Raw genomic sequence first — 57,671 nt, forward strand, 5'->3', positions numbered from 1 at the left:
TATATTATTGTTCGATGAACCGTTAGCGAACTTAGATCCGCTAAGCGCCTTACATACGATAGAACTTATGAAAGATATACATGAGCAATATAATAAAACGATTGTTATTATCGAGCATAGGATAGAAGAAATTTTAAAGCTGGATTTAGACAAAGTTATATTAATTGATGAAGGTAAAGTCATTGCAATAGGAACACCAAAAGAAATCTTAGCGTCAAATATATTACCATGTATTGGCTTAAGAGAGCCTATTTACATTGAAGCATTAAAGAGATTACATTTTGATCGTAATAATGACGTAATATATCCAATGGAAAACCTTCAAAAGGAAAAGGTAAGCAACGTTATAAAAGAGTGGATGGAGAAACAAGTCATATTAAAAGGGAATGCTAAAAACAAGGAATTACTTAAAGTGGAGAATTTATCATTTTCATACCCTAATAAACAAAAAGTATTAGAAAATGTAAACCTTTCAATATATGAAGGAGAAATTGTGGCACTGTTAGGACATAATGGAGCAGGGAAATCAACATTAGCTCATAGTCTTATAGGCATAAACAAAATGAAAAATGGGAAAATCTTGTTAAAAGGTGAAGATATTAGTTCTTGGTCTATTCGTAAACGTGGGGAAATCATATCTTACGTGATGCAAAATCCAAATCATATGATTACACAGCCTACTGTTTTTGAAGAAGTTTCATTTACATTAACATTACATAATTTTTCTAAGGAAGAAATTAAGAATAAAGTAGAAGGAACTTTAAAAATTTGTGGTTTATATCCATTTCGTAATTGGCCAATTCAAGCACTGAGCTATGGACAAAAAAAGAGATTAACAATCGCGTCTGTATTAACAACAAATCCTAAGCTTATCATATTAGATGAACCGACAGCGGGACAAGATTATTATCATTATAAACAATTTATGTTGTTTATTAAAAAACTAGCTAAAAAGGGAATCTCATTTGTTTTTATCACTCACGATATGAATCTCGCACTAGAATATGCAGACCGTGCAGTAGTTCTACATGAAGGGAAAATTATTGCGGATAATACAGTGTCTAATGTATTTGGCGATCAAGAAACGTTACAAAGAGCCAACTTAAGAGAGAGTTCTTTAATCAAGCTTGTTAAATTTAGTGGGATTGTATGTCCAGAAAAATTTATGGAGCTTTATTTAGACAGTAATAGGAGGGAGGAAGGTGCATAGTACATATTTTTATCGTATGGATGGGGTAGTGAAATTGTTTTTATTTATTTTTTGTATGACGATTACTTTTTTGTTTTTTGATTTTAGGTTGTTGCTAATTTTATTTATTATTGGGTGTATCGGACTTGGAATTGCTAAAATTCCATTTCGTAAAATTTTAATTATTTTTAGTTTCATATTTACATTTAGTTTATTAAACTCTGTCATGATTTTATTTATTACACCAACTCATGGATCTGAATTAACTGAATCATATACTTCATTTTTGCATATTGGATATGCAAAAATTACATATGAAACATTATTTTATGCAGCTACACTTTCATTAAAGTATTTTACGTTATTACCATTTACACTTCTTTTTATTTACACGACAGATCCAAGTGAATTTGTAAGTAGTTTAAGTAAACTTGGTATTCATTATAAGATTACATATGCAATAAATATTGCACTGCGTTATATTCCTGACATCCAGTCTGAGTATAAAATTATTAAACACGCGCAAGAAGCGAGAGGAGTGGCTTTTGAAAAAGGAGAAGCAAGTTTATGGGTTCGTATGAAGAACCGTGTTTTAATTTTCTGGCCACTAATCATTCATTCTCTAGAAAGAATAGATACGGTTTCAAATGCAATGGATTTAAGAGGATTTGGAAAGAAGGATAAACGTACATGGTTTTATACAAGTAAGGCGAAACGTAAAGATTTCATCGCTTTATTTGCCGGTGTTTTCATATTCATTGTTGCCGTATATTTAAAATTAAACGTATTTCAAAACTTTTGGTATCCATTTTAAAGCACTCTTTAAACGAGTGCTTTTACTTATTTTTATGTAGACATGCTCAAAAAAGGGATATACACATAATGTATAATACGAACCAGTTAAAATGATCAACTACCTATTAGTTTTCAAACCAAAAGGAGGAGAAAATATGAGTTACGGTGGTTCTTGTGGTTTTGGTGGAGGTTTCGCTTTATTAGTTGTGTTATTCATTCTATTAATAATTGTAGGATGCAGCTGCTGGGGCGGAGGATACTAATTTTTAATTAGTCTTCACAAATGTAAACTAAAAAAACATTGAAGATACTTATGTATCGAAACAAATAAAAAAGGAGCGACTATGCTCCTTTTTTATTTGTTTTAATGCGTATTCTTACTATATTTCGGGAACGTAATCGTTAAAGTCGTTCCTTTACTAACGATACTTCGGATTTTTAAACTTCCATGCATCGTTTCAATAATCTTAACAGCAACCATCGTACCTAAACCGGTTCCTTTTGTTTTTGTACTAAAATACGGTTCACCGAATCGATGTATTTGCTCCTGTGACATTCCAACTCCGCTATCTTCAATTCGTATTTCAACTTTACTATTATTGATAGATGAGGAAATATTTAAGGTACCACCATTAGGCATTGCTTCAATGCTGTTTTTTATTAAGTTTAAAAAACATTGTTGAAAGTGCTGTTTATTACCAACAATGACTGCCTCAGAAAAATCCTGTGTAATATGTATCGTATTCATATTACACAATGGAAATATCATATTAATAACTCGATTTAACTCTTGTTTTACTGAAATTTGATCTGATTTTTCTGGAGCAGGTTTGGCAAACGTTAAGTAATCATCGATAATTTCTTGGGCACGATTTAACTCTTCAAGTATATGTTTAATATATTCGTCTCTTGATTCAGGAGTTAAATTTGGTGTTTTTAAAAGCTGTGTAAATCCTTTTACAACCGTTAAAGGATTCCTTACTTCGTGCGATATACTTGCAGCGAGTTGGCTAACAATCTCCATTTTTTCCATTTTAATTAATTTTGAGCGCATTAATACAGCATCTTTTATAACTTCATTTATATAAACAATAAATAACATCAAAGTAGTCGGTAATACCATGAAATAAATAATATACAAATTATTCACTTCAAAATCTGATAAAGTTAATACAGTTAAAGTTGTAAATATTGCTAGGAAAAAGGTTAAAAACATGGAAAAAGCTACTTTAAGTTTTCTATTATATGTATTAAATTTTGAAGATGCGAGTGCTGTAACGATGAACATTGTTCCGTAAACAACAACTGTCAGCATGTTAAAGCCATAAAATAAAAATCTTGTAATTAATAAAATTGTAAACAATATGATACCGACAGGGAATCCACCATAAAGCGTACCTATTATGACCGGAATTTGTCTTAAATCATGAATACAACTTTCATCCATATAGATAGGGTATCGCATACATAAAATAAGCGGGATACTAGAACAAAGGGTAATCAGTAGTATTTTATATTTCTTTAAATAGTGCCGGCTATCATATATGAAATAAAAAACAAATATACTACATAAAATGTATAGAAGATTATTTAATACGTTTTGATTAATATAAACAAAGTCCATAATATTTGCCTCGTTATTCTGAATTTACTTAACATATGTATTATACATGATAACATGTGTTAAGGTGAATAAACCTTGTTAATACAAGATTTGTTTGGCTTTTTGTTATAAAATGCAAACATTCTGCAAACGTTAGCTATCCAAAGGTACTTTTACCAAAATTTTTTACTCCTTCTTCCTGCATGTTCGGTAAAACATGAGAATAAATCCTAAGAGTTAATGAAATGTCTGTATGACCTAATCTCTCACTGATAATTTTAGGGTTAACTCCTTGTTTCAATATTATAGTTGCGTGTGTATGTCTTAAATCATGAATTTTAATTTTTTCACTACTGCATTTTTTATTTCTTTATAAAACTTTCCCTGAAAGCATTTCTGTATAAACCCCCACCCGATTTATTACAATTAATTAAATCTAAATCTTGATAAGCAGAACCCATTCGTAATAAGAAACGTTTGGATGAAATTCTAAATAAATATAAAAACACTAAAGGAGAGTAAGGTATGAAAAAACAGGTATTGCAAGAAAAGTGGACGAGCTAGGTCGTGTAGTAATTCCGGTAAGGGTTTATTTGGGAAGTGGCTGTAAAACTGATGTTGGCAGTACATGCGGTAGTAAAAGGGAGATGGACATATTTGATTTTTGATTATATCTCATAAATACCTCCTTTTAAAAATTGAATATTAAGTAATTTCCGATAAATTATTAGTAACTGAGTTTGTAGGTATATGTTTAATGTGAAATGTTTTTTCCTTCAAAGTATATGCCAATAAAATAGAGGTGTTCATATGGGATATATAATCAATACTTGGTTGTTAGGAGGATGTTGTAATCATAGGAAAGGAAATGAAGGTACAAAGTTTATAGACAAGCGATTGTATTTTAAAAAAGCGTTCTTGTAATAAAATTTAAAGTTTATTAAAAAGAAGGAATGAAGGAAGATGTAAAAGATTTTGAAAGGTCCATAAAAAAAGAATTCAGTAAAACTCTGAATTCTTCTACACGTATTTTTATTTGTTAATCCATTTAGAAATAATAGGATAATGAAAGTCTTTTTCTTGTAGCACATATAAAATTCCTTTTATAGGTCCAAAAATTAACAAGAGAAACAGTATTAGATATAAAGGAGCTACCCCGAAAATAAAAAAAGCGTTATTTGAAGCCAAGTCGAAATTAGATAAAGATAGCATTAAGATTCTTATTATAAAAAGATTCCAAATCACTGTGATTATCCAAATGAATAGTTGGTAAAAAACAGCTTCAAAGATATTTTTTCGAATGTTTTGTGATTTGCATACAAAATAGAAAACCAAAGGTATATAAAAAATTGTGACACTAAAGAAAATAAGAATAAAAAAAGATAATAATGTAAGAAAATGCATAATTAATTTTATGTTCTTTTCTTGAGTTAGGATCATTAAGGTCCTCCTATATTTATGAGATTTGTTGTGGCTATTAAAATATGTACTGTTGGTAATTATAACATGAAAATGGATTGTAATAGAATAATGCATTAAAAAGAACAAGTAATAAATTAAACAAAAGCTTTATTTTATTATAGATAAATAGGTGACTCAGCAATTGTGCTAGCCGAGTCACCTAGTACTATGGAACCAAATAATGTTCTTTTTCTATATGTAGTTATGTGGAGTTCTTAGAGGCTAGCCCAATAGACAGTTAAGGGATAAATAAAATCATTTTAGAGAGTTTTACATTTTATTATGTTAATGCTACAACAGCAAGAGTTAAGCCCAACGTATTTAATGTATTAGAATATGGTCCTACATTAACAGTAAGAGTACTTGTTATACCTGGAGGTGTAGTGAAAATGGCGGGTGCTGATACAGAAGTGAATCCTGCAGTATATCCTAGAGAAGTACCTGAGCCAATGATTGGATTATTATTCAGATACATAGTTATACCTGCCGAATTACCTCCTGGTTGAATAATAACTTGCACTTCATAGATTGCCAAATAGGTTCTTCCACCTTCAAGTAAAACAGTTGTTGGTGGTGTGAATGAGATTGCCCTACCATTAGAATTTACCACGGTATCTAGTGGAATCGCAGAGTTTACAGAAACTATTGATGGGGTAGTTTGAACAACATTTAAACTGTTAGCCGTGGGAGATGGACAAGAACAAGGGTTGTGAATATTAGAGTTGTTATCATTTTGGTAATTCACAAATAATCAAGCTCCTTTGCGTAAGATAATTTTTTATCTTATATAAAACGTAGCCTTTTTGTATCTAAGTTATTTTTAATAAGTTTTTAAAGATAAGTCGAATATTGTTGGTCAGTCGACTTTTGAAATTATTTGAAACTCTAGGATTTCAAAGTGCGTTTGATAAATATATATGAATGTTTTTTAAGGACATTACTGTAAGTTAGGAAACATAATAAAATAGTTATTTTAATAAAAAACGGGAAAATGAGGGGAGAAAAAGAAAAAGAACCCTTTATATAAAGGATTCTTCTGGTGATTTAATATATCAATTACATTCGTGGTAATATTCATCACATGAATCGTTATTATCGTTACAGCATATACAAAATGTTTTTTGAACAAATAAACTAACTACACTAGTAGAACCTTCCTGCTTTGTAAGAGTAAGACTTTGAAAATCTTCAACTTGAAATATTTTTGTTTGAACAGGTTGTAATGTAGTAGTAATTGGTACGCTAGATCTTCTTGTTAGAATAGTTACTTGAACGGGTGCACTCATACCGACAACGAATAACTGAATTAATGTTTTATTATGATTGTTTGTAAAATCCTCAAATACAGTTTGTGGAGCGGTGGTTTCAAGGAAAACTGACACAGGTATATTTCCATTTGCATTTTCTGCAGAACCAGCTATCGTATGAGTTTCAATAAAACATTTATTTTTTTGATTGTTGGAATGTGATTGGTTTTTATAATATTTTTTACCATCTTTATAAAAGTAATCAGCCATATGAATTTAAAGCTCCCTTCTTTTAGATATCTATATAGTCTATTTAATAAAGTGAAGTAGTGCTTGTACAACATAATAAAATCCGCCCTCGTAATTACCTAAAAATGTTATTTGGAAATTAAAGAGCGCCATTCAAGGCGCTCTCGGATAAATATTAATATTGAAAAAGAATACCACATTATATTTTATGCATGTTCTTAATAAATGTGCAGTTTTTTAGCAAAATCCTTATTTGAAAACAAGAAGCCCTAGAGTTAGGGCTCTAGGGCTTTTTGTTTTGGTATTCCCACATGGTTTTTCAAAAAGAATAGAACATATTGAAGATAACATGTGAATGTTTCATAAATGTATCAAAAAAGTGAATAAAATTGCTATTGCAGAAGAAGCAGAAATGAAGTTTCTAATACGTAAGTACGTGAAAGGTATTATTTCCAGTGGATAAAATGCGCATGGGACACCTAATCATTATTTTATTGGGGGAAAAGAATATGTTATGAACTTGGTTGAATGAAAAAATGAAAATTTTACTTTTAGAGTGAAACTAAACAAAAACGCTATTTTATTAGAAAAGGAGAATGAAAATGGTGGTCCAGTTAGTTCACGAACAAACATATAAAAGTCAGTATGATTTAGAAAATGCAGTAGAAAAATTCTACGATAGTCTCCCAGAAGAATTCGGAATGTTAGAGGACGAGGATATCAAGAAATTCGATCATATAAGCGGAGTATTTGAGGCGACGGCCGTAATGGAGAATGGTTTGAAATTGAAGATAGAAATATTCTTTGCGGATGATGCAGACGAAGATGAATCATGGGTTTGTAAAGCTTATCAAGTAGCTAAATAAAAACTTCATTTGAAAGGAAAGTGATCAGGGTGGAAGTTCAATATGATGCGCAGGGCCGAATGAAGTACCATCCGAATCCTAAGAAGCCGTATACAACGAAAGAATTAGCCTACATATGTAAGTATTATGGATTCGGAAAGGTGAAGGGAAGCGCTTTAGCATTAGGAAGAACGGAATCAATGATAAGGCAGCTAGTAAATACTCTCCGGAAGAATGGAATGTTTGAAAAATATAAAACTATGGGTGAGTAATTAAAATAAAATTTTCATTTTATAGAAATAAAAACCCTAGTTTCCTAGGGTAATGGTATAACAGCCAAATATATTTTATTCGTTTATATCGTAACTTAATATTACGTTAAAAACATCAGGTAAATGAAACCAATTGTAGAAAATAAGAGCGGTTAGCAAAAGCTAACTGCTCATCTCCAAGGGGGAACAAGGAGAAAATCTAATGTCATATATAGTATTGAAGTAATATTTAGTTTTATTCGTGAAGAATTACGTTTAACTTAATGCATAACCAACGATTAAAGTTAGTGTTAAAAACACTGATAATAACAATGTTAGCAGAACTGTTACTATGCTTCTAAGCATTGCTATCCAATTACCTGTTTTAGAGAATCCTTTAATACCAGCAAAAAAAGTTCCTATTGAAAAAATGAGTATAAAAAATAAAGGGTGAAAATAAACTATATTTATAAACGACGCATTCATTTCAGGTGTGCATACTTCAAGATATACAAGAAAAAAAGCAATGCAAACGAATGAAAAAATAAAAGACCATAAATTTATATTATGCTTCATAGGTTGCTCCTTTGTTATCAAAATATTTCTATTAAATTTTAATGGGAAATATAAGAAAAAGATAGTGGTTATAAATTGGAATAAATTTTTTAACAAAATAATCCTTTTGTTTAAAGAAAAATAAGCTACCAAGTTACATTTATTAGAAATATTTTCTGAGGTATTCTTAAGAAGATGGGAATAGAAAGAATATCTTCGAGAGGAAAGGGATTAATTTATGTTAGGAAATTGGTTGGATAAATTAAAAGAACCTAAATGTATACATAGATATAAACTTATTAATAGTCATGACAATGAAGATTTTAAAACTGGTAAGATGGGAATAGTTAGTTATTTTAAATGTGAAAAGTGTGGGAAAGAGAAGGAAATCAGCAAATATACTAATGATGTTAATAGTGACTATTGGGATATTTAAAACAACATTCGAATATCGTCCAGCTAGAAAACTAGAGGACACCAATTCATTAAAGCAGCAATTAAGGCTGTTTTACGAATGGGTGTCCTTTTTATTTTGAAAAGGGAGATGGGGTAATGGAGGGGTTAAAAAATCAGTTACATGAATGGAAAAGAAATCCAAGCAAGAAAAGAAGAAAAAACCCAAAGAGAAATTAAGTACTCGTGAAATTGAGGATTTAATGGGGATGCATAGACCTTGTTATGAACGAAGACGTGGAGCAATAAGACAAAAGTAATCTAAAAATAAAAAGGAGCGGTCTTATATGACTAAACAATTATCTTTCTTACCAAAAATTGATAGAACAGCGACACAAGAGGAATTAGAAGGCGCGTTGGAAAGTGTACGTATACATAGGAAATGTGAAAATTAGAAACAGATTCTTTCTTGTAGTAGAAATTGAAGTGGAAGTTGGAAATGTAGCCATAGAGGAATTTGTTTTTATTCGAATATCTGAGCAAGAAGCTAGAACATTGTTAGCAGGGGGTATTCAACGTTGTACTATTTCTAATTGTATTCCTAGGTCTCATGATGATTTAGAAGTAGAATTCATTTGTGTTTTAATCGTGGGTGGGGAAGCATTTGCGGTTTTTGATGTAGAAGACGATGTTGATGAAGCTGTACTTGTTCCAATTTCATTAAGAGAAGCCGAGCGTTTAATCTGTAGAGGAGCAAGACGATGTACAGTTATTAATAGATAAGAGTAAGCCTTTCGGGAGCTAAAGAGGTTTCATTTTGTGTGGTTTCTTTTAAGAATGATTATGTAAATATGAATGTCCTCCAGAGTACTTAACTGGAGGATATTTTTGTAGACTTCTAGATGTATTAACTACCAATAATTGATAATTATGTAAATAAGCTGTCCATATGGGCAGCTTATTTTATTTTTCAGCATAGCGTAGGTTATTTTGCAAAATGCTGGTGGTATCCCATCGCTATCAAGCTAAGAAAAAGAAATGCCCCCTCAAATGAAAAAACGCGCTATTCTTTCTGTAGAATCATAGGAAAGGATAACGTTTTTTTTCGTTTTATAGATAGTGCAAAACCTTAGTGTAACTTTAAAATAAAGTTTGATTATTTCTGGTTATATAACCATAGTATAGCAATGGACAAATCTTATAAGTTTTGTCCATTATTACTATATTTCCAATAAATTAATTCTGTATCTCTGTGATCCATTTGGAACCCTAATTTCACCAAAACATTTTCTGAATTGATATTATCAAGTTCACATCTGGCTGTGATATATTTGACCTCATCATGATTTGAGGCCCAGTTTAATAATTTTTGGGCAGCTTCAAAACAATAACCTTTGCGTCGTTGACTTTCATTAATAGCAAAGCCAATCTCAATCATACCGTCTAAATCGGGATTACCAAAAAATCCAATGCTGCCAACTATTTCTTTGGTATCTTTCGCCACAATGATCCAAGAGTCAAATCCTTTAGTTCCATTATTTTTAATCAGAAGTTCCCGAAAGTAGGGTAAAGCTTCAAAAAAATCTGCACCTGGCCACTCACCGTTGGTTTTGTATCCCATTGCTTTGATTGCCTGTATATCACGCTGGGCCGCAGCCTCAATTAGATTAAGATCAAGGGTTTTTAAAATCAGTCTATTAGTTTCAAGCTTCATATTAAGTTCACCTTTCTTTTAGATACTAGTTTCATGGAAAATCCTATAGAGGGGAGATAACGTGCCAACTGTTTCTCATATAGCTGTCAATGTTGCAATGAATTATAAATCGAATAATCTACTTCACCTGAAATATTCTCCAGCCCATTTTCATACAACTCAATAGCCATTAAGTTTTCCACAGAAGGCGGAAGATTTTTCTTGGACGCATAGATACCGAATTCAGTTGATGTACTAAATCCAAAGCGTTGATAATATTGATAATCTCCCTCAACAATAATTCCCTTATATCCCATTTTAGTTGCAAATTTAATACCTTCCTGCAACATATACTTACCAATACCCTGGCGTTGTTTATTAATTGCCACTGAAACAGGTGATAACATTAGTATTTCATTTTCAAATCTATTACTAATGGGAAGTTTTGAAAGCATAAAGTGTCCTATAATAATCCCTTCTTCCTCAACAACTAAATCAAGTTCAGGAATATAAAATGGTTTTTCTCTGATTTCCCTCACCAAAGCTTTTTCAGCTATTCCATTTGAATATTTAGTATTTTTGAATATCTCGTATACAAAGTCATCAATAAAACTATATTCTTCTTTTTTAACGACTCTTAACTTCATTAATTCACCTCTCTTGATGCCTTTTTAAGGTTATTATTAATAATTCTTTAAAAGTTGGAGAACCCCTGTTTCAACCGCCCTATATTTAAATAAAAAGGGCGTATACCGTATATTTTTTTGTTTTAGGGGCGTTATAAAATTCTTAAGTTGATGAATATAGTGTAGCGTCAGAAAAGTGCGGCTCTACATCGTTAAGGAAATTTCAATATTAAAAAGCCTAATTTCTCAATTTAATGCGAAGAAATTAGGCTTTTTACATTGCTCCATTAAAGCGCCAGCTAGGAAAAAAATAACGAACAAAAAACTATCATCTAATAGGAAAGACTAACCTCTGTCCATTAATGATAAATATTTATGTACAATAGCTTGAGAGAGGCATGTTGATGAGTCAATAATGGAAATATCATTGGATTTTTTATCTGTAATAACATTTAAATCTGTACATGCAATGATAGCGGTATCAATCGTTTCAGCTAATTCTGAATAGAGTTCATCCCATAATTGAAGGGACTCATCAATTTGGCCTTGTTTAATCTGTGCTATTATTTGATTCACACAGGTTTGCCAACGATCTTGATGTAAGAAATCATAACCTTCTCTCACTAAAGCATCTTGAAATATTCCAGACTGAACCGTTGGATTGGTGGCTAAAAGAGCTACCTTTTTTGAGTTTTTTGGTATTTCCTTTATTGTTTCATCAATCATGTTTAATACGGGAACTGAAACGGAGTTTTTAATTTAGTTAAAATAGATATGTGCCGTATTACATGGGATAGCAATAAAATCAACATCTGTTTTTTTAAGTCTACGAGCCGCTTTAATAATTGCCATTTATATGGACAACTCATCGGCATTCTCCTCTGTTCTTCTACGATGTTTCTTTCTGCTTGAAAAGAAAAAGCAGGAGCTGAGTGAATACAAAGCGATTTATATGATTAAAGATTACTTTCCGTTACTGTTTCAAGGGATAGCCGTTGGCACAGAAGAACTTTTAAAAATTCTGCATCGGAATTGTTCTAAAGGAAGAAATATCTGAAATATAATTGAGGGGAGTGAAATAATAATGGAAACTAGTACTTTTTTAGGGTTGTTCTGGGGGGGGGATGACGGTTATCGTATCGGGAATACTTTTCGTCCGTCCATCGGTGCTACGTGACTTAAAAAGATTAGTGGTTGAAGACAGAGGGTTTGGTATTATGTATGGTTTTCTATCGATTTTCCTAGGATTAGGTACTGTAATTCTACATAATGTATGGGGATTCAACTGGCAGGGATTCCTAACGGTTATTGCATGGCTTACATTATTAAAGGGAATTTACATAATTGCATATCCTGAACCCTCCAAGAAAACAGACTTTGAAGTAAGGATACTATCTACACGTATAGTACTCGCTATCATTGGTGCTTTGCCTTTATGGATGCTTATAGTAATCTATATAAAATAATCTTTTTTTAATAAATAAAAGAGCCTAATGTGAGAGAAAAGGCCTTTTCAAAAATTGCATATGAGGAAAATCAATGTCAATAGTTTAATGCCAATAAATTAGAATTAATTCTAGTTATTAAGTATTGAGAAATAAAAAATATTTAACGCAACAAATTGGTTAACTTTATGAGCTAACCAATTGTTACACAAAAGAAAATTAGGCCCTATAAGTAATAGATGTGTAACTTAAATTTACAGTTATAGTGTAAGCGAGATTGAAAATGTTATACGAAAGTAATTCTGTTTAAAAGTTTTATTTTGTCATAAATAAAAGAGCATTTAGCCCAGCCTAACTGCTCGATACAGAGGTAATAGTCTAGCTACATAGATATTATATGCTGAGCTATTGATTTTATTTGTGTAAAACACAAAAGAGCAGCTAACAAAACCTAGCCGCTCTAAACAGTGATGTGTCTCTAGATGTAGTTGTAGTATAAACAGAACGTTGAGTTTTATTCATGGGGAGATAGAAATGGGCTTGAAAATAGAATATAGTCCGGCTAGAAAACTAGAGGACACCAATTTTTAGAACTGCGATAAAATTGTTTTAAGAAATGGTGTTCTCTTTATTTTGAAAGGGGATTTAGGAAATGAAGGTATTAGAATAGAAATGTTTAAAAAACGCATAGATTGATAAAAAGTAAAGGGCGAATTCCTTATGAGAATAAGGAATATTATCATTTTTGTTACCATTTTCTTCTATCCTTATATATAATTAATTTGTATTTTATATATAAATTAGGAGGGAATTTATGACTACAAATAAGGACTACATTCGTTATATCCGGGGAAAAGTAGGGCATGATTTAATATTTCTTAATTTTGCTGGAGGTATTGTTTATAACGAACGAAATGAAATTCTTTTACAAAAACGGGGAGATAGAAATGAGTGGGGTCTACCAGGTGGTGCTATGGAACTTGGAGAATCTCTTGAAGAAACCGCTAAACGAGAAATATTTGAGGAGACAGGATTAAATGTTGAGGTTGAACATCTTATAGGTGTCTACTCTAAATATTCTGGTGAGTTTCCGAACGGAGATAAAGCTCAGACTATCACTCATTGTTTTCAATGTAAGCCAATTGGCGGAGAACTTACTGTAGATGGTATTGAGACTTTGGATTTAAAATACTTCCCAATAGACCAAATACCAAAATTATTCACAAAACTACACGAAGATGCCTTAGAAGATTGGCTTTCCAAAAGAAAAGGTGTATTTAGATAAAACACTTTCAAATTAATTATCCATAATCTTTAACTAACGCTTTAATTGAGTAAGAAAATAAAAACTTTTAACTTCCGCTAAAGATAATTATGTTAATGATTTAGTGCTGGCAGTCCTGTTAAGGACAAGAAGAGGAACGTATAAAAATAGAGTTGTAGAAATAGAAAGAGTGGATTCCATGTGAGAGAATAGGGATCCACTTTTTTTCTTGCAACTGATAAAGAGACACTATATCTGACTTACATAAATATCCTAGTTGTTCAAATTTGTCCTTGCTAATGGTACCATTAGCGTCATGGAGGGATATTATGTTTACTTTTAGATAATGCTTTAAGTTAAGTCTTTACAATTAAGCCCATTAAACGAAAGCCTTTAAATATAGAGCGTACAACTTTCATGAAGATGCGTCCTAAAAGAAATATTAAGTATGTATTATTTCTTTTCTTTAACTTCGTATTTAGCTTCAATAAAATTTAATAATTTACCTTTTGGATCATCATTTTCTTATATTCCCTTATCGTGTTGTATAATTGATTACGAGTTACTCTTTCTATTTTGATGTTCCTCTACTTTCTTATCATATACCTTAGAGAAGTCATCCTTGTTTTCTTTAGCTAATTGATAAACTGCTTCTTTCCACTGTTCTCTATCCATGCCTAACAGGTGGGGAGAACTATTCGCAATAACTACACTAACTTCTTTTACATCTTTACCTTTAGCTTCTAATATTGGTTTTGTACCTTTTCTTGCATCCTCTACCCCTTCTAAGATGAGTTTATGCGTGTCTTTATACTTATCAGGTACTTTTACGTTCTCCATTCGGTCTAAAGCTTCATCCAAAATACTTGCCGTTTTGAATACCTCTTTATACTTTTCATCACCTTTTAGTGCATAACCTAAACCTATTATTATGTCATCCTTATTAAAGTTAAAATCTAGTAATTGTTCATACATGTAACTTGGATACTGTTCCTCAGATATTGTAGTTTTCAACATTGCTTTACTAGTTTCTTCAGTCTTAGGAGTAGAATCTTTATCTCCTAGCCCACAACCGAACAATAATAGAACTGGCACTGTCAACGCTATGAGTTTCGTTGCTTTCATTATGTATTCCCCTTTTAGAAAGTATTGTAATTAATTAACATATTGTACCATAACATAAATTATGAATATTAGATATATAAATTCCCTATCTTTACCGTGGAATGCATTTATTGTAATAATGAAGAATATGATACACATGCTTGGAATTGAAAAAAATTTATAGCTCGTGAAATAAACATATACAAGGAAAAAGACATATTTATATTGTCCTCACCCTTACCGTCCATTTTGTCTAAAATATGGGTAGTCAAACCCACACATTAGTACACAATTGGAAACATAATCAGTATATTAAGAAAAAATGTGTGAATTATTTAAACAAAAAAGTGTTAGCAAGTTTGCAAACGAACTTGCTAACACTTATACAAAATAGACATAAATTATCGCTGATATGTCTTCCTCAATAATAGCCATAATCAATTAGAACACACTAGTACGAAACGCTCATAAAACTATTTTTAATATACATGACAATAGTATAAACTCTTTATTTTTTTTAATAATTTAGGGTTATATCCTTTCTGCATTAGCCGCTTTTAACCACGCTTCGTAGAATTCTATAACTGATGCATACCGTTCTGTCCGATTGTCACTTACAGCACGATGGGCTACCTCATATAATTCCTTACTTGCTTCCCATTTTATAAAAGAACGATCTTTTTCACCGCCTAAAAGTGAGAAAGCCATTGCTCCCATATTAAATACATTTGTTCTTTCATCAATTATAGCATTTAGTTCAAATTCTTCTGGTGACATAAAACGGGAGGAACCCCATAGCCGGCCCATTTTATTTATGTAAGGTTTCTTACTGTATAAATCTATATCACAAATTTTTGTTTCGTTTGTATTAAAATTATATAAAATACTACCGTCATAAAAATCTATCGCTACATAATTTTTCTTTTCTACATAAGTATGGAAAGAAAAAATGGAATGTAAGGAATGAATTCGTTCTATAGCAGATAAATGTCTAAATTTATAAAATGGTGAGTTTGGATTTTTATATTTTTCAGGAGATGGGAAACGCCAATGCGAATGAAGACATTCCCCATCAAACCAATCGAAAATTAATACATATCCAGATTGAACTGGAAAATGATCAATTAATCTTATGAGCGATTCATGCTTTAAATCTTCATAGATAGTAACTGAATTTTTTAGCCTTTTAATAGCATCACCCGCTGTTCCTTCATATGCAATTGTTTGTGCTCCTGCGTATTTGATAAATTTCTTATGCCCATCTTTTTCTACACCAAAACTTATATTACCTGAATCTTGCTGGTCAAAAACTGCAAATACGGTCCCTAATTTAATAAGCCAATCAAAATTATGATATTCTTTCAATTGGAATGTTACGTTATTTAACTGAATTTCCACGGAATTATCTTTCATAGATTACCTCACATTTAATATAATTAAGTTGTACATTCCACTATTTCGACATATTTTATGGAAATCCTATGCTAATAATATAAAATTTTATAAATATAATGATAAACACTTATAAAGAGGTGAATATAATGGACCAACAAATTGTTATTAAAGCATATCAAAAAGACTGGGTTGAAGAGTATATAAAAGAAAAAGAGAAATTCTGTTCCTTGTTAGGACAAGAGATAATCGCTGTTGAACATATAGGAAGTACTGCAGTAGAAGGATTAGGAGCTAAACCTCTTATTGATATGATGATTGGCGTAACAGACTTGCAAATTACTGAAAACTGGATTGAAGTTCTATCGGAAATTGGATATGAGTATGTTCCAAAAGATGCAACCAATTGGCGTTTTTTTAGAAAGGGAAAATGGAGAGCGGGTACTCATCATTTGCATGTTTATCATTATAATAGCGAAGAATGGAGAAACAATATTTTATTTCGGGACTTTCTAATAAGCCATGAATGGGCACGTAAAGAATATAGAGAATTAAAAGAGATGCTTGCTATTACATATGCTTTTGATCGTGTTTCATATACAAAGGCAAAAGCGCCATTTATTCAAAACATAATAAAGTTAGCTGAAAAAAATCAATAATAATTGTCAGTGATATTGAAATTCTCATTTTATTTTAATCTTTCTCTCATTTTACTTTCTTTTTTATTTGATAGACTGCTTGTTACAAAGTCTTTATTAGTAAGGAGATTAAATAAAATGGAGAAGATATTAAGAAATAAATATTTCCATGTGTTTGTTAAAATTATGGGCATTACTATTATTATTTGTAGTGTAGAGATGCTATTTATTAATGTTATATACGGCAATGTTCTGAATGTAAAATGGTTAAATAAAAAATTAGGCTCGTTTGGTGAATATGGGGCTATTATCGCTGCTTCACTATGGTTTTTACGCCGTATATGGTTGCTTTTAAAGAAGAAAAATATACAAGGATTTAAAAAAGTTAAAGAAGTGTATCTATTTGCAAAAAAATTTCATGTATTAATTGGATATGCTGTAATAGCTGTTACGATTACTCACGGTGTTTACTTTTTAATAAAAGGGAGTCGTCATATTTTACTCATATACAGTGGTATATTTTCTCTATTAGCCTTACTTGTACTAGGGATTGTTGGGTTTTATTTACAGCGAATAAACAAGAAAGAAACATTTATGATGTATAGAAGAGTGCATCAAATCATTGCAATTATATTTGGAATAGGATTATTTATTCATTTAATCGTCTAGGAGGAACTACCGTTGCAACACATTTTAATTATTGAGGATGAGGAAAGTTTAGCGGATTTTTTAGAATTAGAACTAAAATATGAAGGGTATAAAGTAGATATACAACTTGATGGAAGAAAAGGATTAAGCGCAGCACTTGAAAAGAATTACGATCTTATTTTGCTGGATTTAATGTTGCCTGGATTAAATGGGCTAGAGGTATGTCGTCGACTAAGAGCGACTAAAAATACACCTATTATTATGCTGACTGCTCGGGATAGTATTATGGACCGTGTGACAGGTTTAGATAGTGGAGCGGATGATTATATTCCGAAACCATTTGCAATTGAAGAACTGTTAGCGCGTATGAGAGTGATATTTAGAAGAGAAGAACATATTGAAAACAAGCAGGTTTCATTTCTTACATTCAAAGATTTGCAACTTCAGATTGAATCTCGAACTATAACTAAAGGAAATGAAGAAATTGAACTTACAAATAAAGAATTCGAGTTATTACTTATGTTTATGAAAAATATTAATCGCGTACTTACCCGTGATGTTTTACTGGACCAAGTATGGGGATATGATGCAATTGTTGAGACAAATATCGTTGATGTATATGTTCGTTATTTGCGAAACAAGTTACATAGTGTAGATAAGGAGGAATATATCCAAACAGTGCGTGGTGCGGGATATATAATGAAATGATAAAAAATATTATGTTTCGAATTCGAAATCTACCTATAAAGTGGAAACTAACACTTTGGTCCACTACATTAGTATTTATTTTATTCATCTTATATAGTGCTTTGCAGTTTATTGTAATAAATAAGTGGACTCTAGATTATGAACAGAAACAAATAAATAGGCAAGTGACGGAAATAGCGGCATATTTCCAAGATAAAAATGATACCCTTTCGAGTAAAACATTTGAAAATAGTAAAGATTTTCTAAACAATATGATTGATAAGCATCAAATGATTCGTATTATTGACATGAATGGGGAGCCGATTGTTACTGTTTCACGAGATTTTAATGAAACGTGGATAAAGCCGAAACAGGTTATAAAAGATGAGTCATTTATAAAAAGGCATTTAGAAGATCGAATATTAGTTAAGCGTATACCAATTAAAACGAAAGAGTTTATTGGCACTATTGAACTTACGAAAAACCTAGAGACATTTGATCATTTATTAAAAATTATTTTAGTGGTAATGGCTATTGCTGGGATATTCGGGTTGATATTTAGTTTTTTAGGCGGGATACTTATAACGAAGAAACTATTATCAAGTGTTCAAAATATAACAGATACGATGAAACGTATTAAAAAGAATGGACTAAATGAACGGGTTCCAGTACGAGAAAATAATGATGAACTTGCAAAATTATCATTTCTCTTTAACGAGATGATGGATGAGGTAGAAACTGCTTTTACACAACAGAAACAGTTTGTCGAAGATGCTTCTCATGAATTAAGAACACCGTTAACAATTATTCATGGGCACTTAGCGATGTTAAATCGATGGGGGAAAAGTGATCCAGCAGTATTAGATAAATCTCTTCAATCTAGTTTAAAGGAAGTAGATCGTTTAAATAAATTAGTTTCGGAATTGCTAGAACTATCAAGAGCTGAATCTGAACAATTGCATCCAATAGCAGCTGAGCCAGTCCATGTAAATAGCGTATTAAAACATGTTACACAAAACTTTGTAGTACTTCAAAGTGATTTCCAATTTGATATGAAATTTTGGGATGATGCAGCTTATGTGTCAATGCCATCATCTTACTTAGAACAAATTATTATTATCATAATGGATAATGCAGTTAAGTATACCAAAGAGGTTAATAAACATATTTGCATAGAATCCAGTTTACAATCAGGGAAAGTTAAAATTTGTGTAATAGATCATGGAGCGGGAATACCTGGATTAGATTTACCATTTGTTCTTAATCGCTTTTACCGTGTTGACAAAGCGAGAAGTCGAAAACAAGGTGGAAACGGACTAGGTTTGTCTATTGCCAAACGACTTGTAGAAAAATATAACGGAGCTATTCAAATAGAGAGTAAAGAAAATGAAGGAACAATTGTTACGATTACATTACCTTGTATAATAAAATAAGCAATCAAAGAAGGGATGCTTTTTGCATTCCTTCTTTTTTTACGATCAAATCATTTTGTTTATTTCGAAATTTCTAGTACATTAAAATTATTAAGGGGGAATAATAATGAAAGCTATCGTACATCAATATAAAACTGGATTTGACGGTGTAGAATATAAAATATCACCTGGGAGAGCACTTAATGATGGGGAAGTTAAAGTGAAATTAAAATCAGCAGGTTTAAATCATCGTGATTTATTTATTATGAATAATAGAAAAGAAATGCAATTACCTTTAATCTTAGGATCAGATGGTGCAGGTATTGTTAAGGAAATTGGAAATGGTGTTTCTGATAACATACTACATACAGAAGTTATTATTAATCCTAGTATTGGATGGGAACATGCTACTGAAGTACCGGAGTTACCGGAAGTGCTAGGTGGACCAAAAGATGGAACGTTTGCTGAATATGTAATTGTACCAGCTGAAAATGTAGTAGAAAAGCCGTCATATCTTACTTGGGAAGAATCAGGTGTTTTATCTTTATCCGCACTAACTGCATATAGAGCGCTTTTTACAAAAGGTAGATTGAAGTGCGGCGAACACGTTTTAATTCCGGGAATAGGCGGTGGTGTTGCTACATTTGCCATGTTATTCGCGAAAGCAATTGGCGCAAAAGTGAGTGTTACTTCAAGGGTAGAGAATAAAAGGGAACTTGCTGAGAAATATGGTGCAGATACTTCTTTTCATAGTGCTGGAAATTGGGAAGAGAGCTTACAAGGTGAAAAAGTAGATTTAATAATAGATAGTATAGGTCCGGCAACTTTTTTGAAATATTTTGATGTATTAAAACCAAATGGAAGAATCGTGAATTTTGGTGCAAGCTCAGGAGATAAAATTGAATTACCATTACGCGCGCTATTTTACAATCAAATTGATATTATGGGAACATCCATGGGTAGCGGTGAGGAATTTAATGAGATGATAAAGTTTATAGAAAAACATCAAATTAAACCAATTATTGATAAAGTTTACTCGTTAGAAGAAGCAATTCGAGCACTAAGCCGTATGGAACATGGAGAACAATTCGGAAATATTGTACTTCAAATGAATTAAAAAATATGATTTTGCAATTAGTATATTTAAATGAATATGTTATGTATCCCAAACATGAAAAAATACGAACAGCCTTATTATAAAGGCTTACCAGCTTTATACATAAATAGCGTATAAAATTTGTTTTATAATTGTCATATGATTAATAGTAAAATGAGAATTAGATGAAAAAAGTTTAAGCCTATTTTCATAATGGTATTGTATACTGTGTAAATCAAGAACACTTGTATGTAAGGAGAGAGTTTAATGAATTACACAGTATTTCAGTGGTTTAATAATTTTGCTGATTCATCCAAACTATTAGATACGTTAATGGTTGCTATTACAAATAGCGCTGCATACGTAGCCGTTCTATTTATGCTTATCTTATGGTTTAATAATGGAAAGAAAGAGAATGCAATTAGAAAACAATATACAGTTTTATATACGACGCTTTCGGTTATTTTTGCATTATTAGTAAATGTTCTTATACACGCAGTATATTACCATCCGCGTCCGTTCGTATCACATGATGTACATCAATTAGTACCACACGCAGCAGATTCATCATTCGTTAGTGATCATTCTGTACTTGTATTTTCAATCGCCTTCGTATTTATTCTTAGAAGAGAAAAACTGAAATATATCGCGCTATTATGGGCAGTGTTAGTCGGTATATCACGTATGTACGTAGGTGTTCATTACCCTTTAGATATACTTGGTGCAGCATTCTTAACACTTGTTACGAGCGTTTTAGTAATGCAAAGTACACGTATGTTTGAACCAATAGCGAAACTTGTATTCAAAATGTATGCATTAGTAGCGAGACGAATTCCTTTCTTAGCAAAATATAACCATATTGCATAATTTTCTTATAAAAAGTTCCCCTTTGGAAATCCAGAGGGGAACTTTTTATAGTAAATAAGAAAGGAGTTTAGAGTGCTATGCAATCAAGTTTTGGTGAAGTTAATATTCAGAAATTTCACGCACTGTATTTTAATTAAATAAAACAAAAACAAAAACAAAAAATAACAATAGTTAGTTTCGTATTGTTTTAAAGGAATTAAAAAGAAAACTTCGAAACATATAGTATCACAAACAAAAACTATAAATTTTCAATCGCATCTTCGTACGAATCCATTCCAAAAGAGAGGAGATAAGTATGCAGAAACTTCAAACGAATAAAGGCGCTCGATATATGATGATTGCTTTTATTATTTTGTTTCTTATTATGATTTTGCGTATATTCTATATTCAGGCAGTAGGAGTCGTGCATAATGTGAATGTAAAGGATCTCGCGAATGAACAACATAATAAAAAAGGTGTTTTAGAAGCGAATCGTGGTACTATCTATGACCAAACCGGAAAGGTGTTAGTACAAGATTCTACAACGTATCGAGTTGTTGTGAATTTAAAAGGAAAAGATAAAGTGAAAAATAAAGATGAAACCGCACAACAATTAGCCGATGCGCTTGAAATTGATAAAGAAGAAGTATTAAAAAACTTTCATGAAGGGCGTACGCAAGTTGAAATTGGGAAAATTGGTCGGAACTTATCTAGGGAAAAGAAGGAAAAAATTAATGATTTAAAAATACCAGGTGTATCTTTTATGTCGGAAAAAGCAAGAGTGTATCCGAATGAAGACTTTGCATCCTATATACTTGGTTTTGCTAGACCAGATGATAAAGGGAATACGGAAGGGAAGTTTGGGCTTGAAAAGAGTTTGGATAAATATTTGCGCTCTACAAACGGGAATATAGAATATGTGGGTACACGAAGGGGAATTCCGCTTACAAATGATATAGGTAAAGTAGAACCAGCTAAAAATGGGAATAATGTATATTTAACGCTTGATAAACAAATTAATAGTTTTTTAGAAGAAGCGATGAACAAAGCACAAGAGCATTATGATCCTTCTATGTTAATTGGCATTATTGCTGATCCAAAAACAGGAAAGGTTTTAGCGATGTCTAGTAAACCTAGTTACAATCCTAATGTAGGTGATATCGAATACTTTTTAAATGATCCGATTGCAAATGCATATGAACCAGGTTCAACAATGAAAGTTTTTACGTTAGCAGCTGCCATTAATGAAGGTGTATATAACGGAAAAGAATATTTTCAATCTGGAAAATATTCCGTTGGTTCATCTGATATAAAAGACCATAATGGTGGATTTGGATGGGGATCAATTACATTTGATGAAGGTTTTGAAAGGTCATCAAACGTAGCTTTTTCTATTTTAGAAGATCAGTTACTGAAACCAAATAAATTTAAGCAATATATGAATAAATTTGGATTCAATCAAAAAACAGGAATAGATTTACCTGGAGAAAGTAAAAATACTTTATTATTAAATACGCAAATTCAACAAGTTACAACTTCTTTCGGTCAAGGTTCTACAGTAACTCCGATTCAATTAATCCAAGCGGCTACTGCAATAGCAAATGACGGGAAAATGATGCAACCATATATCGTTGATAAAATTGTAAATCCAACAAACAAAGAAGTTATTATGGAAAATCAACCGAAAGAAATTGGAAATCCGATAAAAAAAGAAACAGCGGACAAGGTTAGAAGCTTAATGGAGCGTGTTATAACATCTTCAAAAGGAACTGGTACAATGTATAAAGTGGATGGTTATCCAATTGGAGGTAAGACCGGAACAGCACAAATCCCGAATCCTGAAAACGGCCGATATATGGAAGGGAAAGAGAATTACATTTTCTCCTTTTTAGGAATGGCTCCAATTGATGATCCGGAGTTAATCGTATACTTAGCTATTAAGCAGCCAAAGTTAAAAGGAGATGAGTATGGAGCTCAGCCTCTTGCTGAAATATTTAAACCTGTTATAAAAAACAGCCTTGAATATTTAAAAGTGAAACCTTATACAGAAAAACAAATAGCTGATGCAGCGAAACAATCTCAATTAAAAGTACAAAATTATGTAAATCAATCGATGGATACAATAGAGAAAAGTGTAGAAAAAGAGAAGCTACAGCCGGTAATTTTAGGAGAAGGAAAAATACTAAAACAATATCCACAGTCTGGCGAGGTAATGAGTGAAGGAGATCGTATATTTTTATTAGGAAATAACGCACATATGCCAAATGTAAAAGGTTGGTCCATGCGTGATGTTATGTATTTCTCTAAGCTTTTGAAATTAGATTTGAAAACTTCTGGTACGGGTTATGTAACGAGCCAAAGTATTGAAAAAGGACAAGGTTTACAAGAAGGAGATATACTAGAAATAGAATTAGAACCGCCGTTACAACCGTTAACAGAGGCGAATACGAATTAATTCAGGCATTTGGAAGGAGCTATATGAAAATGGCTCTTTCTTTAGAGTTGTAAGTAATTTCACGCACCGTAATTTTTAGAAAAAATAATAAATAAACAAATTAACAGTAGTACATTGTTAAATATCTGATTATTTTTTATTTACAGTTAAAATCAATTGTGATAATATGGAAAAAACCAAATGCAGTGAAGAGAATAGTAAATAAAATGAATTTTTCACAGAGAGCTCCATTTAGCTGAAAAGGAGTAAAAATTCTTTATTGAATCAAGCCTCTGAGCAGTACACCGGAACCTGTTATGAAGGGGGTGGTGTGACGGGAGCTCCCGTTATAGAGCTATGGTATAAGCATGAATTAGAATGCAGTACCTGATAAGGTTAGTATGGTGACATATTAACAAACTAGGGTGGCACCGCGATGATAAATCTCGTCCCTAAGATTAAAAGTCTTGGGGGTGGGATTTTTTTATTGTTGTAAAACAATTTGGAAAGCGGGGGCCAAAAATGAAAAACTTACTTAAAGATTGGAAATATCCTTTACTACTATTGTCCGGAGTTGGTATTGCGAATTTAGGGGCATGGGTTTACTTAATAGCACTGAATGTACTTGTCTATAATATGGGCGGCTCAGCTTTAGCTGTTGCTACTTTATATGTAATAAAACCATTAGCCACTTTATTTACAAACGCTTGGTCTGGGAGTATGATTGATCGTTTAAATAAACGGAAGTTAATGATTCACCTCGATATATATCGTGCGTTATTGATCGCTATTTTACCTTTTCTTCCGTCACTTTGGATTGTTTATGTATTCGTATTCTTTATAAGTATGGCCAGTGCAATTTATGAGCCAACTGCTATGACGTATATGACGAAATTAATTCCAGTAGAGCGAAGACAACGTTTCAACTCACTACGTAGTTTAATAGGATCTGGTGCATCACTAATTGGACCAGCAGTAGCGGGAGGATTATTAATTGCGGGTACACCAGAATTTGCTATATATATGAATGCTATAGCATTTCTCTTATCAGGATTAATTACATTACTTTTACCCAACCTTGATAAGAAAAAAGATTCGGATACAACTAGTAATACATTATCCCTTACAGTATTAAAAGAAGATTGGAGCACTGTTATAAATTTTAGTAGAAAACATGTGTATGTCGTATGTGTGTATTTCTTATTTCAAAGTATGTTCATAGTAGCAACTGCTACTGATTCACTTGAACTATCGTTTGCGAAAGAGGTATTACTACTAACAGATAGTGAATACGGTTTTCTAGTTAGTATAGCTGGTGCAGGCTATATATTAGGTGCCATAACAAATACAATCTTGTCAAAGAAATTAGCACCTTCATTTCTAATTGGAATAGGATCATTATTCATCTCAATTGGTTATTTAATTTATGCTTTTTCAAATGTATTTTTAATAGCTGCTATTGGATTCTTTATTTTATCTTTTTCGATGGCATATGCAAATACAGGATTTTATACATTTTACCAAAATAACATCCCTGTTCATATGATGGGACGGATCGGGAGTATATATGGGCTTATTATTGCGTTAGTAACAATTTTTATTACAATATTATCTGGTGTTGCGACTCAGTTCATTTCTATACAACTTGTAGTTATTGTAGGGTCATTAATAATGTTATTTATCACTATCGTATTGTGTGTGTTTACTTTATTCCCATCGCAATCTAAGTTGTATTCTACTGAATCAATAAAGTGAAACTTTAATCAGTGGGGGGTTTTGTTCATCCCCCGCTGATTATTAGCCCTCACCAATCGGGCTTTTACGGGCAGTTGATCCCCCACTTAACTTCTTTGCTTCCACTGAATTTTGAGGTGGGGGTCTTACTGCCTGTTAATGCGGGATAAATTCGAAATGAACTTTGTGTTCTCATTAACAATTTATCGTATTCAATAAGAGGGTTCTTTCCCCTTTATATGGAAAAATCAATAAGGGGAAAGAACAATATCGAAAGACAAGGGTGGTTGTCGTGATAAAAACAAAAGATGAAATTAATAAAATTGTAAAAGAAATACAAAAGAAAATAGATTTCTCTGGGGTAGTTTTAGTAAAAAAAGAAAAAGACTTAATCTATGAAAAAGCATTGGGTTACGCAAACCAAAGTGAATGTATCAACAATACGATACAAACAAGATTCGGCATTGCCTCAGGATGTAAAATTTTCACTGCAATTGGCATCTGTCAACTTGTTGAAAAAGGTTTTATTTCTTTTCATACAAAATTAAAAGATTGTCTAGAGATAAAATTTCCAAACTTCGATGAAGATATTACAATACATCAACTACTAACGCATAGCGCTGGTATACCAGATTATTTTGATGAAAGTATTATGGATAACTTCGAAAATCTTTGGAAACAAACACCTATGTATCTATTAAAGGGCTTAAAAGACTTTTTACCATTATTCCAAAACAGTAATATGATGTTTACACCTGGAAGTAAGTTTCACTACAACAATGCAGGTTTTATCATACTTGGATTAATAATAGAAGAACAGACGGGACTTAAATTTACGGAGTATATAGAAAAGAACATATTTAATCCAATTGGTATGAATGATTCTGGCTATTTTTCTTTAGATAGATTACCAAGACATACAGCACTAGGATATATAAAGGATGAAACTAACCAAAATTGGAGAACAAACACCTACTCTATACCAATAAAAGGAGGTGCTGATGGAGGTGCATATGTTACTGCAACAGATATGTTGAAATTTTGGGCGGCACTATTTAATAATGAAATTTTAGGAAAGGAATATACAAAGTTACTTTTAACTCCTCACATTCAAATAAATAATAAACAGTCTTACGGTTATGGAATATGGATTGAAACAAGAGAAAACAAAATATTCAAATATCATGTAATGGGATATGATCCAGGCGTCAGTTTTCGTTCGGCCGTATATCCAGAATTAGGAATTACTTTAGTTATTCCATCGAATAAAGGGGCAGGACCCGAAAAATTAATGACAGAAATAGAAAGAGCTCAGTAATTATGTGGATATTAAAGAAGAGATACGAAAACAATTTAAACGGGTTCATGACTGTTTCTGTTTTGAAAATATTTTAGTTGATGAAGAACCCTTTATTTGGTAAATAAAGGGTTCTTGTAATTCTGCATAATTACATATTAATATATGGATTTTTAAATTAAAAAACATTACTATATAGTTGTAAATTTTAATTGTTAATTCATATGAAAGGATGTGTTAGTAATTTGTATATGATCAACGGTAGTTTGTTTATTATTTTAGCGGTTATTTGTTATTTAATTGTACGTGGAATATTAATTGGTACCAAAAATAAAAAACATGTGATTTGGTGGAATGAAATAATTAGTTTTTTATTCGTGGTCTACATTTGTATGGTTGCTGCAGTAACTTTATTCCCTTTACCAATCGGTTTTCCTTCTAATATTGAAAATCTGAAACGCTCGGTCAATATAATACCATTTACATCAATTATTAAAGATATCAATCAAATTGGTAGTGCTTATGATGGGGATGCCCTGTTTATGATTGGTCTAATTGTAAGAAATGTAGGCGGGAATATTTTATTATTAATGCCTTTAGGATTTTTAGCACCAATCTTATGGGGTAAATATACGAAATTCAAAAATACTATTTTATTAGGATTTGCTATATCAGTTAGTATTGAATTGCTACAATTAATTGAGTCTTTATTTAGTGGATGGGCACGTGTTATTGATATTGATGATGTAATCTGTAACGTTCTAGGTTCTATTTTGGGATATTGTATTTATAAAATCTTTTTAAAAATAGCTACTAAATGTAACATTCGAGTGTTAGATAAAACTAATTCTAAAGGTGTTACATTAGTTGATAAATAAAAATTCAAACGAGGTTATGATTATATTAATAAAATTATTGAAGATGTATTTTTTACTCATATGTCTTTTTATTTTTAAAAATAATGCTTAAGGCTGATGAGGAATCACATTCCCCATCTTACAATTGGAAAGTAGCTATCGTATTTCAAGTATGGAATGAAAAGCGGAGAATATAATTTTTAAAGATAAACAAGTTTATAGGAGGATTCTAAATGGATATTCTACTTGTTGTTCTTATTATTGTTTTGATGCAAAGTAAAGAACGAAAAGTGAAAATAAACCGTATTTGGCTCATTCCGGCTTTGTTGTGCTTTGTAACAATCCAGTCCATTATTCATATGGGACAAATAACTTTGTTGCAAGGACTACTGTTTGTTGTAATGTTTGGAATCGGCTTAGGTCTTGGAATTATACGAGGAAGAGCTTTAACATTTCGAGTAGATAGTGAAACAGGTCATGTACTACGAAAAGGAAATTGGGTAAGTACAATAATCCTTCTTGTTATTTTAGGAGCAAAAATTATAATTAAACAAAGTATGTTTTCGGGTAGTACGCACCAGACATTAATGGTTGTAACAAATGCCTTTTTATGTATTACAGTAGGTACTGTGATTAGTAGACGATATTATATTTTGAAAAAATATAATGAATTAATACAAAAAGCGTAAATACATGCATCCTTTGTTTAACATTGTTGCGAACGGTAATACTAAATAACATTGAACTTTTACAACAAGGGATGATAATATGATATACATTTACACAGATTTTGGTGGCACACATACAACTTCACTAGCTGCAGCGTATCATTTAAATAAATTACCAACGGATCGGAAGTTAACGAAAGAAGAGATTTTGAATGTAGATTACTTTAATAAATTAAAAACAGAAGATATGGGGAAAATTATTTTTCATGGCATAGACGAACATGGTAATCCAGTATATACGATTGGATGTGGTGCATCAAAAGTTGTTGTACCTGCGATGAAGCATTTAGGAGAAATCTTGCAAAAACATTATCAAAGTCATGATAAAATTATTTTTTCTAATACATCACCAACAGTGCCTTTACCAATGACTTTTGGTGGTCTATTTTCTAGAAGGTTCCACATCGACTTTATCGGCGTACCGTTACTCGTATGGGGAGCGAAAATTTGCTGTGATAATATACAAAGGCTTGTTAGTTATACAAAAGAGGCAGGAAGATTAACGAATGATTATGTTGTAATTTTAGATAATGAAACTTTTAAATAGTATATGAATAAGAAGAAAATCGAGCAAATTCCTTGATTTTCTTTTTTATTTGTGGAATAGACAAGGAATAGTCACATTTAATATACATCTACTATAGCCAAAACAATAAAGTCCTGTTACTATTACAGGGATATTCTCTTTTTATAACATAAATATATAGAAAAATTAGAAAAGAGGAATTGAATTAAGGGAGGAACAACATGAAGCGTGTTGCTTGGATTACTGATAGTACAACTGCGAATTTTAAAACAGAAGGAGATAACTTTGTTATCCCAATCGAAGTTATTATTGATGGAATTTCGTACAAAGATTGTGAAGAAGGTGTACGTGAACGTGTTTATAATGCGTTAAACGAAGGTAAAACAGTCACTACTTCACAACCTAATATTGGGGAAATGGTAGAGTTATTTACAAAATGCAAAGAAGAATATGAAGAAGGATTTGCAGTTGCTATTAGCGGAAAAGTAAGTGGAACCTATCAAAATATGAAGTTAGCTGCAGAAATGGCAGGTTTTCCATTAACGGTATTGGACAGTGAAACAACAAGTTATCCAATGGATGAACTAATTAGAAAAGCGAAATCGTTATACAATGATGGTATGACTTTACAAGATATACACAAAACATTAGTAGATGAAAAAAGAAGACCTTTCCACGTATTCCCGAAAAGTTTAAAAGGCCTTTATGCAAGTGGACGTGTAAAGGGAGTTCAATTTTTACTTGGAAGTTTATTAAGTGTCAACTTAATATTAGAAGTAAAAGGTGGAGAGCTTTTACTTGAAAAGAAAGTTCGTAAAATCCAAAAATGTCGAGAATATATTAAAAATGAACTTGAAAAAGAATTACCAAAAGTACTTCACATGTTCCATGCTAACGATAAAGCTGGAGCTGAAGAATGGATTGCAGATATTAGACAAGCATTTCCTGAAATGGATTTCAAATTATATCCTTTACCAATTTCATTTGCGGTTCATGCAGGTCAAGGTACAATAGCAATTAGTTATTAAAGTAAAACCCGTGAATAATTCACGGGTTTTACTTTAATTAAAATTAAATTGGATCCCGGCATATCTCCAGCGAGCTTAGAAATCGATGGTTCCCCTTAACCTAGCAGTAATTGAAAGACTTGTACTATGGAATCTACAAAATATCCGTATTCTTTTCTTTGTACAAACTATAGGTATACTTTGCATTCTCGGATAAGATCTGATCCATGAAGGCTTTGAACATATACAAGACAATCCCCTTTGGATGCTATTTATTATTACTTCGGTCGTATCGGCTTATCTATCCATGAGCATTAGTACAAGGGAGGGTTTATTATTAGGTTTTATCTAAATTTGAAATAAAGTCGCGACGTTTTGCCCCTTTGAATCAGTTTATCTAAAAGGATGTTTTTATAGTGAAAAGAAGATCTGCACTGTAAGGCGAATTAAGGAACTGCTGGGTAGCAATAAAGTTTCTCCACTAAAGGCCCCATTTAATGGAATAAGGCTTATGAACAAAATGAATTTCTACCATTCGATTAAATCCCGAAAACTGAGGCTGTACTTAGGCACCATTTTATGGTTAATAAAATAATATCAGGTTGATAATGTTTCCACTTGAATAGATTTTGCTTTTCCACACTTAACATGTCTTTTTTTAGAGTACTAGTATCAGTATGTCCAAGTATGGGGAGGTACTGCAGATATTTTGAAGGTTTGCACCAGAACCTAAAATCTTTTCTTTTATCTTCATAAAATCAATTCTTGATAGGCATGTGATGGGACCCCAATAAGGTTGTTTAAAAGTCGGCTTGGAGATATTTTTAAATATGTTTAACATCCAAACTAAGCCAAGGTAATTAAAAATGAAAGTGTCCTATTAATATTAAAAAAACACCTAATCCCATTCTCTTGCTATATTTTTAGTTAACTCACTTGACTATAACGCAACGTCATAGTGCATAATTTTAACTATATTAAATAAGGAGTGAAAGAAATGAATATAAAATCATTACGGTCAGATAGAATATACCGAAAAATTTTACAAGCTCCAAAAGAGGAAAAGGTTGAGTTATACAGGAAAGAAATGTTGGCTCCGTTTATGGGGAAATGGGAAATTCAATATGTTCCTTTTAAAGCTGAGGAGCCAAATGGTTTTGATGTTATTACATTGAATAATATAATGAGCATTTCTCCTAATCAGATTACAAATGAGATTACACCAGAACTAGAATTGATTTCGTCAGATTCTTTTTGGTCTGAGTGTAAAGAAGCTGTTAGGAAAAGCCTTCATTTATTTAGAGAGTATGATGTGAACCTTCGTGTATCTGATTACGTATTCACGATTCTATTAGGGAATCCCAATAGTCCTTCATTAATGTTAAATGAAGGGTATAGTGGTGATGGAGGTATTCCTGGTTATATTTTGTGTACATTTTTGCCAAATGAATACACAATCCCTCGAATGAAAGCTGCTTTAGCACATGAATGTAATCATAATGTTCGATATCAATTTATTCAGTGGGACCATACTGTTACTTTAGGTGAATTAATTGTTAGTGAAGGTTTAGCAGAAAATTTTGCTACTTCTATTTTTGGGGAAGATCTACTCGGACCTTGGGTATCGAAAACAACTATGGAAATGCTTAATAGACGTATCAAACCCGTGCTCAAGGATCAATTACAATTAACAGGATTTGATAAAATTGCACCGTATCTTTATGGTGATGAATTAGCAAAACTTCAAAACTATATACCAGTCGATATGCCTTATGCTGCTGGTTATGCCTGTGGATACTATTTAATTAAATATTATTTAGAAAAAACAGGTAAAAATATCTTTGAAGCCACAATAACTCCTGCCAATCAAATACTAGATGAAATAAAGGAATTTTGGGATGAAGAAACAATTTTTAACGGTTAAAGATATTGTGCAAATTACAGGCATAACAAAAAGAACCTTACAATACTATGATAAAATAAATTTATTAAAGCCAATTTACTTAACGGAAAATGGTTATCGACTCTATGATAAGAACAGTTTAGCAAGACTTCAAATGATACTATTTTTTAAAGAAATGGACTTTTCTCTAAAGGAAATTGCGGAAGTTTTGAAACTTACAAGAGAAGAACAGCTACAATTATTAAAAAAGCATAACCAAACTTTATTGTTAAAAAAACAACATTTAGAAACAGTTATTACTGCGGTGGATGAGTATGTATCAGGAAAGGATATCTACAATTTAAATATTTTTAATAATTCATCTATTTTGCCATTACAAGAACAATATGCTCATGAAGCGAAATTCATCTATGGAGAAACAGAAAAATACAAAGAATTTGAGGAGAAACTGAAAGAACTCTCTCCTAGTGAAAAAGCGGACTTATTTCACGAATTCGAACAAAAAATGGAAAGGGTGTTTAAAAAAATTGCTTCCTATATTAATCAATCACCTACTTCCGATGAAGTACAGCAATTAATTGTAGAGTGGAAAAGTTATCTCGAACAATCTATTGTATGTGATTCTGAAATGTTGACATGTATTGCAAATACGTATAAATTTGATAATCGATTTAAAAATTATATAAATCAATTTAGTAATGAAGACTTAGCTGAATTTTTATATGACGCTATTATACATTATATCAATCAAAAGAAGTATTAATGTCGTACTTTTATAATAGGGGTCACCTTACATAGCCATTAACTTAAGAACAGAATTAAAAAAGGCTTTCGTTTACTAAAATAAAAGCATTTAAAAAAGGAGTATTTTCTTATAAATGTGCATGATAAATAAGCACTGGCTAGTTCTAAAAATTATACAGTTTTTTGCCCTCTTAATACAGTATACTCGTAAACAACACCTAAAATATTCTCATATGGGTGAGTTTTTCGTCCGTTTTAGCTAGAAATATGTCCATAAACTGTGTATATAAATCATGGAGGGTAGTTCAAAATCTAGAACCAGGATTTGTATCACAAATAAAGGATATTTTCGGGAAAAATTCACAAACTCCATTGTGAACTGTTTGTTATGTTAGAGTTTCTTTAAGTTCCTTTTATGAAAAACTGTATTTTACAAATACTACAAGTTCATTTAGAGCAAATAATAATGGAAAATCGCCGTTGTATAATCAATTTATTATGAGCATGCAAGGAGGCTTGTTAGGAGTGAAAATAAGCGAACTAGCACGATTGACCAATGTCAGCATACGATCCATCCGGCATTATGACAATAAAGGACTTCTAAACGCCGATAGGTTGGAGAACGATTACCGGGATTTCGACGAATCGGCCATAGAACGAGTCAAAGCGATTCAGTTATACTTGAAGCTTGGATTAACAGCAGATGAGATTAAAGTATTGTTCAAGAGCGAAGCGGCAAATCCTGACGAATATCAATATTGCGAAGAGATGCTGGAAACGTATGAAAAAAAGCTAAGTAATGTGAATTATCAAATCGAAGCACTTCATGGATTAAAGAGATTACTGGAGAGGCAAATCGCTTTAACGATTAGGAAAAAGAGAACTGTTTAATGTAGAAATGGTCCCGAGCATGATAAATTGCTCCGGGGCCATTTTTGTTTGTGTTGACATTGACACTAGTGTAATCCTTTATGATTTACTTAATTTCATCTGAAAGGGGTTTTTTCATTGAAAAGTAATAGCCAAAATGAGAAAAATGGTTCTGAAACTACAAACGCGGTTGGGAACCAAAAATCAGTAACAGTCATAGGGTTAGGGCCGATGGGTCAGGCGATGGCAGACGTTTTTCTGGAATACGGGTACTCGTTGACCGTGTGGAACCGGACTTCAAGTAAAGCAGACCAGCTTGTAGCAAAAGGAGCCATCAGGGTGTCCACGGTCAACGAGGCGTTAGCTGCTAACGAGTTGGTAATCCTTAGCCTTACAGATTACAATGTGATGTACTCTATTCTTGAACCCGTCTCTGAGAACTTATTCGGTAAGGTGCTCGTTAACTTGAGTTCGGATACTCCGGAGAAAGCTCGTAAGGCGGCTAAATGGTTGGAAGACCGTGGAGCCTGGCATATTACTGGAGGGGTGCAAGTTCCACCGTCAGGCATAGGTAAGTCGGAATCTTACACATACTATAGTGGTGATCGAGTGGTCTTCGAGGCTCACAGGGAGACCTTGAAAGTGTTAACAAGTACCGATTACCGGGGCGAGGACCCCGGATTAGCCATGCTATACTATCAGATACAGATGGATATATTCTGGACAGCAATGCTGAGTTACCTACATGCTCTTGCAATCGCTAACGCAAACGGCATTACGGCGGAGCAATTCCTACCATACGCTTCGGCGATGATGTCGTCACTGCCGAAATTCGTAGAGTTCTATACCCCGCGTCTCGACGAGGGGGAGCACCCTGGTGACGTGGACAGACTCGCAATGGGCTTGGCGAGCGTTGAACACGTTGTTCATACTACCCAAGAAGCCGGCATCGACATCGCTTTGCCAGCAACTGTTTTGGAAGTCTTCAGGCGCGGCATGAAGACTGGTCATGCCAGTGATAGCTTCACCAGCCTCATTGAAACCTTCAAAAATTCCGATATTCGTTCATAACAAGAATTACGTGGAAACTGTTTCATTGTATATGTCTTATGAAAATAAATGTATCTTTGAAGCCGAGATGAAATCGGCAAAACGAATCTATACTCGTAGTAACTCCTTATATGTTCAAGGCGGTGTAGAAAACAAAACAATCGAGGTAAAATTTAAGCCACATTTTACTATTCAAATAGAGGTATTCCAGATATAGTAAATAAGAAAACACCTTACATACTATAAGGTGTTTTTACAACAAAGATGCCCATATGGGCGTCTTTGGTACCTCTTAACATGACTTGAATAGCGTTTATTTGAGGTCATTAGGTAGTAAGAGATGGATAGACTATCTTAAACGAAAAATGTTGATTAGTTCTTATTTATTATACATCATTATATATTGATTTAAACATGAAACATTGCATGTTTAAATCAATGCTCAGCAAATCCTAAGCAAATTTACAATTTTTAATGTCAACACTACAAACTTGACATGTTTATTAAGAAAGAGTGAGGATGAGAATTATAACACTTATCCGATATATTCAGGTGATATTAGAATTGGATTTATTTTTAAGGGGGATGTTTAATGAAACCGGAAATAATTATTAGAAATTTCTTTAAAGAAGTGCGTTCAGGGAGTAATCCGGATTTTTCAAATCGATATATGGCAGATAAAGTATTGGCACATCAAGTTATATCTGAAGAGGAACAAACAGTATACAGATCGCCAAAAGATTATGCTGAGCATGTAAGAGAGATGATAGGAATATATGGAAACTTTTCATTAGAAATTCAAGAATTATTAGTACAAGATAGTAAAGTATATGTACGCTGGAAGCAAGTAGGTACACACATAGGAGAAATAGATGGGTATGAACCTACAGGCCTCCCTATAATTCAAATAGCAAGTGCAGTGTATAGAATAGAAAACGGGAAAATTTCAGAGTATTGGATTCAAATTGATAGATCAGGAATTCAAAATCAATTAGAGTACAATAAGAATATTCAATAAATTATCTTTAAGAATAATAGAAAAAAGCATAAAAACAAGATTTTTAAAACGATTATTTTTGTTACATAAAGGATACAAATCAATGTACTTTTTTACTGAAAGATTCATTCAAATTAATAAAAGAGAGCATGTTTTAATAAATCTTTTAAAATATGCTCTCTTTTATTGTTTCTATGTGTACTGATATCAGTTTGGTGTAACATTATTATATAGTAACAAGAAATATAGGCATCTGTTTATGAACTAAAAAAATAGCAACAATGGTTCATAGGGTTTAAATTCGCTATACGCTAGCTAATAATGAAAATAATAGAATCAATTTGTAATGTGTATTTCGTTTTACACTGTAAATCATTCATATTGAGTAATAGAATTGTAGAAATATATAATAGAATATTCGCACTAATATTTATACAGCTACAATCCATTTACATATAAGGTTATTAGGATTATATTGAAAATGAAAGAGAAAACAATAGATGGAAGGGGATGTTTTTTATGTTTAAAAAAGCAGCACTAGCGATTTCATCGTTAGCAATCACAGCGTTCGTCGGATTAGGAATGGCAACAGAAGCTTCAGCCGGACCAGCAGCACCACTTACTTCACTAAACGTCGTACAAGTAGAGTCTGAGCTAGGCGGGGTAGAAACAATTAATCAGAACAGCTTCAGCACATCGCGTAACCACGGGGGGAAATACTTATATATTACAACGAAAGAAATGGGCTATGGCCAAAATCCATTTGCTAAAATGAATGGTTCTAATGTAAAAAGTATTGATTCCACTATAATTGGCGGAAGACCAATCGTTGGCTGGTATTATAAATGGGATGCTTCTGGACACCAACAAGGAACTTTTGAGTACCAAAAGACATCTATAAATGCACCATTTAATACAATGCGTACATCAATTTATATCCAATAATTTTGAAAGCGTTCGCACATATAGAATAGTAAAAAAGGTACTTCTAGGAGTACCTTTTTTGATTTGAATCACGTTCATCTATATTTACAATCCCGATTCCATATCAAGAATACTTCCGATAAAACAAAATCCTTAAACGTCTATAAAATTGATATGAACGCGTAGTACAAGTCCGCTACAGTTAAAGTACGTAACTTTACATATTTCAACTCAATGAAGAAGGAAGAAACTGTAGTACTTACGCCGCAGTTTTTAATTCATCCATGAACTCACAGTTTTTTAGATATATAGACATAAACGTACTACCTGCTACTCTTTTTTTAATTCAAGATTAAAAAAGAGTAGCTAAACTTATATAAGCTTAGCTTAATGGGTATGTGGCGGAACTTTAAAATTAATTACATCTTTTGCATAGTATAAATAATTTTGTATAGGGAGATGAAAGGATTTTTTAAAATAATAAAGAAGTATGTATAAACAAATATATAAATGGTAGTGATTAGGATGAAAATCAGTAAGTTTGCAGAAGTAAATAATGTAAGTATAGATACGATTAGACATTATATGGACCTCGGACTCGTTATTCCCGAGAAAAAAGGAAGACACTATTTTTTTGACGAGTATTGTCAAAAGGATATAGAGCTTATATTAGAGTACAAATGGCTAGGGTTTAGCTTGCATGAAATTAAAGAACTGTTTCTTTATAAAAATTTAGGGAAATCCTTAGACTATGAAAAGCATATTTTTTATCAATCTTTATTTAAAGTAAAATATGAAAAGATTGAACAAGAAATAAAAACTTTAGAGGAACAAAAATACAAATTAAAGGAAGCGTTACATAATTTATCTATAGAAACTGAAATTTCGAGTTCAATTTTAGGGGTAGATTTAAAAGTACTTCATTTATTTAAATGTGTTAAGTGTAACGGAAATTTAATTCTTGAGGATGGCATTATTAATAAGAATCAAATTATTGAGGGAAAGTTAATTTGTAATTGTGGTGAAGAATACGCGATTATTTCAGGGGTTTTAACAGCTGGAAACTCATTGAAAGCGTATGAAAAGACATCACTTGAAGATTCTATTTCGGATTATATCCATGAAACTGATACTGCTTTTTTGGAAAATGTTCAAAGAGGAGGAGAATGGGCGAAAAAAAAACTAATGCAGCTAGATTTAAATGAAAAAATACTACTTGATTTAGGGTCTGGTATTGGGTTCTTTTTACGAAATATTTATGAAGAACTACCGGAAGAGTGTTTATATATTGCTGTTGATTGAGATTTGAATAAACTTTTACTTTTAAAAGATGTAATTGAGAGAAGAAATGTGAAAAGAAATATTGTATTTATCTGTGCCGACTTTCTAAACATACCTATTCAGAGTAATTCTGTTGATATTGTAATCGATCAATCAGGTACAAGTAATTATAGTTTTGAACATGAGGAGTTCTTATTGCGCGAATTAAATTCCCTTTTTAAACACAATTGTTATTTATTAAGTTCATTTATTTTATTTAATAAATTTAGTATAAATAGCCACATTGCACCTAGACTCCGAGAGAATTTTACATCTGTAAAAGTAACGAAAGAAATCCAAAATTTACAGTTTCAATCGATTGATGAAAGTACTTCAAATTATTTAATACGAGGGGGAAAATACGAGGATTTCTTTGTTCAAGGAGAAAAAATTTATACATATTCATTTTTCGGAAAAAGATGGGGTTAACCCCATCTTTTATTTATTTTCCCTTAAAACTTTTCAAATAGTACATATTGCTATTGGGTTGACCCAAGAACTTACAATGTACGTAACACAAAGTTAGGCAGGGGGAAAAGTGATGGGAAGTTTACGATTACATATAGAAAATAAAAAAAGAAACCAAGAACTAAGAAATATTTGTTTATATTCAATTGCAAAAACAGTATCACTATTTGGTAGCTCTATTTATAGTTTTACATTAGGATTGTATGTTTTACAAATAACCGGATCTGCGTTAAATTTTGCAATTTCGCTCATATTAGGAACGATTCCAATGATTGTTATGAATCCATTTGCCGGTGTCATTGCTGATAAGGTTGATAAAAAGAAACTGGTTATTTGTATGGATTTACTAAGCGGATGCTTATTAATAACTGTTTATATATTAAGCAGCTATTATGGATTAAACTTATTCATCATTTATACTACTACCTTTTTTATGACAGTATTTACAACTTTTTTTGGAATAGGTTTAGAGGCCGTAAAACCGAATATGGTCACTAAAGAGCGGTTAATGAGTATTAATTCTATAAGTAAAATTATCGATTCTATATCTTTAATTCTAGGGCCTATGTTAGGGGGGATTGTTTTTGCAGTCTTTGATATTAAAATTTTTATAATTATAAATGGTATTTCATTTATCCTTTCGGCTATTTCCATATTGTTTATTAACTTTAAATTGTTTGAGCAAAACATAAATGAGGAATGTTCAATTAGAGAAATTAATTTTATTGAAGATATAAAGGAGGGATACTCTTATTTATTGGAGCGGAAAAGCTTAAAAAATACTTTTAGTATTTTAATTTCTCTTAATTTCTTTTTAGGCTTTGCTGTAACTGTTCCGTTGCCATACATTATTAACACAGTTCTCAATCTTAGTTCTAAGCAATTTGGTTTGATTCAAGGGACTTTTCCAGTAGGTATGATAATTGGTGCGATTTTAGTAAAAAAGATAACCGCTCGTTTTTCTTACGCTTATCTTTTGAAAAAGTTAAGTTTTATGTTGGCAATTTTTATGATAGTTTCAGGAATACCTGTTTTATTTAAATCTATTGTAGTAAATAATTTGGTATATGTTACTACGTATTGCATGATTATGTTCTTTTTAGGATTTATGATAGCACAAATTGATATTCCTTTAATGTATTTCATGCAAAATGAGATTCCTGAAGAATATAGAGGAAGAGTTCTTAGTATTGGATTAAGCCTAGGTAAAATAATGCAACCAATAGCACTTGCAATATCAGGACTATTATTAAATTACATGCCAGCCTACACGCTTCCCATTGCAGGGGGCATTGTATTTTTTATTTTGAATAAAATTTTAGCAAATAAGTTAAATTTAGAAATTCATTCAAAAGATTATAGTGTTTAACGTAACTTAAAAAGCGCAGGGTCAGCATCCTACGCTTTTCTATCGTAATTCAGCTGTTTTTCTAATAACGATCTTATCAATTTCATCTTCTTCATCACCAATAAATAATCCGCGTTCTTTTAAATACGCTTCAAAATATAAATCTGCTTCAGCGCGTTCGTCATATGGCTTTACAGAGAGAACGAAACCTAATTTGTTTTGTTCTTCTAAATGGGAAGTGGAGATATAAGCCGGTACATTATGGCGTAAAAAGAGTTCTTTAACTGGAATAATCATATCTTTCATTAATTTCGTTAGCATACCCATTTCAAATTCGAAATTAAAGCGATCTATACTAGATAAATCAGCGAATACTACACCGATAAAACCTGTATTAAATACTTCTTGATATTCTACATCTTCTTCATGGCCGCCGTAAAAATTCTTTTCGATTAAATAATTTACAAAATAAGCAACGCCATCACTTTGTTCAAATGGTTTCGTTGAAAGAACAAAGCCGATTTTCTTTTGTTTATGTAAATACACACATGACATGTATGCTGAAATGTTATGTTCTTTAAATAAAGCACTTGTTGCTCCAGAGAGACCATCTAGTACGTGATGAACAATTTGAAGTTTTTTACGAGCGAAATAATAGGATTTCTTTTGTAACTCCAATGTATCGATAAAGACAGAGCCGATAAAGCCTGTATTTGAAATAATAGGTGCTTGCTTTTTTCTTCCTCTGCGCTTTAATGGAGCCATTGTTAAAATCATCCCTTCATGTACGTTTAAAATAAAAAAGAACATTTGTTCGTATATTTATATTTTACTATTAAAACGCTATAAAGTAAAGGGTTTTTGATGAAAATATAACAAAAAAGACACCTTATAAAAGGTGCCTTAAACGCTGTAGGAAATAGGGTTTACCCTAACTATTTATATTATGATACAGAAACAATCTCTTCTGTATCTTCTACATCTAAATGACAGTCCATAGTACGAACATCTTGATCTTCATGACTTCCGAAATAAATAGTAATTTTCATATGTATCGCTCCTTTATTCTAGGAATACCTAAAATAATTACTAGTAATGTTAATATTTATTATATACCACTTTTTTCATTCCGACAACGTTATATCATTTTTAATTATTTTAAACTATAGAGCACAATTTAAAGAGGTACTTTTTATAGAAAAAGGTAAATTTCTAATATGTTATATTTAATATAGAAGAATTCGAGGAGTACTTTTTATGAAAAGGAGAACTATTGATGAATTATAAACAACTACTAATAGATAACTTTGCATTTAAAACTTCATATGTTGCGCAATTTGTGCCCGGAATGAGTATAAAAGAAACGCAAGATTATATTGCTGTTGATTGCGGATTACCTGCAGATACATTCAATGTCATTACTCTACTAAACAATAATTTAACGGTAGGGATAGAGAAATTATATAAGGAGGTAGACTACTATAATCAAAAGAAATTTCCAATGAGTGTTTGGTTATGGGATGAAGAGCAAGAGCGGGATATAAAAAGCAAGTTAAATAAAATCGGTTTAAAAGAAGCGGAGCAAAATATTGCGATGGTAGCAGACTTAAAAACAATTTCTCCAACAATAAACATGCCAGTAAGTTTTACAATTCAACAGGCATCTTCACCTGCACAAATAAAAAAATTTGGAGAAATGTTAGCTAATCTATTCGGCACATCAGAAGAAGGTATACATGTACAAGCATTCTATAATCAAATTTCTAATCTTGATATATGTAACAGTGAAAATATGAAACTATTTTTAGGATTTTATGAAGGGGAAGTCGTAACTGTTGGTTCATTGATATGTTCAAAAGATAGTATTGGTATTTATGACATCGCAACTAAAGAGGAAATGAGAGGACGAGGATTCGGATCTACTATGTTCAATTTCCTTCTGCAAGAAGCACAAAAATTAAAAAATATGTATTGTGTGTTACAAGCTTCACCCGATGGAATCAACATTTATAAAAAATCGGGATTTCAAGCTATTGGCAAAATGACTGTATTGGAAAATCGACATTTAATTGAGTAAATCATTCAAGTTAAATCGTCTTTATATAGGAGCTTATAAATCGTTATGAAAAAGATATATCTCGCTACAATAATTTGTGCCTTTATAGTAATAAGTATCTTTGTTTTTCAGAAAATAAATGAACATAAGTATACTAAAGCTATTAATCAATCAAATCATATAAAAAATATCGCACATAGAGGTGCTTCTGCGTATGCACCTGAACATACAATAGCAGCATATCAATTAGGCCAACAAATGAATGGAGATTATATAGAAATTGATCTTCAAATGACAAAAGATGGACATTTAGTGGCTATGCATGATGAAACATTAAACCGTACAACGAATGGTACTGGGCTGGTAAAAGAGCATACATTAGAAGAAATAAAGCAACTAAATGCCGGCTCTCTTTTCAATGAAAAATATCCGAACTTAGCAAAGAAAGAATTTGAAAATGCAAAAGTCCCAACATTAACAGAAATTATTGAAACGTTTGGGCATAACGCGAACTATTATATCGAAACAAAAACACCTGATGAATATCCAGGAATGGAAGAAAAATTATTAGAAATTATTAATCACTACGAAATACAGGATAAAGTGATTATTCAATCGTTTAGTGAAGAAAGTCTACAAAAGATTCATAGCTTAAATAGTAATATATCCATAGTACAATTATTACCTTATAAAAAAGCAGTTCAATTAACAAAATTAGAGATAGAAAAGTATAAAATGTACTGCATAGGTCTTGGTATGAATTACAAATATATTGATTCAGATTATGTAAAGAAAATAAAGAAAAACGGATTAGAAGTTCATCCATTTACAGTAGATAATGAAAAAGATATGAAAAAGTTACTTTCATGGGGAGTCGATGGGATGTTTACTAATTATCCGGATCATTTACATTCAATATTATTGGATTTGAAAAGTCATGAATAAGAAGTGTTATTCATAAAGGGAAAATTTACAAAACCTGTATATTAGGATTATCAATGCAAGAAGGCATGTAGCATATAAAAAGAAAATACCAAAAACCGCAACTTGAAGACTTAGGTTGTGGTTTTTTTATTGCTTCGATTTCAACTTACAAAGTTTGAAGCTAGAAGTGAAAACCTTTTTAGATGAATTGGCTTCTTATGTATTTGTACTTCGTATCGTTCTAGGTATATGTACAACCCATGAGACGAATTTTGCATAGGATAATAGAAAAAGAGATGTTGCATATTGAAATACCACAATAGAAATGTAAGTAATCTGAATAAATTAGCGGATAATACGAAAGCTGCAGCTTTTAAGTGGTATCAGTACTGTATCGACAATGAAATTGAAGTATTAATTTATGAAACAATCCGTACGGTCGAGCAACAACGTGAATATGTTCGTAAAGGAGCATCGCAAACGATGCGCTCATATCACTTAGTAGGACAGGCATTAGATTTTGTTCCAATTCAGTCGAATGGTACAGAAGATTGGAATGGCTATAATAAAGAACCGTGGGAATCAGCAATTCGTTATGCTAAACAAATTGGTTTTGAATGGGGCGGTGACTGGAAAGGATTTGTGGATAGCCCGCATTTGCAATATAACTACAAAGGTTATGGAACGGATACTTTTGGAAAAGGTGCTCAAAACGTAGTGACTCCTCCTCCATCGAATAATAGTGTAGGGGTTGCTTATATTAACGGTAGTAATGTAAATTTACGAAAAGGACCTGGTACTGGATATGGCGTTATTCGTCAATTAGGGAAAGGAGAGTCCTACAAAGTATTTGGACAATCAAATGGCTGGTTAAATCTCGGTGGCGATCAGTGGATTTATAACGATCCATCATATATTCGTTATACGGGAGGAAATGTATCAGCACCTTCACAATCATCAAACGAGGGTGTAGGTGTAGTTACTATAATCGCTGATGTATTGCGTGTTCGTACCGGCCCAGGAACAAATTACGGCATTGTGAAAAACGTGTATCAAGGTGAAAAATATCAATCATTTGGATATAAAGATGGTGGGTATAATGTTGGTGGAAATCAATGGGTTTCTGATGAATATGTTACATTTGTAAAGTAAAAATAAGAGCCGTCCTGTTGGGCGGCATTTTATTTTAAATATTCATAGGGCGAGCACTCATGATATCATTTGTGATACATAGATTATAATTTTTCATTCTAATAATCAGAAAGTAATCAAAATGTAATTAATTTCAACTACGCTTTTTATATTTTTTTGATACACTGGCTACGAGGGGGATACCAATTAAGGTGGGTAAAAACCAAAACCATATTGGCGGAAGTAAATTTATAATGGGAATATGGATGCCGATATTTACTAAAAGTGCGGTGACTGCACCTATATAAGAACCTAACATACCTCTAATGTGGTGATGGAGCCAATTTTTCCAACGTTTTTTTCGTGCGAGGTATCCATAAATTGCAAATGAATAAGAGAAGATTGCTACATAAAATAAATATGCGATTTTATCCCAGTTGATAATGGATAATATTATTGCCGTAAGGGTAATGACAACATAGGATGCATGATATATTTCGCCCCATTCGGTATGTTTTCCTTTCTTCTTTTGGGCAACCATTGCTACAATACCAGTGATTAAGCATATTGTTCCAAATAGTATGTGTATGGTTAAAAGAATGTTAAAAATGCTCATAATAATTCCTCCTTTTTTATTTTTATAGTATTGCAGTATAGGAGAAAAGTTGAAACATATTGTTTGTTGGCCTTAATATTTTGAAATAAAGGTAATCCTAGAACAAATTTAAACGGACAAATTTTTCTTGATTTTAGTGAGCCACGTATTACGTGAAATGAAGGAGAGACTTCCATGTTTACATCTATTACATATTTACAATCAGGGAATGACAAACAACAAAAGGTATATGATGTTTTAAATAAACTAAACATAATGGAGGATTTAGCTTTGTATAGTCCCGTTCTTTGCGGGACAATCCCTATAAGAATTGATACTCTCCAATCTGACTTAGATATAGTAATGGAAGTACATAACTTTGATGTTTTTGAGCAGGAAATGAGATCTTTATATGGTTCTTATAGAGGGTTCAACATAAAAAAGAAAAAAATGAAAGGTACTGAATCGATAAAGGTAAATTTTGAATTCGAAGGTTTTGAATTTGAATTATTTGCTCAACCGAAGCCAGTGCGTAATCAAAATGCATATAGACATATGATAGTGGAACACATGTTATTAATGCAGCATCCCCATATAAGGAAAGAAGTTATTCGCTTAAAGGAAAAAGGTTTAAAAACAGAACCTGCTTTTGCTCAAGTATTAAATATTGACGGAGATCCTTATGAAGAACTTATTTTATTGGGACAAGAAATGAGATTGTGGTAAATAAGATACGTAAAAAAATCCTCCAAAAACAAAAGAGGATTTTTTTATGCCGTTAACTTTCGAATTAATTCACTGAGCAATTTAATCCCGTAAGTCATTTGTTCTGGAGAAGCATATCCATATGATAAACGAATGTACTGATCTGATTCTTCTTCATAAATACGTCCTGGGTTTAAAAGAATTCCTTTTGATAGTGCCTCTGAAAATAGTTTTTTCATCGGAATGTTATGTACAACCTTTAGCCATATAAAAAATCCACCACTAGGAATATCCCACGATGCAATATCTGCACAATATTTATTTAAAGCTCGTATCATTATTTGTCTTCGCTCTTTCAGGTGCATTCTTACGTTTGCTACATGTTCTTCATAAAAACCTTCATTTATCCATTCAGCAGCTACTCTTTGAGATAAAGAGCTGGATCCATAGTCTGTTTGCATTTTTATATCTGACAATCTATCAATAACAGGTTCTGGTCCGATTATCCATCCAATTCTAAGTCCTGGGCTAAGTGTTTTAGAGAGACTACCAATATATAATACATGTCCATGTTTATCCATCGACTTTAAAGGAGCTGGAGGTGATTCATCAATCCATAACTCTCGGTATATATCATCCTCGATGATAGGCAACTGCTCCTTTTCACATATTTTTAATATTTCTTTTCTTCGCTCTTTGGACATTAATATCCCCGTTGGATTTTGAAAACAAGGGATTGAATATAAAATATTATTCTTTTGACTATATTTAATTCGTTTTAATAAATTGTTAGGTAAAATACCGTGATGGTCCATTGATATACCGGATAAATTTATATTTGCTGATTGAAAAACATGAAGTGAATATAAGTAAGAAGGTTGTTCAAGTAAAACAGTTGATTTTCTATGTAAAAGACCAATTGATATTAATTGTAATGCTTGGAGTGCACCAGAGACTATTAATATAGAATCCGGTGATGCATGTATTCCAAATGATTTTACGTATTTGCTTATTGCTTCACGTAACGGATAAAAACCTTTTTGTTCCTCGTATCCGAAATAATCTAATTCCTCACTGACGTTTTTTATTATAGATTGCATAGTTTCGAGCGGGAAAAGATGAGGTGCAAGTTCACCTTTACTAAGATGGATAAGCGTTTTATTTGCTTCTGCTGCATTTATTTCTCGCACCATTAACTTACTTGGTTTATGAATACCGGCCTTTACATATTCACTCCAATCGGGCGGGGGATTAGTTGCTAATAATGACCATGTATTATTTGTTACAATTGTTCCTGCTCCGATTTGTCCTTGAATTAAACCATCTGCCATAAGTTCATCTAGCGCAGTTATTACAGTACTTCGATTTACATGAAATAATTTTGCTAACTGCCGCTGACTAGGGACTTTACTTCCAATTGGCCATTCTCCGTTTTCAATTTTTTCTTTCATATAGTCTATTATCTGCCGATATTTAGGCACTTTTTTATCGGTTGTCATATAAAAAACTCCCTCGTTTATTTAAAAGATTCAAAGTGGTTGGTTTTTCCGGTAAATAACTGGTTGAAGACATTGTATCAACTATTAAATATGATGAAAAGAAATAATTGGTAATTTAAAAATGGTTGGTTTTTTAAGGAAGGAGAGAAAACATGCATAATAAAAAATGGGATTTACGCATTATATGTGCTCACGCTTTTACAATTCTTATATGGGGAACTGCTTTTCCAGCAATTCGTATGGGGCTTGAATCTTATACGCCTGAACACCTTACTTTACTACGCTTATTAATCGCCTCATTTATACTTTTGTTATTTTCATTTATATACAAACTACGACTACCGGATTTAAAGGATATCCCAGCAATTTTTATATTTGGTGCTCTAGGGTTTACTATTTATCACATCGCATTAAACTACGGCGAAAAAACAGTCAATGCTGGATCTGCAAGTTTAATAATTTCAGTCACTCCAATATTTACGGCAATTCTTGCTTCTGTTTTTTTGAATGAAAAAATGAAATTAAATGGTTGGATCGGTGGTGTAATGAGTTTTGCAGGAATTGCCTTAATTTCATTTAGCCAAGGCGACGCTATTCAATTGAATAGCGGGGGATTATTTATATTATTAGCGGCGATTTCAGAAAGTTTATTTTTCGTTTTCCAAACATCTTACTTAAAAAAATACGGCTTCTTACCATTTACCATATATACAATTTTGTCTAGTACTGTATGTATGCTTATTTTCTTACCCGGAGTTTATCAAAATATACTAGCAGCTCCTCTTGAAGTTAACTTGAGCGTTATATATTTAGGTGTCTTTCCAACAGTACTCCCGTATATAGCATTGGCCTATATTATATCTCATGCTGGTGCTTCTGAAGCAACAAGTTCTCTATATTTAACGCCAATAACTGCGTGTTTCATTGCTTGGATATGGTTAGGAGAAGTGCCAACTTTAGTTTCGATAATTGGCGGAGGAATTACTATACTTGGAATTGTGATTGCTCATATACCAGTATTAAGAAAAGAAAAACATAGGAATTTAGCAAATAATCAATCCGTATAATGTAATTCAATAATGATTTTATGATACTTTTTTATATAGTTTCTTTCTTATGTTGATAAATATAATATTTTGTATTTAAGTTAAATATTGTATGTTACATTTTATGTAGTAAGCATTTTAAAAGGAGCTGACAACATAATGAATGGAAAAAGAAAAATTTTCACATATATTTCTATTGTAGGAATCGGACTAGCTAGTTTTTCTAATTCTAGTTTCGCAGCAAGTGTAACGGACAATTCAATACAAAATTCTATTCCCGTAGTTAATCAACAAGTAGCTGCTGCAAAGGAAATGAAACCATTTCCCCAGCAAGTTAATTATGCAGGCGTTATAAAACCGAATCATATTACACAAGAAAGCTTAAATGCTTCTGTAAGAAGCTACTACGATAATTGGAAAAAGAAATATTTGAAAAATGATTTATCTTCTTTACCTGGTGGTTATTATGTAAAAGGAGAGATTACGGGTGATGCTGATGGGTTTAAGCCACTTGGAACTTCAGAAGGGCAAGGGTATGGAATGATAATTACAGTATTAATGGCTGGTTATGATTCGAATGCTCAAAAAATCTATGACGGCTTATTTAAAACAGCAAGAACTTTTAAAAGCTCTCAAAATCCTAATTTAATGGGATGGGTTGTCGCAGATAGTAAAAAAGCACAAGGTCATTTTGATTCTGCTACTGATGGGGATTTAGATATTGCGTATTCTCTTCTTCTTGCTCATAAGCAGTGGGGATCAAATGGAACGGTTAATTATTTGAAAGAAGCACAAGACATGATTACAAAAGGTATTAAAGCTAGTAATGTTACAAATAATAGCCGACTAAATTTAGGAGATTGGGATTCTAAAAGTTCACTTGATACGAGACCATCTGATTGGATGATGTCACACCTTAGAGCATTTTATGAATTTACAGGTGATAAAACTTGGCTTACAGTTATTAATAATTTGTACGATGTTTATACGCAATTTAGTAATAAGTACTCTCCAAATACAGGACTTATTTCAGATTTCGTTGTAAAAAACCCACCACAACCTGCACCTAAAGACTTCTTAGATGAGTCAGAATATACAAATGCATATTATTACAATGCTAGTCGGGTACCATTGAGAATTGTAATGGACTATGCGATGTACGGCGAGAAAAGAAGTAAAGTCATTTCTGATAAAGTTTCTTCGTGGATTCAAAATAAAACGAATGGAAATCCTTCTAAAATTGTGGATGGTTATCAATTAAATGGATCTAATATTGGTAGTTATTCAACTGCTGTATTCGTTTCGCCATTTATTGCTGCAAGTATAACGAGTAGCAATAATCAAAAGTGGGTAAATAGTGGATGGGATTGGATGAAGAATAAGAGAGAAAGCTATTTTAGTGATAGTTACAATCTATTAACTATGCTTTTTATTACGGGAAATTGGTGGAAGCCTGTACCTGATGATAAAAAAACACAAAATCTAATAAATGATGAAATCTATGAAGGATACGATAAATAATCAAATTTGAGAATATTTACCTAAGAAAAGGAATTAGCATACGCTAGTTCCTTTTTTATATCTTGTAAAACATTATCCATTTTAAACTTTGCATATGTATACTTGCTTTTTTCATATAAATAGCTATTGATGACTCTATTTTTTTATGAGGGGAGAGTATTTCTTGGAAAAAGTATTATTTTTCGGAGACCCAGGTATTGATGACTCATTTGCCATTATGTATGGTTTACTGCATCCCAAAATCGAAATTGTCGGTATTGTAACTGGATACGGAAATGTTGAGCATATACATGCTGCACATAATGCAGCGTATATTTTACAGTTAGCAAATAGACAAGACATTCCTGTCATTAGTGGTGCAACAAAACCACTTACAGAAGAAATTACTACGTACTACCCTGAAATTCACGGAGCAGAAGGATTAGGGCCCATCCATGTTCCAAAAAACGTATTATCTATTCCAATATACAATTTTGGTAGTATTGCTGCGATTCTTATAAAGTACGGAAAAGATTTAACGATTGTTGATGTAGGAAGATCTACCTCGTTAGCAATCGCTTTTAATTTATGGAATGATTTAATGCTAAATGTAAAAGGAATATATTTTATGGGTGGTGTTTTTTTAGAAGTAGGAAACGTTACGCCGTTAGCAGAAGCAAACGTGTATGGAGATCCTATAGCAAGTAAAATTGTTTTCCATCAAGCAAAGAATTTATTAATATTCCCTTTAAATGTAACAAACAAAGCAGTTTTAACACCAAATGTATTTAATTACATCCAAGCTAATACAAAGAATCCATTTCATATGATAATGAAACCAATGTATGATTACTATTTATCTGCATACCAAAAACTTAATCCATCTATCGAAGGACCTTTGCTACATGATGTGGTTGCAATAAGTGGATTAGTAAATCCAAGTTTTTTTGAATTTGTGCATCGTACAGTAAATGTAGATACATACGGAGATACGAAAGGACAAACAGTTGCTGATTTCCGCCCTAGCTCTATATCTGAAGGAGCCCATATAGCATTAGAAATAGATGAACAAAAATTCATTCAAGATTTTATAAAAATCATGTTATAAGTTGTTGTCGAAAAAGGGAATTATTTCAATGCGTTGAATATAAAAATACATCCCTCTAGATAAAGGAGCTTACAATATTGAATGTCCAGTTAAAGGTTGTTACGAGAGAAAATTGGGAAGAAGCATTAAAGCTACAAGTTAAAGGAAATCAGTTGAAATTTGTTCCATCCGTAGCAGTTTCGCTTGCTAAAGTATATATAAAACCAGATGGTGACAATGTAGAGTATATACCATTCGCTATATACGATGGTGACCTTATGGTTGGTTTTGTTATGCATGCTGTTGTAAGAGAGACATCGGATATGTATTGGATTAACGGATTTATTATTGATCAATCGCAGCAAGGTAATGGTTATGGAAAAGCAGCATTACAAAAAAGCATTTATTTGATCAAAAATACATGTAAGGCGTGTAAAGAAATTAGATTAACCGTACATAAAGATAATGTCTCTGCAAAGAAACTATATGAACGTTACGGTTTTCAATCATTAGGACATGAATATGATGGTGAGCAAGTGTATCGTTTATTTGTTTAACTATTATGAAGTAAAAGTGTGAAATTTGAACAAGTATAGATTGAATGACTAGGAGGAATATCAATTGAAAAGTAAATTCCATCATATTGTACGAGCAGTCATGATAAAAGATAAAAAATTATTAGTTGCTGAATACATTGGCCATCATTATTTTTTACCTGGTGGCCATATTGAAATCGGAGAATCAGCAGAGAATGCATTAATAAGAGAGTTAAGAGAAGAACTTGGAGTTAACTGTAGTATACAACAATTTTTAGGAGTCATAGAAAATCAATGGCAAGATAAAGAAGTGCTTCATCATGAAATTAACCACATTTTTGAAGTAGAGTCACAAGATTTACATACGGACTTAACACCGAAATCTAGTGAGTCTCATTTAGCATTTCAATGGATAGATTGTAATAAAGAAGCCTTAAATCATTATGAAATCATGCCAATGCCTTTAGTGAAGGAATTACTAGAAAGAAAGTTAAGTGATGAACTACTAAATTGTTGGATTAGTAATTTTTAAATCACTTTATTTATAGTAAATACGTCCATCGAATGAATATAAAGAAAATAGGCTGAAAAACAAGGTACATCACCTAGTGTAAGTTCATATTTTGTTGATGTACGCATTTAGTCTATAGTCTTGTTTCTACTTTGTTTAAAAGAATTTATTAACTTTAATATTTGGACGGAATTTACATTTATAAATGGAGGGTTTCATAATGAATCAGTTTCAACATGAACTACAAACATTAAACCTTAATGATTATCAAACTGGTAATGTTGTGTATTGGGATCAACAACAAAGTCAATATCCATACTACTACATTCAAGACGATGCACGTCGTTGCGGCGGATGCGGAGGGTGTGGTGGACGCTGTGGCGGTTGTGGTGGACGTTGCGTAGGTTGCGCTGGCTGTTTTGGTTGCTTTAATTGCTGGAACTGGTGGGTTATTTAAGTATAGAAAATCCAAGTTATTTTATATGAAAGAAAGGTGTAAATACTGTTTATACTTTTCTTTCATTTTGTAATTTTGTATTAGTGTTAAGGGGGATTTATTTGTATACATACGAAAAGTTGATTTCTTGGGTAGAGAATATAAAAGAAAAAAATTATAGTTCTGCTACTGCACTTTGTATTATAAAAGATAATAAAATCGTACTAGAGCATTATAGTGGTTATCACTCAAATACATCTACAACCAAGAGAGTAACAGCATCTTCACAATTTAACGTTGCTTCTGCTCGAAAAAGTTATTTAGGATTAATGATAGCGTATGCGCTTTACGAGGGGAAAATAAATTCTATCGATGATGAAGCGATAAAATATTTTAAAGACTTTGATCCTGTATTGCTTGGTAAAACGACGATAAGACATTTAGTAACACATTCGCACGGATTAGAAGAAACGAATGACGGGACAATTTTTCGTGAATTTGAACCGGGACAATCATGGGCGTATAGAGATATTAATGTAAGAATGATGACACGTCTTATTTATCAGCTATATAACAAAAGTTTTCCTGAATTGTTAAAGGAGCGTGTGTTTAAACCTGCTAATTTTCAAGAAACAGGTTGGAGAGTTCAGCGAGATGAAAATTTAGTTGACGTTGTTAATAATCCAAATGAAGACGCAATTAGTGAAATTGGTACGGTAGATGACGGTACTGAAAAAAATTTATTTGTCTCAGCTAGAGAATTTGCGCAGTGGGGCAATCTTCATCTAAATCAAGGCATGATACATGATAAACAAATCGTTCCAAAAGAAGTTATAAAAATCGCTACGAGTTTGCAGAGCCCAACATTTATAAACAAAGAGCTACCACAAAATGGGGTGTTTTGGTTCATCCAAAATGAGCCTGCACAATTAAGCGAACTTGGTGAACGTATTCCAAAAGGATCGTATCAAATATTAGGGATTACTGGACCGACTATTTTAGTAATACCTGAATATAATGTAGTTGTTGCAAAAATGTATAATAAAAGATATAACTACGGTGGTGATAATTACTTATATTATTTACGTGAATTTAGTAATTTAGTCGCTGATACATTTAGTAACGGTAATAGGGCATAATTACTCCTATAACAAAAAGGAGTGATTGAAAGTGAAAGATAAAGTGAACAAAAATAAAAAGCAAAATATAAAAGATGTAAATACAGAACAAAATGCAATTTATAGCGATCCTAAAGATGCAGCTAATATGCAAACTGTACCGCAGCCGAAAGATTTTGATGAAATCGAATATTAATTTTTCATCCGACTATATGATTAATAAAAAATACGTCTTAAGTCTCATCACATATAAGAAATTATTTGATAACATATATACATAAGCATTTGAAAATGTCTTATCTTAACAAAGCTTTCTTTAGAAATATCTGATATAACCTGCAAAAGGCACTTCTTTATGAAGTGTCTTTTTGTGTATATGAACTTAATTACCATTTTCCGTACAGTATCTTGCAATTTATGATGGATATACTAACTGTGAAAATTCATGTCAAGATAAAAGAAGGGGACAGTTAGTATGAAACAAACTTCTATAAATCCGTTACTAATTGTTCTAGGTACAATCATTGTTCAAATTGGCCTTGGAACAATTTATACATGGAGTTTATTTAATCAACCCCTTGTAAGTAAGTTTGGATGGAATCTTAATTCAGTAGCGATAACTTTCTCCATAACAAGTTTTTCTTTATCATTCTCAACTTTATTTGCAGCAAAGTTGCAGAAAAAATTAGGACTGCGGAAACTTATTGCTACTGCAGGAATTGTTTTAGGACTCGGCTTAATACTTAGTTCACAAGTTTCTTCCTTACCACTATTATATTTATTAGCTGGTGTCGTTGTTGGTTATGCGGATGGAACAGCTTATATTACATCACTATCTAATTTAATTAAATGGTTTCCAAATCGGAAAGGGCTTATTTCAGGTATATCTGTATCAGCGTATGGAATGGGCAGCTTAATCTTTAGATATATAAACGGAAATCTTATCGATAACCTTGGTGTATCACAAGCATTCTTATATTGGGGTATTATCGTGTTACTTTTAGTATTAATCGGATCGTTCTTCTTACGTGAGGCAATTGTAAGTAATGCTGTAACTGAAACATTACACAATGACTATACTCCGCGTGAAATGATGCGAACGAAACAAGTATATCTGCTATTTTTTATGTTATTCACCTCGTGTATGGGTGGTTTGTATTTAATAAGTATGGTAAAAGATATCGGCGTACAACTCGTTGGACTTAGCGCAGCAACTGCTGCAAACGCCGTTGCTATGATTGCAATCTTTAATACAGTAGGTAGAATCATTCTTGGAACGTTATCAGATAAAATCGGCCGAATGAAAATTGTCTCTGCAACATTTATTATTATAGGATTGTCAGTCTTTACTTTAAGTTTTATTCCGCTAAATTACGGAATCTATTTTGCTTGTGTAGCAAGTGTCGCCTTTTGCTTCGGCGGTAATATAACTATATTCCCAGCTATTGTCGGAGATTTCTTTGGATTAAAAAACCATAGTACAAATTACGGGATTGTCTACCAAGGTTTCGGATTTGGTGCGCTTGCAGGATCATTCATTGGAGCGATACTTGGAGGATTTCAACCAACTTTCATTATAATTGGTGTTTTAAGTATTATTTCCTTCATTATTTCAATATTAATCCGTCCACCAACTGCAGAGAAGACAAAGGAACTAAAACATTTACATCGGAAAGTGGCTTAATTTTAAAAAGAGTCCTTATGCTAGGGCTCTTTTTTATTCCATTAACTTTGCTTCTTTACGAACTCATTAAAGACAGGACAATTTCATTATAAAATTGAATAGATGAGTAAAAAGGAGCGTGACACTTAAAATGAAAATAGTGCAGCAGTGGGTACAAGAAGATAGTGATTACATAAGAGAGAAAGTAATTGAATATAATCAAAAATATCTCGCAGATGAAGAAAAAACACCTTCACAAAAGGTTAGCTTCATAGTAAGAGATGAAAAAGAAGAAATCGTAGGTGGGGTAACAGCGATAACTTTTTGGCACCACGTACATGTTGACTTTCTATGGGTGTCTGAAGAATATAGACACGAAGGTTATGGAACCAAGTTAATAAAACTTATTGAAGAATTTGCAATTGAAAAAGGCTGTAGGTTAATTAATTTAGATACTTTTAGTTTTCAAGCTCCTGATTTTTATAAGAAACATGGATATAAAGTAATTGGAGTAAGTGAAGATCATCCGAAAGGACATAATCATTATTATTTAGAAAAACGGCTAAAAAGTATATAGAATTTGTTAACATTAGTATTTGGAATACAAATGCAATAAGGGCGAGGTTATTATTAATTTCAGTATTAATTGAATCAATTTTCATTCTAAAACTGCAAGAACGTACTTTGGATAATCTTCCTAAGGTACGTTCTTTTTTTATATCAGTAGCCTATTCTTATTAACTCCACCAATAGCCGTAAAGGCAAGACTTAACTAACTTATATATATTAAAAGGAGTTAATGGTAGAATGAATAGAAGACAGAAAATTCCTTTTATTAAAAAAAGAGGAGGTACATATGAAAAAAGTTAATGTTACATACGCGATTTTGTACGATAAAACTAATGAAAAGATCTTAATGGTAAAAAACAAAGGGGAAAATGGTTCTTATTATACATTACCGGGTGGCGCAGTTAAATTAGGAGAAACGTTAGAAGAAGCAGTAATTCGGGAAGTAAAAGAAGAAACAGGGTTACATATAAACGTAAACGGGATTTGTTCTATCAGTGAGGCCTTTTTCGAGGAAAGAGATCATCATGCAATTTTCTTTAATTTTCTAGGCGAAATAATTGGCGGAGAGACATATATATCAAGGCCAAAAGAAATCGAAGAGATTACTTGGATGGAATTACATATAGCAGCACCGTATTTACGCATACCAGAACATTTACTAGATTTTTTACGAAGGAAAGAAACAGTACCGTACCTTTTTAACGGAACAATCGTTCATCAATCTTCATAAAAATATTATCTCATGTAAGGCGGGGAAAACATGGAGTTTATAGTTAATCACAAACAATTCACTCAAGCACTTTCAGAAGTAAGTAAAGCAATATCAACAAAATCTTTAATTCCTATATTATCTGGCATAAAAATAACTGCAGATCAATCTGGAATTACTTTAATTGCAAGTAACTCGAATATTTTTATCGAAAAATTCATTCCTGTTTCAATTGAAGACGAAAAGATTGCAACTATTTTAAAGGCAGGAACTATTGTTGTACCTGCAAAGTATTTCATTGAAATAATAAAGAAAATGCCAAGTGATATAGCAATAAAAAGTAAGAATGAGCAAATTATTAAGATACAATCAGAAGAAATCACATTAAGTTTAAATGGATTTCCTGCAGATGAGTTTCCGAATGTACCGCTTATAGACAATCATGCAGAAATCAAGGTAGAGACAGAGCAATTGATTGAAGTATTTAAACAAACAGTCTTTGCGGTAGCAAAAAATGAATCTAGACCTGTTCTTACAGGGTTGCATATAGTTTTATCTAATAATAAGTTAATTTGTGCTGCAACTGACTCACATAGACTAGCGATACGTGAAACGCGAATTTCCTCAGATGTAAAAGCAAATTGTATTGTACCAAGCGCAACCATTAGTGAACTTCTAAAATTAATGAACAGCAATTCGGAATTCGTATATATTTACCTTTCAGAGAGTCATATTATATTTACGCTCGGAACAACTACATTATATTCAAGACTAATCGAAGGGAAATATCCTAATATTTCTAACCTTATTCCAAATGATTTTAAAACGATTATTAATGTAGATAGAAAAAAGATATTACAAGGTGTAGACCGATCAAGTTTATTAGCAAGTGAGTGGGCCAATAACAATGTTAACTTAGAAATCATAAACGAATCTACAATTAAAATTTCTTCAAACGCTTCTCAAATTGGGCAAATATCCGAAACGCAACAAATAGATGTGATTCAAGGTGAAAAACAATTAAATATATCTTTCGATGGGCGTTTTATGGTCGATGCTTTAAGAGCAATAAAAGAAGAAACGATTACTTTAAGCTTTGGCGGTTCTATGAGACCGATATTGATTGAAGGAGGAGAGCAATCTGCAGCAGTACATCTTATATCACCAGTAAGAGCTTATTAGGGATAGAGGAAGGGATTACATTATGTACAAGCAGACTTTTGTTTTATGAAATCATAAATTAATACATTATAAGAATGATGTATTAGTATAGCAAACAGTTTACTAAATCCTACATAATATAATTCAATCATAGACAAAGCAGCAATGGTAATCTGAAATACAAAGCAAAATAATAATAATCTAAATATAAAAGCCATAGATTAATCGATACGGGGTGAGTACGATGAAGAAAATAATTGTTTTACTCATTGGTATAGTTTTAATTATTTTTGCTTTTTATCAATACAACAAAAAAGACTATGCAGCTAAAAGCACTAACTTGTATGTAGAAGACTTTAAAGGGGCAAATGATTCAATAAAAATACAATCTGCTATTAATAAAGCAGCGTCTAGTAAAATAAAAACCGTATTGCTTGATGATAAAAAGTATAAAATCACGTCACCAATCATTGTTAAAAAAGGTGTGAAATTATTATTTAGTTATGGATCACAATTTGTGATTGAGGGAAACTTTAGAGTTCTAGAACTAGAGAAAAACGCATCCATTGAAGGAGCGTATATAGCTATTGACGATCCTAAATTTAACTCTGAAGTTATTTATTTAGACGGTAAAAATAAATATTATAACACTTGGAACAAAACACAAATAAAAGATATAAATATTATTAATTGGACGGAAACGAATAAAGGTACCGGAATTTCTTTATACTCTGCTGGAAAAGAAAATGAAATTTCGTTTGTTAACTTCGAAAACATT

The 57,671-nt window shown here is 32.0% G+C and carries 57 protein-coding genes, 8 pseudogenes and 1 other annotated feature (2 of these 66 cut by a window edge); of the genes and pseudogenes, 50 read left to right on the plus strand and 15 right to left on the minus strand.

The annotated features are described in order from the left end of the window. The 3 genes from C4S65_RS11800 to C4S65_RS11810 form a co-directional block, all read left to right on the plus strand. A protein-coding gene (locus tag C4S65_RS11800; protein WP_061665846.1) for an ABC transporter ATP-binding protein crosses the window boundary here: on the plus strand, positions 1–1,210 show its 3' portion. Its footprint begins 491 nt before the window's first position; the window shows 1,210 of its 1,701 coding nt (coding positions 492–1,701); the start codon falls outside the window, past its left edge; its stop codon occupies positions 1,208–1,210. Continuing rightward, a complete protein-coding gene (locus C4S65_RS11805; RefSeq protein ID WP_086406217.1) occupies positions 1,203–2,003 on the plus strand; it encodes an energy-coupling factor transporter transmembrane component T in 801 nt (266 codons plus the stop codon). The genes C4S65_RS11800 and C4S65_RS11805 overlap by 8 nt, the downstream gene beginning before the upstream one ends. A gap of 136 nt (positions 2,004–2,139) precedes the next feature. Further along, positions 2,140–2,247 carry a YjcZ family sporulation protein gene (locus C4S65_RS11810; protein WP_000120182.1) on the plus strand — a complete coding sequence of 36 codons (108 nt, stop codon included), beginning with the start codon at positions 2,140–2,142 and terminating at the stop codon, positions 2,245–2,247. Positions 2,248–2,348: 101 nt separating this feature from the next. Here the strand turns inward: C4S65_RS11810 and C4S65_RS11815 are convergent, their stop codons facing one another. The 5 genes and pseudogenes from C4S65_RS11815 to C4S65_RS11835 form a co-directional block, all read right to left on the minus strand. Then, positions 2,349–3,608 carry a HAMP domain-containing sensor histidine kinase gene (locus C4S65_RS11815; protein WP_103945236.1) on the minus strand — a complete coding sequence of 420 codons (1,260 nt, stop codon included), beginning with the start codon at positions 3,606–3,608 and terminating at the stop codon, positions 2,349–2,351. Positions 3,609–3,744: 136 nt separating this feature from the next. Beyond that, a pseudogene (locus C4S65_RS35675) lies at positions 3,745–4,054 on the minus strand (tyrosine-type recombinase/integrase); the annotation flags it as partial. A 565-nt stretch (positions 4,055–4,619) separates the two neighbouring features. Further along, positions 4,620–5,027, minus strand: a complete 408-nt coding sequence (locus tag C4S65_RS11825; protein ID WP_086406218.1) for a DUF4870 domain-containing protein — start codon at positions 5,025–5,027, stop codon at positions 4,620–4,622. Positions 5,028–5,328: 301 nt separating this feature from the next. Next, positions 5,329–5,793, minus strand: a complete 465-nt coding sequence (locus C4S65_RS11830) for a hypothetical protein (protein WP_086406219.1) — start codon at positions 5,791–5,793, stop codon at positions 5,329–5,331. 307 nt (positions 5,794–6,100) lie between these two features. After that, positions 6,101–6,565, minus strand: coding sequence for a hypothetical protein (locus tag C4S65_RS11835; protein WP_061665842.1), 465 nt, complete (start codon positions 6,563–6,565; stop codon positions 6,101–6,103). Between the two features lie 581 nt (positions 6,566–7,146). Here C4S65_RS11835 and C4S65_RS11840 point away from each other — a divergent pair. Together C4S65_RS11840 and C4S65_RS11845 are read left to right on the plus strand one after the other, a co-directional pair. Then, the gene (locus tag C4S65_RS11840; RefSeq protein ID WP_086406220.1) at positions 7,147–7,410 is read left to right on the plus strand and encodes a hypothetical protein; all 264 of its coding nucleotides are present in this window, start codon (positions 7,147–7,149) and stop codon (positions 7,408–7,410) included. A gap of 29 nt (positions 7,411–7,439) precedes the next feature. After that, entirely contained in the window at positions 7,440–7,661 is a 222-nt protein-coding gene (locus C4S65_RS11845; RefSeq protein WP_086406221.1) for a DNA-entry nuclease, read from the plus strand. A gap of 255 nt (positions 7,662–7,916) precedes the next feature. On the opposite strand, the gene C4S65_RS11850 is transcribed toward C4S65_RS11845, so the two are convergent. Then, entirely contained in the window at positions 7,917–8,216 is a 300-nt protein-coding gene (locus C4S65_RS11850) for a hypothetical protein (RefSeq protein WP_061666074.1), read from the minus strand. Positions 8,217–8,433: 217 nt separating this feature from the next. Here C4S65_RS11850 and C4S65_RS11855 point away from each other — a divergent pair, with 217 nt between their 5' ends. The 3 genes and pseudogenes from C4S65_RS11855 to C4S65_RS11865 all read left to right on the plus strand — a co-directional run bounded on the left by C4S65_RS11855 (position 8,434) and on the right by C4S65_RS11865 (position 9,371). Then, complete coding sequence (locus tag C4S65_RS11855; RefSeq protein WP_086406222.1) at positions 8,434–8,631, plus strand: hypothetical protein; 198 nt, start codon at positions 8,434–8,436, stop codon at positions 8,629–8,631. Positions 8,632–8,935: 304 nt separating this feature from the next. Further along, positions 8,936–9,031: pseudogene (locus C4S65_RS35170) on the plus strand (transcriptional regulator); the annotation flags it as partial. Beyond that, entirely contained in the window at positions 9,012–9,371 is a 360-nt protein-coding gene (locus C4S65_RS11865) for a hypothetical protein (RefSeq protein WP_086406223.1), read from the plus strand. The pseudogene C4S65_RS35170 and the gene C4S65_RS11865, both read left to right, overlap by 20 nt. A 415-nt stretch (positions 9,372–9,786) precedes the next feature. Here the strand turns inward: C4S65_RS11865 and C4S65_RS11870 are convergent, their stop codons facing one another. The 3 genes and pseudogenes from C4S65_RS11870 to C4S65_RS11880 form a co-directional block, all read right to left on the minus strand. Further along, the gene (locus tag C4S65_RS11870) at positions 9,787–10,302 is read right to left on the minus strand and encodes a GNAT family N-acetyltransferase (protein WP_103945237.1); all 516 of its coding nucleotides are present in this window, start codon (positions 10,300–10,302) and stop codon (positions 9,787–9,789) included. Between the two features lie 86 nt (positions 10,303–10,388). Continuing rightward, entirely contained in the window at positions 10,389–10,928 is a 540-nt protein-coding gene (locus C4S65_RS11875; RefSeq protein ID WP_086406225.1) for an N-acetyltransferase, read from the minus strand. 324 nt (positions 10,929–11,252) lie between these two features. Next, positions 11,253–11,756: pseudogene (locus C4S65_RS11880) on the minus strand (amino acid racemase); the annotation flags it as partial. Between C4S65_RS11880 and C4S65_RS11885 the strand changes: the two are divergent. The 3 genes and pseudogenes from C4S65_RS11885 to C4S65_RS11895 all read left to right on the plus strand — a co-directional run. Then, positions 11,754–11,934, plus strand: a pseudogene (locus C4S65_RS11885) (IS4 family transposase); the annotation flags it as partial. The pseudogenes C4S65_RS11880 and C4S65_RS11885 sit on opposite strands and share 3 nt — an antisense overlap. Before the next feature lie 57 nt (positions 11,935–11,991). After that, a pseudogene (locus C4S65_RS11890) lies at positions 11,992–12,373 on the plus strand (hypothetical protein). A gap of 793 nt (positions 12,374–13,166) precedes the next feature. Further along, positions 13,167–13,637: an NUDIX hydrolase gene (locus tag C4S65_RS11895; protein ID WP_000210489.1), complete on the plus strand. Its 471-nt coding sequence runs from the start codon at positions 13,167–13,169 to the stop codon at positions 13,635–13,637. A 534-nt stretch (positions 13,638–14,171) separates the two neighbouring features. Here the strand turns inward: C4S65_RS11895 and C4S65_RS11900 are convergent. Further along, positions 14,172–14,741, minus strand: a complete 570-nt coding sequence (locus C4S65_RS11900; protein WP_061667044.1) for a hypothetical protein — start codon at positions 14,739–14,741, stop codon at positions 14,172–14,174. 510 nt (positions 14,742–15,251) lie between these two features. Then, on the minus strand, positions 15,252–16,133 hold the full coding sequence (locus C4S65_RS11910; RefSeq protein ID WP_061667045.1) for a serine/threonine protein kinase: 882 nt from the start codon (positions 16,131–16,133) through the stop codon (positions 15,252–15,254). Between the two features lie 128 nt (positions 16,134–16,261). Between C4S65_RS11910 and C4S65_RS11915 the strand changes: the two genes are divergently transcribed. The 13 genes from C4S65_RS11915 to C4S65_RS11975 all read left to right on the plus strand — a co-directional run bounded on the left by C4S65_RS11915 (position 16,262) and on the right by C4S65_RS11975 (position 30,043). Next, positions 16,262–16,771 carry a GrpB family protein gene (locus C4S65_RS11915; RefSeq protein WP_086406226.1) on the plus strand — a complete coding sequence of 170 codons (510 nt, stop codon included), beginning with the start codon at positions 16,262–16,264 and terminating at the stop codon, positions 16,769–16,771. A 117-nt stretch (positions 16,772–16,888) separates the two neighbouring features. After that, positions 16,889–17,419 (plus strand): hypothetical protein, encoded by a 531-nt coding sequence (locus tag C4S65_RS11920; protein ID WP_086406227.1) that lies wholly within the window; start codon positions 16,889–16,891, stop codon positions 17,417–17,419. A gap of 12 nt (positions 17,420–17,431) precedes the next feature. After that, complete coding sequence (locus C4S65_RS11925; RefSeq protein WP_086406228.1) at positions 17,432–18,106, plus strand: response regulator transcription factor; 675 nt, start codon at positions 17,432–17,434, stop codon at positions 18,104–18,106. Next, entirely contained in the window at positions 18,103–19,518 is a 1,416-nt protein-coding gene (locus tag C4S65_RS11930; protein WP_086406229.1) for a HAMP domain-containing histidine kinase, read from the plus strand. The genes C4S65_RS11925 and C4S65_RS11930 overlap by 4 nt, the downstream gene beginning before the upstream one ends. Positions 19,519–19,624: 106 nt before the next feature. After that, positions 19,625–20,614, plus strand: coding sequence for a zinc-binding dehydrogenase (locus C4S65_RS11935; protein ID WP_086406230.1), 990 nt, complete (start codon positions 19,625–19,627; stop codon positions 20,612–20,614). Between the two features lie 246 nt (positions 20,615–20,860). Then, entirely contained in the window at positions 20,861–21,460 is a 600-nt protein-coding gene (locus tag C4S65_RS11940) for an undecaprenyl-diphosphatase (RefSeq protein ID WP_001110131.1), read from the plus strand. A 295-nt stretch (positions 21,461–21,755) separates the two neighbouring features. Continuing rightward, the gene (locus C4S65_RS11945) at positions 21,756–23,894 is read left to right on the plus strand and encodes a penicillin-binding protein (RefSeq protein ID WP_086406231.1); all 2,139 of its coding nucleotides are present in this window, start codon (positions 21,756–21,758) and stop codon (positions 23,892–23,894) included. Positions 23,895–24,070: 176 nt separating this feature from the next. Beyond that, positions 24,071–24,330, plus strand: a binding site (T-box leader). A gap of 65 nt (positions 24,331–24,395) precedes the next feature. Further along, positions 24,396–25,628, plus strand: a complete 1,233-nt coding sequence (locus C4S65_RS11950; RefSeq protein WP_103945238.1) for an MFS transporter — start codon at positions 24,396–24,398, stop codon at positions 25,626–25,628. Between the two features lie 271 nt (positions 25,629–25,899). Continuing rightward, positions 25,900–26,925: a serine hydrolase gene (locus tag C4S65_RS11955; RefSeq protein ID WP_103945239.1), complete on the plus strand. Its 1,026-nt coding sequence runs from the start codon at positions 25,900–25,902 to the stop codon at positions 26,923–26,925. A gap of 224 nt (positions 26,926–27,149) precedes the next feature. After that, on the plus strand, positions 27,150–27,782 hold the full coding sequence (locus tag C4S65_RS11960) for a VanZ family protein (protein ID WP_140337741.1): 633 nt from the start codon (positions 27,150–27,152) through the stop codon (positions 27,780–27,782). Positions 27,783–27,994: 212 nt separating this feature from the next. Next, the gene (locus tag C4S65_RS11965) at positions 27,995–28,450 is read left to right on the plus strand and encodes a DUF1453 family protein (protein WP_086406233.1); all 456 of its coding nucleotides are present in this window, start codon (positions 27,995–27,997) and stop codon (positions 28,448–28,450) included. A 79-nt stretch (positions 28,451–28,529) separates the two neighbouring features. Next, positions 28,530–29,036, plus strand: coding sequence for a DUF3189 family protein (locus tag C4S65_RS11970; RefSeq protein WP_000639422.1), 507 nt, complete (start codon positions 28,530–28,532; stop codon positions 29,034–29,036). Between the two features lie 200 nt (positions 29,037–29,236). Next, on the plus strand, positions 29,237–30,043 hold the full coding sequence (locus tag C4S65_RS11975) for a DegV family protein (RefSeq protein WP_086406234.1): 807 nt from the start codon (positions 29,237–29,239) through the stop codon (positions 30,041–30,043). Positions 30,044–30,556: 513 nt separating this feature from the next. On the opposite strand, the pseudogene C4S65_RS11985 reads toward C4S65_RS11975, so the two are convergent. Continuing rightward, positions 30,557–30,663 (minus strand): annotated as a pseudogene (locus C4S65_RS11985) (IS6 family transposase); the annotation flags it as partial. Between the two features lie 356 nt (positions 30,664–31,019). On the opposite strand from C4S65_RS11985, the gene C4S65_RS11990 reads away from it, so the two are divergent. From C4S65_RS11990 to C4S65_RS12030, 9 genes and pseudogenes are all read left to right on the plus strand, one after another. Further along, the gene (locus C4S65_RS11990; RefSeq protein WP_001022649.1) at positions 31,020–31,946 is read left to right on the plus strand and encodes a DUF2268 domain-containing protein; all 927 of its coding nucleotides are present in this window, start codon (positions 31,020–31,022) and stop codon (positions 31,944–31,946) included. After that, positions 31,921–32,688 carry a MerR family transcriptional regulator gene (locus tag C4S65_RS11995; protein ID WP_086406235.1) on the plus strand — a complete coding sequence of 256 codons (768 nt, stop codon included), beginning with the start codon at positions 31,921–31,923 and terminating at the stop codon, positions 32,686–32,688. The genes C4S65_RS11990 and C4S65_RS11995 overlap by 26 nt, the downstream gene beginning before the upstream one ends. Positions 32,689–33,194: 506 nt before the next feature. Next, positions 33,195–33,560: a MerR family transcriptional regulator gene (locus tag C4S65_RS12000; protein WP_000703056.1), complete on the plus strand. Its 366-nt coding sequence runs from the start codon at positions 33,195–33,197 to the stop codon at positions 33,558–33,560. A 117-nt stretch (positions 33,561–33,677) separates the two neighbouring features. Further along, the gene (locus C4S65_RS12005; RefSeq protein WP_086406236.1) at positions 33,678–34,610 is read left to right on the plus strand and encodes an NAD(P)-binding domain-containing protein; all 933 of its coding nucleotides are present in this window, start codon (positions 33,678–33,680) and stop codon (positions 34,608–34,610) included. Between the two features lie 13 nt (positions 34,611–34,623). Beyond that, positions 34,624–34,806 (plus strand): annotated as a pseudogene (locus tag C4S65_RS35680) (hypothetical protein); the annotation flags it as partial. 375 nt (positions 34,807–35,181) lie between these two features. Then, positions 35,182–35,607 (plus strand): ester cyclase, encoded by a 426-nt coding sequence (locus C4S65_RS12015; RefSeq protein WP_000801679.1) that lies wholly within the window; start codon positions 35,182–35,184, stop codon positions 35,605–35,607. A 498-nt stretch (positions 35,608–36,105) separates the two neighbouring features. Then, positions 36,106–36,531, plus strand: coding sequence for a DUF4879 domain-containing protein (locus tag C4S65_RS12020; protein ID WP_086406237.1), 426 nt, complete (start codon positions 36,106–36,108; stop codon positions 36,529–36,531). 504 nt (positions 36,532–37,035) lie between these two features. Further along, positions 37,036–38,259 (plus strand): annotated as a pseudogene (locus C4S65_RS12025) (MerR family transcriptional regulator). A 112-nt stretch (positions 38,260–38,371) separates the two neighbouring features. Then, complete coding sequence (locus C4S65_RS12030; protein ID WP_086406239.1) at positions 38,372–39,667, plus strand: MFS transporter; 1,296 nt, start codon at positions 38,372–38,374, stop codon at positions 39,665–39,667. Between the two features lie 39 nt (positions 39,668–39,706). Here the strand turns inward: C4S65_RS12030 and C4S65_RS12035 are convergent, their stop codons facing one another. Continuing rightward, positions 39,707–40,411, minus strand: a complete 705-nt coding sequence (locus C4S65_RS12035) for a hypothetical protein (RefSeq protein WP_086406240.1) — start codon at positions 40,409–40,411, stop codon at positions 39,707–39,709. 511 nt (positions 40,412–40,922) lie between these two features. Here C4S65_RS12035 and C4S65_RS12045 point away from each other — a divergent pair. The 3 genes from C4S65_RS12045 (at position 40,923) to C4S65_RS12055 (ending at position 43,778) form a co-directional block, all read left to right on the plus strand. Further along, a complete protein-coding gene (locus C4S65_RS12045; RefSeq protein WP_140337743.1) occupies positions 40,923–41,723 on the plus strand; it encodes a GNAT family N-acetyltransferase in 801 nt (266 codons plus the stop codon). A gap of 45 nt (positions 41,724–41,768) precedes the next feature. Continuing rightward, on the plus strand, positions 41,769–42,647 hold the full coding sequence (locus tag C4S65_RS12050) for a glycerophosphodiester phosphodiesterase (RefSeq protein WP_000725621.1): 879 nt from the start codon (positions 41,769–41,771) through the stop codon (positions 42,645–42,647). 285 nt (positions 42,648–42,932) lie between these two features. Further along, entirely contained in the window at positions 42,933–43,778 is an 846-nt protein-coding gene (locus tag C4S65_RS12055; RefSeq protein ID WP_086406242.1) for a M15 family metallopeptidase, read from the plus strand. 133 nt (positions 43,779–43,911) lie between these two features. Here the strand turns inward: C4S65_RS12055 and C4S65_RS12060 are convergent, their stop codons facing one another. Continuing rightward, a complete protein-coding gene (locus tag C4S65_RS12060; protein ID WP_000021743.1) occupies positions 43,912–44,373 on the minus strand; it encodes a DUF2306 domain-containing protein in 462 nt (153 codons plus the stop codon). Between the two features lie 174 nt (positions 44,374–44,547). Between C4S65_RS12060 and C4S65_RS12065 the strand changes: the two genes are divergently transcribed. After that, a complete protein-coding gene (locus tag C4S65_RS12065; RefSeq protein WP_061667059.1) occupies positions 44,548–45,078 on the plus strand; it encodes a DUF4269 domain-containing protein in 531 nt (176 codons plus the stop codon). A gap of 44 nt (positions 45,079–45,122) precedes the next feature. Here the strand turns inward: C4S65_RS12065 and C4S65_RS12070 are convergent, their stop codons facing one another. Beyond that, positions 45,123–46,556, minus strand: a complete 1,434-nt coding sequence (locus C4S65_RS12070) for a PLP-dependent aminotransferase family protein (protein ID WP_086406243.1) — start codon at positions 46,554–46,556, stop codon at positions 45,123–45,125. Positions 46,557–46,708: 152 nt separating this feature from the next. Here C4S65_RS12070 and C4S65_RS12075 point away from each other — a divergent pair, with 152 nt between their 5' ends. From C4S65_RS12075 to C4S65_RS12135, 13 genes are all read left to right on the plus strand, one after another. Beyond that, positions 46,709–47,623, plus strand: coding sequence for a DMT family transporter (locus C4S65_RS12075; protein WP_061667061.1), 915 nt, complete (start codon positions 46,709–46,711; stop codon positions 47,621–47,623). 138 nt (positions 47,624–47,761) lie between these two features. After that, the gene (locus tag C4S65_RS12080; RefSeq protein WP_061667062.1) at positions 47,762–49,123 is read left to right on the plus strand and encodes a glycosyl hydrolase family 8; all 1,362 of its coding nucleotides are present in this window, start codon (positions 47,762–47,764) and stop codon (positions 49,121–49,123) included. A gap of 163 nt (positions 49,124–49,286) precedes the next feature. Then, entirely contained in the window at positions 49,287–50,210 is a 924-nt protein-coding gene (locus C4S65_RS12085; RefSeq protein WP_086406244.1) for a nucleoside hydrolase, read from the plus strand. 77 nt (positions 50,211–50,287) lie between these two features. Then, positions 50,288–50,746, plus strand: coding sequence for a GNAT family N-acetyltransferase (locus tag C4S65_RS12090; protein ID WP_061667064.1), 459 nt, complete (start codon positions 50,288–50,290; stop codon positions 50,744–50,746). Positions 50,747–50,810: 64 nt separating this feature from the next. Then, positions 50,811–51,257 (plus strand): NUDIX domain-containing protein, encoded by a 447-nt coding sequence (locus C4S65_RS12095; RefSeq protein ID WP_000836838.1) that lies wholly within the window; start codon positions 50,811–50,813, stop codon positions 51,255–51,257. Between the two features lie 199 nt (positions 51,258–51,456). Next, positions 51,457–51,693 (plus strand): heterocycloanthracin/sonorensin family bacteriocin, encoded by a 237-nt coding sequence (locus C4S65_RS12100; protein ID WP_142333772.1) that lies wholly within the window; start codon positions 51,457–51,459, stop codon positions 51,691–51,693. Between the two features lie 101 nt (positions 51,694–51,794). Further along, entirely contained in the window at positions 51,795–52,811 is a 1,017-nt protein-coding gene (locus C4S65_RS12105; RefSeq protein ID WP_086406245.1) for a serine hydrolase domain-containing protein, read from the plus strand. A gap of 31 nt (positions 52,812–52,842) precedes the next feature. Then, a complete protein-coding gene (locus C4S65_RS34350) occupies positions 52,843–52,986 on the plus strand; it encodes a hypothetical protein (protein WP_000653680.1) in 144 nt (47 codons plus the stop codon). Between the two features lie 279 nt (positions 52,987–53,265). Next, entirely contained in the window at positions 53,266–54,474 is a 1,209-nt protein-coding gene (locus C4S65_RS12115; RefSeq protein WP_029442476.1) for an OFA family MFS transporter, read from the plus strand. Between the two features lie 130 nt (positions 54,475–54,604). Further along, positions 54,605–55,030: a GNAT family N-acetyltransferase gene (locus C4S65_RS12120; RefSeq protein ID WP_000706910.1), complete on the plus strand. Its 426-nt coding sequence runs from the start codon at positions 54,605–54,607 to the stop codon at positions 55,028–55,030. A 279-nt stretch (positions 55,031–55,309) separates the two neighbouring features. Then, a complete protein-coding gene (locus tag C4S65_RS12125) occupies positions 55,310–55,753 on the plus strand; it encodes an NUDIX hydrolase (protein WP_086406246.1) in 444 nt (147 codons plus the stop codon). A 30-nt stretch (positions 55,754–55,783) separates the two neighbouring features. Then, complete coding sequence (dnaN, locus tag C4S65_RS12130; RefSeq protein ID WP_061667067.1) at positions 55,784–56,914, plus strand: DNA polymerase III subunit beta; 1,131 nt, start codon at positions 55,784–55,786, stop codon at positions 56,912–56,914. 223 nt (positions 56,915–57,137) lie between these two features. After that, positions 57,138–57,671, plus strand: partial view of a hypothetical protein gene (locus tag C4S65_RS12135; RefSeq protein ID WP_086406247.1) — the 5' portion only. The gene runs 390 nt beyond the window's last position; only the first 534 of its 924 coding nucleotides appear in the window; its start codon is at positions 57,138–57,140; its stop codon lies off the right edge, out of view.

It is taken from the genome of Bacillus sp. ok061 (assembly GCF_900108285.1).
In the GTDB taxonomy this organism is placed as follows: domain Bacteria; phylum Bacillota; class Bacilli; order Bacillales; family Bacillaceae_G; genus Bacillus_A; species Bacillus_A thuringiensis_S.

Excerpts from the sequence above, each read along its gene's own strand:
- C4S65_RS11810 (WP_000120182.1), top strand. The coding sequence starts at position 2,140 with ATGAGTTACGGTGGTTCTTGTGGTTTTGGTGGAGGTTTCGCTTTATTA.
- C4S65_RS11815 (WP_103945236.1), bottom strand. The coding sequence starts at position 3,608 with ATGGACTTTGTTTATATTAATCAAAACGTATTAAATAATCTTCTATAC.
- C4S65_RS11825 (WP_086406218.1), bottom strand. The coding sequence starts at position 5,027 with ATGATCCTAACTCAAGAAAAGAACATAAAATTAATTATGCATTTTCTT.
- C4S65_RS11835 (WP_061665842.1), bottom strand. The coding sequence starts at position 6,565 with ATGGCTGATTACTTTTATAAAGATGGTAAAAAATATTATAAAAACCAA.
- C4S65_RS11840 (WP_086406220.1), top strand. The coding sequence starts at position 7,147 with ATGGTGGTCCAGTTAGTTCACGAACAAACATATAAAAGTCAGTATGAT.
- C4S65_RS11850 (WP_061666074.1), bottom strand. The coding sequence starts at position 8,216 with ATGAAGCATAATATAAATTTATGGTCTTTTATTTTTTCATTCGTTTGC.
- C4S65_RS11855 (WP_086406222.1), top strand. The coding sequence starts at position 8,434 with ATGTTAGGAAATTGGTTGGATAAATTAAAAGAACCTAAATGTATACAT.
- C4S65_RS11870 (WP_103945237.1), bottom strand. The coding sequence starts at position 10,302 with ATGAAGCTTGAAACTAATAGACTGATTTTAAAAACCCTTGATCTTAAT.
- C4S65_RS11875 (WP_086406225.1), bottom strand. The coding sequence starts at position 10,928 with ATGAAGTTAAGAGTCGTTAAAAAAGAAGAATATAGTTTTATTGATGAC.
- C4S65_RS11895 (WP_000210489.1), top strand. The coding sequence starts at position 13,167 with ATGACTACAAATAAGGACTACATTCGTTATATCCGGGGAAAAGTAGGG.
- C4S65_RS11900 (WP_061667044.1), bottom strand. The coding sequence starts at position 14,741 with ATGAAAGCAACGAAACTCATAGCGTTGACAGTGCCAGTTCTATTATTG.
- C4S65_RS11910 (WP_061667045.1), bottom strand. The coding sequence starts at position 16,133 with ATGAAAGATAATTCCGTGGAAATTCAGTTAAATAACGTAACATTCCAA.
- C4S65_RS11915 (WP_086406226.1), top strand. The coding sequence starts at position 16,262 with ATGGACCAACAAATTGTTATTAAAGCATATCAAAAAGACTGGGTTGAA.
- C4S65_RS11920 (WP_086406227.1), top strand. The coding sequence starts at position 16,889 with ATGGAGAAGATATTAAGAAATAAATATTTCCATGTGTTTGTTAAAATT.
- C4S65_RS11930 (WP_086406229.1), top strand. The coding sequence starts at position 18,103 with ATGATAAAAAATATTATGTTTCGAATTCGAAATCTACCTATAAAGTGG.
- C4S65_RS11935 (WP_086406230.1), top strand. The coding sequence starts at position 19,625 with ATGAAAGCTATCGTACATCAATATAAAACTGGATTTGACGGTGTAGAA.
- C4S65_RS11940 (WP_001110131.1), top strand. The coding sequence starts at position 20,861 with ATGAATTACACAGTATTTCAGTGGTTTAATAATTTTGCTGATTCATCC.
- C4S65_RS11945 (WP_086406231.1), top strand. The coding sequence starts at position 21,756 with ATGCAGAAACTTCAAACGAATAAAGGCGCTCGATATATGATGATTGCT.
- C4S65_RS11950 (WP_103945238.1), top strand. The coding sequence starts at position 24,396 with ATGAAAAACTTACTTAAAGATTGGAAATATCCTTTACTACTATTGTCC.
- C4S65_RS11965 (WP_086406233.1), top strand. The coding sequence starts at position 27,995 with ATGGATATTCTACTTGTTGTTCTTATTATTGTTTTGATGCAAAGTAAA.
- C4S65_RS11970 (WP_000639422.1), top strand. The coding sequence starts at position 28,530 with ATGATATACATTTACACAGATTTTGGTGGCACACATACAACTTCACTA.
- C4S65_RS11975 (WP_086406234.1), top strand. The coding sequence starts at position 29,237 with ATGAAGCGTGTTGCTTGGATTACTGATAGTACAACTGCGAATTTTAAA.
- C4S65_RS11990 (WP_001022649.1), top strand. The coding sequence starts at position 31,020 with ATGAATATAAAATCATTACGGTCAGATAGAATATACCGAAAAATTTTA.
- C4S65_RS11995 (WP_086406235.1), top strand. The coding sequence starts at position 31,921 with ATGAAGAAACAATTTTTAACGGTTAAAGATATTGTGCAAATTACAGGC.
- C4S65_RS12015 (WP_000801679.1), top strand. The coding sequence starts at position 35,182 with ATGAAACCGGAAATAATTATTAGAAATTTCTTTAAAGAAGTGCGTTCA.
- C4S65_RS12020 (WP_086406237.1), top strand. The coding sequence starts at position 36,106 with ATGTTTAAAAAAGCAGCACTAGCGATTTCATCGTTAGCAATCACAGCG.
- C4S65_RS12030 (WP_086406239.1), top strand. The coding sequence starts at position 38,372 with ATGGGAAGTTTACGATTACATATAGAAAATAAAAAAAGAAACCAAGAA.
- C4S65_RS12035 (WP_086406240.1), bottom strand. The coding sequence starts at position 40,411 with ATGGCTCCATTAAAGCGCAGAGGAAGAAAAAAGCAAGCACCTATTATT.
- C4S65_RS12045 (WP_140337743.1), top strand. The coding sequence starts at position 40,923 with ATGAATTATAAACAACTACTAATAGATAACTTTGCATTTAAAACTTCA.
- C4S65_RS12050 (WP_000725621.1), top strand. The coding sequence starts at position 41,769 with ATGAAAAAGATATATCTCGCTACAATAATTTGTGCCTTTATAGTAATA.
- C4S65_RS12060 (WP_000021743.1), bottom strand. The coding sequence starts at position 44,373 with ATGAGCATTTTTAACATTCTTTTAACCATACACATACTATTTGGAACA.
- C4S65_RS12065 (WP_061667059.1), top strand. The coding sequence starts at position 44,548 with ATGTTTACATCTATTACATATTTACAATCAGGGAATGACAAACAACAA.
- C4S65_RS12070 (WP_086406243.1), bottom strand. The coding sequence starts at position 46,556 with ATGACAACCGATAAAAAAGTGCCTAAATATCGGCAGATAATAGACTAT.
- C4S65_RS12075 (WP_061667061.1), top strand. The coding sequence starts at position 46,709 with ATGCATAATAAAAAATGGGATTTACGCATTATATGTGCTCACGCTTTT.
- C4S65_RS12080 (WP_061667062.1), top strand. The coding sequence starts at position 47,762 with ATGAATGGAAAAAGAAAAATTTTCACATATATTTCTATTGTAGGAATC.
- C4S65_RS12100 (WP_142333772.1), top strand. The coding sequence starts at position 51,457 with ATGAATCAGTTTCAACATGAACTACAAACATTAAACCTTAATGATTAT.
- C4S65_RS12115 (WP_029442476.1), top strand. The coding sequence starts at position 53,266 with ATGAAACAAACTTCTATAAATCCGTTACTAATTGTTCTAGGTACAATC.
- C4S65_RS12120 (WP_000706910.1), top strand. The coding sequence starts at position 54,605 with ATGAAAATAGTGCAGCAGTGGGTACAAGAAGATAGTGATTACATAAGA.
- C4S65_RS12125 (WP_086406246.1), top strand. The coding sequence starts at position 55,310 with ATGAAAAAAGTTAATGTTACATACGCGATTTTGTACGATAAAACTAAT.
- dnaN (WP_061667067.1), top strand. The coding sequence starts at position 55,784 with ATGGAGTTTATAGTTAATCACAAACAATTCACTCAAGCACTTTCAGAA.